This window comes from Streptomyces sp. NPDC030840 (genome assembly GCF_055572015.1).
Genome location: NZ_JBVIEE010000013.1, coordinates 79973 through 136409 on the forward strand (window position 1 = coordinate 79973; position 56437 = coordinate 136409).

A 56437-nucleotide genomic window follows, 5' to 3' on the forward strand; every position below is an offset into this window, starting at 1 on the left:
ACCCCCGGCTCCGCGATGCCGCACCTCCCGGGGACAACCCCCGGACCCCCGGCCGACACCCACTCACGTCTCGAACCGATACCCCATCCCCGGCTCCGCGATGCCGCACCTCCCGGGGACAACCCCCGGACCCCCGGCCGACACCCACTCACGTCTCGAACCGATACCCCATCCCCGGCTCCGTGATGAAGTGCTTCGGGTGTGACGGGTCCGCTTCCAGTTTCCGCCTGAGCTGGGCCATGTAGACCCGGAGGTAGTTCGACTCCGTGCCGTAGGACGGCCCCCACACCTCCTGCAGGAGCTGCTTCTGGCTGACCAGGCGGCCGGTGTTGCGGACGAGGACCTCCAGCAGATGCCATTCCGTGGGGGTCAGGCGTACGTCCCTGCCGGCCCTGTTGACCTTCTTCGCGGCGAGGTCGACGGTGAACTCACCGGTGTCCACCACCACGTCGTCCACGCCGCTCGCGGTGGGCTCGGCCCGGCGGACGGCGGCGCGGAGGCGGGCGAGGAGCTCGTCCATGCCGAAGGGCTTGGTCACGTAGTCGTCGGCGCCGGCGTCGAGCGCCTCGACCTTCTCGTCGGAGGAGTGGCGGGCGGACAGGACCAGGATGGGCACCCGGGTCCAGCTGCGCAGCCCCTTGATCACCTCGACGCCGTCCGTGTCGGGCAGGCCCAGGTCCAGGACGACGACGTCGGGGTGGCGGGCGGCGGCGAGCCGGAGTGCGGTGGCGCCGTCGTGGGCCGGGTCGACCTCGTACCCGCGTGCCTTCAGGTTGATCACGAGGGCGCGCACGATCTGCGGCTCGTCGTCGACCACGAGCACCCTCGTGGGGGTCTGGGCGGTCCCCTCAGCCGGGCTCATGAAGCCTGCCTTTCCGGTTCTGCGAGTCGTTGGGGACCGTGGAGCGTGTCCACGGCCCGGAGGTCGAGCACCATGGTGAGTCCGCCGCCAGGGGTGTCCTCGGCGTTCAGCGTCCCGCCCATGGCCTCGGTGAAACCACGCGCCACAGCGAGGCCCAGGCCGACGCCGGCGCCGCGCGGGGCGTCGCCGTGGCGCTGGAAGGGCTCGAAGATGCGGCCCTTGGCCTGGTCGGGGACACCCGGCCCGCGGTCGGCCACGCGGAGTTCCACACGGTCGGCGAGCGCGCTCGCGGCCACCAGGACGCGCTCGCCGGGCGGGCTGTACTTGACGGCGTTCTCGACGAGGTTGGCGACCGCCCGCTCCAGCAGTCCCGCGTCCACGGCCACCATGGGCAGGCTCTCGGGGATGTCCAGCTCCACGCTCCCCTCGGGCACCCCGCCGAGCGCCATCGGCACCACCTCGTCGAGGTCGATGTCCCGGATCAACGGCGTGACGGTGCCGGTCTGCAGACGGGACATGTCGAGGAGGTTGCCCACGAGGTGGTCGAGCCGGTCGGCGCCGTCCTCGATGCCTTCGAGCAGTTCGGCCTGGTCCTCCTCGGACCAGGCCACGTCGTCGGAGCGCAGGGAGGACACGGCGGCCTTGATCGCGGCCAGCGGGGTGCGCAGGTCATGGCTCACGGCGGCCAGCAGCGCGGTGCGGATGCGGTTGCCCTCGGCCAGCGCACGGGCCTGCTCGGCCTCGTGCCGGAGCCGCTGACGGTCCAGGACGACGGCGGCCTGCGCGGCGAACGCGGCGAGCACCCGGCGGTCGGACGCGGGCAGGACGCGCCCGGACAGCGCGAGCGCCATGTGGTCGCCCACCGGCACGTCCACGTCCGCGTCCTCCGGGCGCTCGACCGTCCGTCCACCGCCCACGCTCCCCGCGCGTGTCCACGGCGCTACATCGCTCTCGCGCTCCAGCAGGGCCGCCGAGTCCATGCCGAAGGTCTCCCGGACGCGTTCCAGCAGCGCCTCCAGGCTGGTCTCGCCGCGCAGCACGCTGCCCGCGAGGAAGGAAAGGATCTCGGACTCGGCGCGCAGCCGGGCGGCCTGGTGCGTGCGGCGGGCCGCCAGGTCGACGACGGAGGCGACCGACACGGCGACCGCGACGAAGATCGCGAGGGCGACGATGTGCTTGGGGTCGGCGATGGTCAGCCGGTGCAGGGGCGGCGTGTAGTAGTAGTTCAGCAGCACTGAGCCGAACGCCGCCGAGGCGAGGGCGGGGTACAGGCCGCCGAGGAGCGCGGCCGCCACGGTCAGCGCCAGGAAGAGCAGCATGTCGTTGGCGAGGCCGAGGTCGACGGTGCCGAGCAGCAGCGTGAGGAGCGCCGGACCGAGCACACCGACCAGCCAGCCCGCGACGATCCTGGCCCGTCCCAGGCGGGCGCCTCGCGAGACGGGAAGCCCGCGCCCCTTGCCCGCCTCGTCGTGCGTGATCAGGTGGACGTCCAGGTCGGGCCCGGAGTCCCGGGCGACGGTGGCTCCCACACCGGGCCCGAAGACGTACTGCCAGCTCTTGCGCCGTGACACACCGAGCACGATCTGGGTGGCGTTGACCCCGCGTGCGAAGTCCAGCAGCGCCGCCGGGACGTCGTCGCCGACCACGTGGTGGAAGGTGCCGCCGAGGTCCTCGACGAGGGTGCGCTGGACGGCGAGTTCCCTGGGTGAGGCGGAGGTCAGGCCGTCGCTGCCGGCGATGTAGACCGCCATCACCTCGCCGCCCGCTCCCTTCTCCGCCAGCCGGGCCGCCCGGCGGATCAGCGTCCGCCCCTCCGGCCCTCCCGTCAGCCCCACCACGATCCGCTCGCGCGACCCCCAGATCGCCGACACCCGGTGTTCGCTGCGGTACTCGGTCAGGTACTCGTCCACCCGGTCGGCCACCCACAGCAGCGCCAGCTCGCGCAGGGCCGTGAGGTTGCCGGGCCGGAAGTAGTTCGACAGGGCCGCGTCCACCTTGTCCGGCTTGTAGATGTTGCCGTGCGCCATGCGACGGCGCAGCGCCTGCGGGGACATGTCGACGAGCTCGATCTGGTCGGCCCTTCGCACCACCTCGTCGGGGAGGGTCTCCCGCTGCCGTACGCCCGTTATCGACTCGACGACGTCGCCGAGGGACTCCAGGTGCTGGATGTTGACGGTCGAGATCACGTCGATGCCGGCCGCGAGCAGTTCCTCGACGTCCTGCCAGCGCTTGTCGTTGCGGGAGCCCGGGACGTTGGTGTGGGCGAGCTCGTCCACCAGGGCGACGGCGGGGGCGCGCCGGAGGACGGCGTCGACGTCCATCTCGGTGAAGACGGCGTCCCGGTGGGCCGGCTCCCGGCGCGGCACCTGCTCCAGGCCGTGCAGCATCGCCTCGGTGCGCGGCCGGTCGTGGTGCTCCACGAAGGCGACCACGCAGTCGGTACCGCGCTCGACGCGCCGGTGCGCCTCGGAGAGCATCGCGTACGTCTTGCCGACCCCCGGCGCCGCGCCCAGGTAGATCCGAAGCTTGCCGCGTCCCATGGCCTCATTGTCTTCCCGTCACTGCTGTGCACGCCGCGTCGACCTTACGGCCAACAATCACGACAAAGAGGGTGACGGACGGCCCGTGAACGGTCTTTGACGCAACTCTGACGCGGCGATGGCCGGGAAGGTGGGCGGCGGCCGGAGCCACCGAGCACTCAGTGCTCCACGATCTCCCCGTCCCGCAGTTCCAGAACGCGGTCGGCGAGGTCGAGGAGCGTCGCGTCGTGCGTGGCGACCAGCGCGGTGACCTGTTCGCTGCGGACGACGGCGCGCAGCAGCTCCATGACGGCATGACCGGTCTCGGCGTCGAGCTGTCCGGTGGGCTCGTCGGCAATGAGGAGCGACGGGTTGTTGGCGAGCGCGCGGGCGATGGCCACACGCTGCTGCTGGCCGCCCGACAGCTCGCCGGGCCGCTGCTCGGCGTGGTCGGCAAGACCCACGAGGGAGAGCAGCAGCTCGACGCGTTCCTCGCGCTCGGCGGGCTCGGTCCGGCGCAGCCGCAGGGGCACGCCCACGTTCTCGGCGGCCGTGAGGATGGGGATCAGCCCGAAGGACTGGAACACGAACCCGACGCGGTCCCGGCGCAGCTCCAGCAGCCCGTTCTCGCCCAGCCCGGACAGGTCGAGTCCGTCGACGGTGATCCGTCCCTCGTCGGGCTCGTCGAGCCCGCCGACCAGGTTCAGCAGGGTGGTCTTCCCCGACCCGGAACGGCCCTTGAGCGCGACGAGTTCACCGCGCGGCACGTCGAAGGAGACGCCGCGCAGCGCGTGCACGGCGGACGCGCCGCTTCCGTACGAGCGGTGCACGTTCTCGACGCGCACCATCGTGTCCCCCATGGCCCCCAGCCCTCCCCGTCGACCGAACGACCAGTATGGTCACCGGGCACCCGACGATCAATGGTTCGCCCGCGTCCTGGGCCCTCTCCCCCACGCCCTCGGCCAGCCTCGGTCGCCGAGGGCGCCGGACATGGCACGGGGCCGCACCCGTCGGGTACGGCCCATGCGGTTCGGCGCCTGCGGCTATCGGACCTCGGTGATCTCCGGTCCGCGCTGCAGCTGGCCCATGCCGCCGGCGAAGCGGGAACCCTGCTCCTCCTGCTGGACGCCCTCGGGCACCATCTGCGCGTCGTTCGGCAGCTTCAGGACGATCGGGTCGCGGGGGGCCATCGGGCCCTCACCGCGGACGACGACCGTGTCCCTGAAGATCTGCTCCAGCAGCCCCGCGGTCTGCGGCTCCACGGCACCCCTGCCGGAGATCACACCCCGCAGGAACCAGCGCGGCCCGTCCACACCGATGAACCGTACGACCTGGAAGCCGCCCGTCCCGTCCGGCAGCTGCACCGGCACCTGCGCGCGCAGCTCCCAGCCGAGGGGGCCCTCGACCTCGTCGATGACACCGCCCTGCTGGGTGATGCCGGTGGCGATCTCCTCGCGTACCTCGCCCCAGATGCCCTCGCGCTTGGGCGCGGCGAAGGCCTGCAGCTGGACGGCGCTGTCGCGCAGCACGACGGTCGCCGCGACGATGGCGTCGCCCGCGACCTCGACCCGCAGCTCCATGCCGTCGACCCCGGGCACGAAGAGGCCGCCCAGGTCGACGCGGCCCTCGCCGGGCTCGCGCACCTCGGAGCTGTCCCAGGGTCCGTCGGGGCGCGGCTCGGGCTCCAGCCGTACGCGCTCGCGCTCGCCTTCCTCGTCCGCCTCAGTGTCGACGCTGTCGACGACCTGCTCGGCCTCGCCGGCCGCGTCCTCGGCGGCACCCTTCTTCTTGCGACGTCCGAACACGTCACTGTCCTTCCCGGTCGGATACGACCGAAGCGTATCGATTCCCACCCGTTGTGCCGTCCACCGCGGCATGACCGCCGGTGGACCCGAAGCCCCCCTCGGCCCGAGCCGAGCCGGGAAGCTCCGCCACCTCCTGGAAGCGCACCTTCTCGACCTGCTGGACGACCAGTTGGGCAATCCGGTCGAAGCGCTCGAACCGCACCGGCTCGTGCGGGTCGAGATTCACCACGATCACCTTGATCTCCCCACGGTACCCGGCATCAACCGTCCCCGGGGCATTCACGAGGGCGACACCGCAGCGGGCCGCGAGACCGGAACGGGGGTGCACGAAGGCCGCGTACCCCTCGGGGAGGGCGATCGACACCCCGGTGGGCAGAACCGCCCGCTCTCCGGGCCCCAGTTCGCGGGCCTCGGTGGTGCGCAGATCGGCGCCCGCGTCACCGGGATGTGCGTACTGCGGAAGCGGAACCTCCGGGTCGACGCGCCGGATCAGCACGGCGAGTTCCTGACGGGGCGGACGGCTCACGGGTTCAGTACGGCTCACGGGTTCACCTCGAAGGCCCGGGTGCGCCGGACCTGGTCCGGGTCGTTCATGGCGGCGCGGATCTCCTCCGGGCGTCCGTTGTCGACGAAGTGGTCGACCTTCACCTTGATGAAGAGCGCGTCGGCGCGGACGGCGACGGGGCCGTCGGGGCCGCCGATGCGCCCGGTGGCGGTCGAGTAGATCTTCCGCCCGGCCACGGCCACGACCCGGGCCTGAAGGTGCAGCACCGTGCCGACGGGCACGGGCCGCACGAAGTCCGTCTCCAGCCGCCCGGTCACGGCGATGGTGCGCAGCAGCCAGTTGAGCGAGCCGAGGGTCTCGTCGAGGGCGCTCGCGAGCACACCGCCGTGGGCGAGGCCCGGAGCGCCCTGGTGGGTGGGCTGCACGGTGAACTCGGCGGTCAGCGAAACGCCCTCGCCGGCCCTGGCCTGAAGGAGCAGCCCGTGCGGCTGCTCGTCCCCGCAGCCGAAGCACTGGTCGTAGTGCGCCCCGAGCAACTCGCCGGGGGCGGGTGCTTCGGGGTGCCGCACGGGCGCCGAGGCGTCGGCCGGCGGCTTCAGGGCTGAGGAACTACCACTCACAGCCGCAGACCTTACCCGCCCGTCAGCCCCGAACGACCGCCCTGCCCCACAGCACTCCGCGCAGGCCGCGCCGGGCGGCCCGTTTCTCACCACCGCCTTACCCGGCGGCCTTGCCCGGAGGCGCTTCCCGCGGGCCGCCCGGTCGCCCGGGACCGGCGGACCGCACCACCTGGCAGCACCCACGCGCCGGGCACCATGCCAAGCTTGTCGCCATGCAGCCCTCCGCGTCGCCGTACGAAGAACGTCTCACCGCGCCCCGCTCCTGGTGGCTGATCTGCGCGCTGGTCGGTGTGTCCATGGCCTTGATACTGCTGCCCTTCGGCACGCTGCCGCTGCTGGGCGGGCTGGTCGGGGGGACGGCGGTCTCCGCGGTCATGGCCAGTTCCTACGGCTCGGTCCGCATCCGCGTGGTCGGCGGCGCCCTGGTCGCGGGCGAGGCGAAGATCCCTGTGAGCGCGCTCGGGGACGCCGAGATCCTGGACCAGGAGGAGGCTCGCGCCTGGCGCACGTACAAGGCCGATACGCGCGCCTTCATGCTCCTGCGCGCCTACATCCCCACGGCTCTGCGGATCCCGGTCACCGACCCGGACGACCCCACGCCGTACGTGTACCTCTCGACGAGGGAGCCCGAACGCCTGGCAGCGGCGCTGGAAACGGCCCGTACCAAGGCGTAGGGCGCCGAGGACTGCAGGTCCGGGCCCCGTTGAACGGCGGCGCCCCGGGCGGGACGCCGTGCGGGCACGGAGCCGTTCCGGCCCTTCGCTGTGGCCGGTCTGCCGGGTGCACGCGCCGCCGGGGGCGCGCTCCTTCAGGGACCGCACCTCTTCAGGGACCGAGCTCCGTCAGGGACCGAGTTCCTTGGGGATCTCTCCCACCCGCAGGGGATCGGCCGGCTTCTCCAGCGGCGGCAGCTGGGGCAGCGCGTCCCACGGGACCTGCGTTCTGCGGAGGTCCTTGCGGATGCGCTCGGCGAGCTGCTTGGTGTCGCGGCGGTTCATGACCGCACCGACGGCCGCTCCCACCATGAACGGCATCAGGTTGGGCAGGTTGCGCACCGTGCGCTTCATGATCTGCTGGCGCAGCTCGCGCTTCATCTGGCCACCCAGCGCGGCGTTGATCGTCGCCGGCTTGGCCACGTCGATGCCGCGCTCACCGGACCAGGAACTCAGGTAGGCGGTGCTGCGCTGCTTCAGGTTCCCCGGCGGGCGCACGCCGTACACCTCGTGGAGCTCGGCGATCAGCTTCAGCTCGATCGCGGCGACCCCGGTGATCTCTGCGGCCAGTTCCGTGGGCATCGCGGGCGGCACGGGCAGCATCGCGGCGGCCCCGATCCCGGCGCCCACCGTCGATGAGGCGTTGGCCGCCCCCGCGACGAGCTTGTCCGCGATCTCCTCCGGCCCGAGGCCGGGGAACTGCCTGCGCAGGGTCGCGAGATCCCGCACGGGAATGCGTGGCGCTATGTCGATGATGCGGTCGGCGAGGTGGCCCAGGGCCGCCCTGGCCCGGCTGCCGCCCTTGCGGGCGCCCGCCTTGACGCCCTGCGAGAGCGCGCCCGCGACGACCGCTGTGCGGCGCCTGGCGACCTGCGCCGGACTGTCCGCCGGGGCCGGAAGGCCCGGCTGCGCGTCCGTGGTGTTCGCGTCGCGGGTGCCCACCGGCGCCGTACCGGACGTACGGTCGAGCGAGGCCGCTCCGGGTCCGGAGGAGCCCCGCCCGTCGTCACGCACGCCGTGAGGGCCGTCCTGCGGCCCTTCGTCCGCCCCCTTGCGGAAGCGGCGCTTCCAAGGAGGGGTCGAGCCAGTCACGGCCGACCCCGCCTCAGTCGCAGTCGCGGCAGATCGGCTGGCCGTTCTTCTCGCGGGCCAGCTGGCTGCGGTGGTGCACCAGGAAGCAGCTCATGCAGGTGAACTCGTCCTGCTGCTTCGGCAGCACCCGGACGGCCAGCTCCTCGTTCGAGAGGTCGGCGCCGGGCAGCTCCAGGCCTTCGGCGGCCTCGAACTCGTCGACGTCCACCGAAGAAGTCGACTTGTCGTTCCTCCGAGCCTTGAGTTCTTCCAGGCTGTCCGAGTCGACGTCGTCGTCGGTCTTGCGTGGGGTGTCGTAATCCGTTGCCATGTCGCTCTCCCCCTCTGGGTGTCTGTGGTGTCTCCAGCGCACGTAACGCGTGAGAGGCCGGACTTGTGCCCGACCCGAGGCGGAGATTTTGCCTCACATCAAGGTCTGTTACTCAATCGACACCCAACCGGACCCCTCAAGAGTGATCGGCTTGGATGGCGAACGGGACCGTACACGGTCCGAAGGGCCCACTTCAAAGGCGTCTCACCCTGTACTTCCCGTGATCAAGACCCCCGAAAACCCGGACTTTCCCGGCTTTCCGGCAACGCGCATGATCACGGAGAGTATATGGCTGGAAATTCGCCCCTGTGATCGATCACACACGATCTTCACTACTGCACGCAGGGAAAATTCCGCGCAAAGCGAACGCCGCCGTGTGTCGGCGGCATAATGCCAGATCGTCACGGTCTGCCGCACCTCAGGACGGCCGGATCTCACGCTCCCCTGGCCCCTGCGGCCACAGGACTTTCAGTTCGTACTCTCACGTCGGCAGAGTGACCCGCATCACGAGGCCCCCTCCCTCGCGCGGCCGCGCGGCGATGTGGCCGCCGTGCGCGCGGGCCACGGACCGGACGATCGACAGGCCGAGGCCGACACCCTTGTCGCTCCCGGTGCGCTCGGTACGCAGCCGCCGGAAGGGCTCGAAGAGGTTGTCGATCTCGTACGCGGGGACCACGGGCCCGGTGTTCGTGACCACCAGGACCGCCTGCCCGTGCTGGAGTTCCGTCGTCACCTCCACCCAGCCCTCCTCCGGCACGTTGTACCGGACGGCGTTCTGGACGAGGTTCAGGGCGATCCGCTCCAGCAGGACGCCGTTGCCCTGGACGACCGCGGGAGCCCGCTCGCCGCGGATCTCCACGCCCTTGGCCTCCGCCTCGGCGTGCACCTGGTCGATGGCCTGCGAGGCGACCTCCGCCAGGTCAACGGGCTTGCGCTCGACGATCTGGTTGTCGCTGCGGGCGAGCAGCAGCAGGCCCTCGACGAGTTGCTCGCTGCGCTCGTTGGTGGCCAGCAGGGTCTTGCCGAGCTGCTGCAGTTCCACGGGAGCGCCCGGATCGGACAGGTGCACCTCTAGGAGCGTGCGGTTGATCGCGAGCGGGGTTCTCAGCTCGTGCGAGGCGTTGCCGACGAACCGCTGCTGGGCCGTGAAGGCTCTCTCCAGGCGTTCCAGCATGTCGTCGAGGGTGTCCGCCAGCTCCTTCAGCTCGTCGTCCGGGCCGTCCAGCTCGATCCGCCGGGACAGGTCGGAGCCCGCCACCGCGCGCGCGGTGCGGGTGATCCGTCCGAGCGGCGTGAGCACCCGGCCCGCCATCGCGTAGCCGAAGGCGAACGCGATCACGGCCAGGCCCAGCAGGGCCAGCAGGGAGCGGCTGAGCAGGCCGTCCAGGGCGTGCTGCTTCAGGGCGTCGTTGCACGCCTTGAGCGCGGCGTTGCGCTGGTCGTCGGTGGTCGCGTCGTTCAGTTCCGGACAGGTGTCGCTGCGGATGGTGACACCGGTGCCGGAGATCTGGAACGACTGGCCGCTGCCCTCGTGGATGGCCTGGGCCGCCAGCAGATAGATGATCGACAGCAGCAGGATGCCCGCGATCAGGAACATCCCGCCGTACAGCAGCGTGAGCCTTATCCGGATGGTCGGGCGCAGCCAGGGGAACGGCGGCTCCGGCTTCCTCGGGTCCCAGGTGGGCTTCGGGGGTGCCTTGGGCGGTGCGGGTGTCGTGGCCATCGGGATCAGATCCGGTAACCGGAGCCGGGCACGGTGACGATCACCGGGGGCTCGCCGAGCTTGCGGCGCAGGGTCATCACGGTGACGCGCACGACGTTGGTGAAGGGGTCCGTGTTCTCGTCCCAGGCCTTCTCCAGGAGCTGCTCGGCGGAGACGACGGCGCCCTCGCTGCGCATCAGCACTTCCAGGACGGCGAACTCCTTGGGCGCGAGCTGGATCTCCTTGCCGTCGCGGAAGACCTCACGGCGGTTGGGGTCGAGCTTGATGCCGGCGCGCTCCAGGACGGGTGGCAGGGGCATGCTCGTCCGGCGCCCCAGGGCACGCACGCGTGCGGTGAGCTCGCTGAAGGCGAACGGCTTGGGGAGATAGTCGTCGGCGCCTATCTCCAGGCCCTCGACACGGTCGCTGACGTCGCCGGACGCGGTGAGCATCAGCACGCGTGTGGGCATGCCGAGCTCGACGATCTTGCGGCAGACGTCGTCGCCGTGCACGAGCGGCAGGTCGCGGTCGAGGACGACCACGTCGTAGTCGTTGACGCCGATGCGCTCCAGGGCGGCCGCACCGTCGTACACGACGTCGACGGCCATGGCCTCCCGGCGCAGTCCGGTGGCCACCGCATCGGCGAGCAGCTGCTCGTCCTCGACGACGAGTACGCGCACGTCGCTTGTCCTTCCTCTGTCCGCCCGCGCGGCGCCTTCACGGCGCGCGCGGGCAGGGTCTTCGTGGGTGTGTGACCTCCATCCTGCCCTTTTCGGCCATAAGTCGGCAGTAAGTCACGGGCGGGCCACCCGGGAGGGACCGGGGGAAGGAAGCGAGAAATTCTCGTCCGGTTGAGGTTTCCCCGGAACGGTGCGGGGGGAGGACGGCTTTACACCCCGCGATCACGCTCTGCTTGTGCCGCACAACCATGTGGTACGTCGCGATCCGCTTTCCGCAGAGTGGGCGTGGGTGTCCGGCACCGTCGCCGCCCAGCACGGGCAGCGCTGGGCATCCACAGGAGACGTGATCGCCCCTTCCGAACGGCACACCCCCGTGCCACCCGACCCACGACCCAGGACGAGGGGGCGCAGCATGGACGCATTCACCGCAGGACTTCTGCAGCGCATAAGGGCAACCGAGTCCGACCTGACGCGGGCTCGCGAGACGGGCGACGACTTCCTCGTGGAGGTCGAGCAGGGAGAGCTCGACGACCTGCACCGCCTCGCCGCCGAACACGGTGTGGAGGTCGGCGCGTCACGCGTCTGATCAGCTCGCCCGAGCGGGGCCCCGGCATCGATCCAGTGCCGGGGCCCCGTTTGGTGTCGTACGCCGTGCCAGGTGTCAGCCGCGGTCGACGGTGTACGGGGCTCGGGCGGAGCCGCACGCCATGCGGTGGGCCGTCAGTCGTGCCACGCTCCCAGCGCATCCAGGCGAGCCTGGAGGGGTTCGAAGAGGCCGGGCGGGGCCACGACGGTCAGGTCCGGTGAGAGGGGCTCTCCGGGCCGGCCGCCGCTCAGGGCGCCCGCCTCCCGGGCGATGAGGTCTCCCGCCGCGTAGTCCCAGGGATTCAGCCCGCGCTCGAAGAAGCCGTCCATACGGCCCACGGCCACGTCGCACAGATCGATCGCGGCCGAGCCCCCGCGCCGGATGTCGCGCACGTGGGGCAGCAGCTCGCGCAGCACCTCGGCCTGGCGGGCCCGGCGGTCGGCCCGGTAGCCGAAGCCGGTGCCCAGGAGAGCCGCGTCCAGGGCGGCGGCGGGCCGGACGCGCGCGGGGCGGTCGTTCACGTACGCCCCCTCCCCCAGGACGGCCCGGTAGGTCTCGCCCCGCAGCGGGGCGTGGACCACGCCGACGACCGTCTCGCCGTGCAGGCGGGCCGCGATGGACACCGCCCAGCTGGGCAGGCCGTACAGGTAGTTGACGGTGCCGTCGAGCGGGTCGATCACCCACTGGACACCGCTGCTGCCCTCGGAGCTGGCGCCCTCCTCACCGATCACGCCGTCGTCCGGCCTGCGCTCGGCCAGCAGGCCGGTGATCAGCTTCTCGGAGGCGATGTCCATCTCGGTGACGACGTCGGTGGCGCTGGACTTGGTGGCGGCCACGTCGAGGTCCTCGGGCCTGCCGTCGCGCAGGAAGGCCCCCGCGCGGGTGGCCGCGTCGAGCGCGATCTCCAGCAGCTCCGCCCGGAGGGGCTCCCGCTGCTCTGACTGGTCGGTCACGACACTCCTCACGCGTACGGGCTGTCGGCGCCCGCGGCGGCGGGACGGGGGGCACGGGCGGGGCAGCAGCCCACGGGGCAGAGGTGGTGGCTCGGGCCGAGAGACCCGAGGGCACACGGGGTCACGTCCTCGCCCCGCTCGGTGGCGGCGCGCTCCAGGACGAGGTCCCGGATCGCGGCGGCGAACCGCGGGTCCGCGCCCACGGTGGCCGAGCGGCGGACGGGCAGGCCCAGTTCCTCGGCCTTGGCCTTGGCCTCCGTGTCGAGGTCGTACAGGACCTCCATGTGGTCCGAGACGAACCCGATGGGGGCGATCACGACGGCCGGCACCCCGGCGCCGTGCAGCTCCTCCAGGTGGTCGCAGATGTCGGGCTCCAGCCACGGGATGTGCGGCGCCCCGGAACGCGACTGGTAGACCAGCTGCCAGGGGTGGTCGACACCGGTCCGCTCACGCACGGCCTCGGCGATCAGCCGGGCGGTGTCCAGGTGCTCCTCGACGTACGCGCCGCCGAGCCCGTGGCCCTCGACCGGTCCGGAGGTGTCCGCGGAGGCGGTCGGGATGGAGTGCGTCGAGAAGGCGATGTGGGCGCCGTCCCGTACGTCCTCGGGGAGGTCGGCCAGGGACTCCACCAGGCCGTCGATCATGGGCTCGACGAAGCCGGGGTGGTTGAAGTAGTGCCGCAGCTTGTCGACCTTCGGCAGTTCGAGGCCCTCGGCCTCCAGGGCGGCGAGCGCGTCCGCGAGGTTCTCGCGGTACTGACGGCAACCCGAGTACGAGGCGTACGCGCTCGTGGCGAGGACCAGGACGCGGCGGCGGCCGTCGGCGACCATCTCGCGCAGGGTGTCCGTCAGGTACGGGGCCCAGTTGCGGTTGCCCCAGTAGACCGGCAGGTCCAGGCCGTGCTCGGCGAAGTCCTTGCGGAGGGCGTCCAGCAGAGCTCTGTTCTGGTCGTTGATGGGGCTGACCCCACCGAACAGGAAGTAGTGCTGACCCACCTCTTTGAGACGCTCCTTGGGGATGCCTCGTCCCCGTGTCACGTTCTCCAGGAAGGGGACCACGTCGTCCGGGCCCTCGGGTCCTCCGAACGAGAGGAGCAGCAGGGCGTCGTAGGGGGTGGCGTCGCGTGCGTCGGGCATGTCTACGATCCTGCCACCCACTGGTGACAGCCGGGATCCCGGCCCATGGCCGGGCCGCGCACCCGGGCGCGAGAGAGGCGCGAGTAATCCGGGTGCATGACGGCCGCCCGCCCTGTAAGCCGTGTCGGCCACTTTCGCGCCTTACCGGATCGCCGGATTCCGACGCCCCGTCCCCACGGCAGAATCCCGGAGACCGGAGACCCCCGCGCCCACCCCCTACCGCGCCCTGTTCGCCGCCCCTGGCACCAAGGACTTCACCGCCGCGAGGCTCCTCGGGCGGATGCCGCTGTCGAGCCGATCCTCTCCATCGGGCTGTCCACGGCCTGGTTCCCGGAGGCAGGGCCGCTGCTCGCCGCCTGCTTCCTCGCGGCCGGGGTCTTCTGGCTGACGGCCCAGCGCGCCACCGGGCCCGCGCCGCACCCGCGCGAACAGCACGGCGGCGGTGGGCGGTCGGCGCCGCGTTCCCCCGGACTGCGGGTCCTGGTGGGCACTCGCCGTGTACGCGGCGGGATCCTGCCTCGCGGGGATCGTCTTCGGGCTGCTGCGCTTCGCGGGAGCCCCGGAACGCCGGTGGCTGCTGGGCGTATGCGGCATGGCCGTGAGTATGATCCCCCTCCTACTGGTCGGAAACTTGCCGTTTCTGGCCGTGGCGCTCTTCGTCGCGGGCCTGTCCATCGCACCCACGATGTTCACGACGATGTCCCTCATCGAAGAGCACGTACCACGCGCGCATCTGACCGAGGGCATGACCTGGGTGAGCACCGGCCTCGCGGTCGGGGTCGCGCTCGGCTCCTCCGTGTCCGGCTGGGTGATCGACGCCGCCGGCGCGGACGCCGGGTACGGGGTTCCGGCGGCGTCCGGGGCCGTCGCGGTCGCGGTCGGTTTCCTCGGGTACCGCCGGCCGCGCAGGCCGGTGGCACAGCGGGGAGGAGCCCATGAGCAGCACAGCGAGCGGGACGACGAGCACGAGGAGCGGAGTGTGGCGTAACTGGGCCGGGAACGTCACCGCCCGGCCGGTACGCGAGGTCACGCCCGCTTCGGTGGAGGAACTGTCCGCGGCCGTACGGAAGGCCGCCGAGGACGGCCTGAGGGTGAAGGCCGTCGGCACCGGGCACTCCTTCACGGCGGCCGCCGCGACCGACGGTGTGCTGATCCGCCCTCAACTGCTCGCGGGCATACGCAAGATCGACCGCGAGGCCATGACGGTCACCGTGGAGGCCGGCACCCCGCTCAAACGCCTCAACGTGGCTCTGGCGCGCGAAGGGCTGTCGCTCACCAACATGGGCGACATCATGGAGCAGACGGTGTCGGGCGCGACCAGCACCGGCACCCACGGCACCGGCCGCGACTCGGGCTCCATCGCCGCGCAGATCAAGGGACTTGAGCTGGTCACCGCCGACGGCTCGGTCCTGACGTGCTCCGAGAAGGAGAACCCGGAGGTCTTCGCGGCCGCCCGCATAGGCATCGGCGCCCTGGGCATCGTCACCGCGATCACGTTCGCGGTGGAGCCCGTCTTCCTGCTCACGGCCCGCGAGGAGCCGATGGCCTTCGACAAGGTCCTCGCCGAGTTCGACGAACTCTGGGCCGAGAACGAGCACTTCGAGTTCTACTGGTTCCCGCACACCGGGAACACCAACACCAAGCGCAACAACCGCAGCGCCGGCCCCGAGAAGCCCATTCCCCAGCTCAGCGGCTGGTTCGAGGACGAGTTCCTCTCCAACGGCGTCTTCCAGGTGGTCCAGTGGGTCGGCCGGGCCGCCCCCGCGACCATCCCCGCGATCGCCCAGCTCTCCAGCCGCGCCCTGTCCGCTCGCACCTACACCGACATTCCCTACAAGGTCTTCACGTCTCCGCGCCGGGTGCGCTTCGTGGAGATGGAGTACGCGGTGCCGCGCGAGGCACTCGTGGACACGCTGCGTGAACTGAAGGCGATGGTCGACCGTTCCCCCCTGCGTGTCAGCTTCCCCGTGGAGGTCCGCACGGCACCGGCCGACGACATCACGCTGTCCACGGCGTCGGGCCGTGACAGCGCGTACGTCGCCGTCCACATGTTCAAGGGCACGCCCTATCAGGGGTACTTCACCGCGGCCGAGCGGATCTTCACGGCGCACGAGGGACGCCCGCACTGGGGCAAGGTGCACACGCGCGACGCCGCGTACTTCTCTGGCGTCTACCCCCGTTTCGGCGAGTTCACCGCACTCCGTGACCGGCTCGATCCCGATCGCCGCTTCCAGAACGACTACCTGCGGAGGGTGTTGGGCTCGTAGTCCTCCCCCTGCCCCCGCCCGCCCGGCCGTGCGAGAACGGGACGCGCGAGCGAAGCAACTCGTCCGATTTCGGCCCGTTTCATACGGTTCACTGAGCCTCATGGTCACGAATAACGCGCTTCGCCCGGCCAACTCCCCCTCCCTGTGAGAAGTTGGGCGGCGTGCCGATCCACGCAAGTGGCCCGAATGGAGTACTGTTGCGAGCCCTGGGTCCGGACTCCCGCCAGGGTGTCCGGGGCCTTCGAGGACCGCCGGGAGGGGGATCGTTGCACAGGGTGATGAAGTTCGTCACTTAGCGTTGCGAAAAGATAACCGTGCCATAACGGCGGCCCAGGGCTCACGCCCGACACGCCGGGCAACTCGGCAAGGTTGTGGCAGGCTGCACCCGGGCAGGCCACACTCGACTAGCGGAAGCAGCGACGCACGTGACGTCGGCAGGCACCACCCGGGAGGTCCCCATGCCCGAACTGCGTGTCGTGGCCGTCTCAAATGACGGCACACGGCTGGTGCTGAAGGCTGCCGACGCAACGGAGTACACACTCCCGATCGACGAACGGCTGCGCGCCGCGGTGCGTGGCGACCGTCCCCGCCTCGGCCAGATCGAGATCGAGGTGGAGAGCCATCTCCGCCCCCGTGACATCCAGGCACGTATACGGGCCGGCGCGTCGGCCGAGGAGGTCGCGCAGCTCGCCGGCATCCCCGTCGACCGCGTACGCCGCTTCGAGGGTCCCGTGCTCGCCGAGCGCGCCTTCATGGCAGAGCGGGCCCGGAAGACTCCGGTCCGGCGTCCCGGTGAGAACTCGGCGGGTCCGCAGCTCGGTGAGGCCGTCCAGGAGCGCCTGCTCCTGCGCGGCGCCGAGAAGGACACCGTCCAGTGGGACTCCTGGCGCCGCGACGACGGCACCTGGGAGGTGCTGCTGGTCTACCGGGTCGCGGGTGAGCCGCACTCGGCGGTCTGGACGTACGACCCGCCCCGGCGGCTCGTCCAGGCCGTCGACGACGAGGCGCGCTCGCTGATCGGTGAGTCCGACGACCTCGGGACGGCCGAGCCGAGCTTCCCGTTCGTGCCGCGGATCGCCCGGCTGCCGCGGGACCGCCCGCTGGACCGCCCGGCCGAGCGGCCGATGCTGCCCTCCCAGGCGTCCGAGCCCGCCGAGGAGAGCACGGAGGAGCGCGACTCGCTCACCAGCATCCTGGAGGCCGTGCCCAGCTACCGGGGCGACCTGGTCGTGCCCGAGCCCGCGGAGACGCCGGAGGAGCCGGCGGAGGAACCCGAGGCGGAGGAGCCCCCGGCTCCCGCGGCCTCGGCCGGCTCCGCGTACGCGGACGTCCTCATGCCGCGCTCCGTGGCCAGCCACCGCGAGCGGCTGGTCGGCGCCACCGACCGCCAGGCCGAGGCGGACGGCGTACGCCCGGGCCGGCGCGCGGCGGTGCCGAGCTGGGACGAGATCGTGTTCGGTACGCGGCGGAAGAAGCAGGACTAGGCAGGACCGGAAGCAGGACCAGGCAGGACGGGGAGAAGCAGGACAAGACCAGTCGACTGGTCACCAGTACGTCCGTGGGGCCCACATCGTTCAGATGCGGGCCCCACGCCGTGCCGGGCCTCAGGGGCCGGCGGACATCACCGGGCGCCTCCGCACGCCGCTGGGGACGTCACTCGGGATCCGGCCCCGTCGCCACCGGGCGGTCGCCGTCCCGGCACCACTCCGACCAGGAGCCGACGTACAGGGCGGCCGGGATTCCCGCGACGGCCAGCGCGAGGACCTCGTGGGCGGCGGAGACGCCCGACCCGCAGTAGACACCGACCCCGGAGGCACCTGACGCGCCCAGAGCACCGAAGCGGTCGGCGAGTTCGGCGGCGGGCAGGAAGCGACCGGATTCGGTCACATTTTCGGTGGTGGGTGCCGAGACCGCGCCCGGAATATGTCCGGCGACCGGATCGACGGGCTCGACCTCACCGCGGTACCGCTCGGCCGCCCGCGCGTCCAGGAGCAGCCCGGTGCGGGCGAGCACGGCGGCACCGTCCGCGTCCAGCAGCGGCAGGGCACCCGGAGCCGGTGTGAAGGTCCCCGCGGCCGGCTCCGGGACCTGAGCCGTCAGCGGGCCGTCCCAGGCCGCGAGGCCCCCGTCGAGGACGCGCACCGAGGGGTGTCCCGTGAAGCGCAGCAGCCACCAGGCGCGCGCGGCGCCCCAGCCCAGCCCGCCGTCGTACACCACGACGTCCCGGTCCGCCGAGACCCCGGCCGCTCGCATCGCCGCTCCGAAGACCTCCATGTCCGGCAGCGGATGCCGCCCGAGGGCGCCCGAGGGGCCCGCGAGCTCGGAGTCCAGGTCGACGAAGACGGCGCCCGGAATATGGGCCTTGTCGTACTCGGGCCGCAGGTGGGGACCGCCCAGCTGCCAGCGGACGTCGAGGAGGACCGGCGGTGTCGGGCCCGCGAGCGCACTGGCGAGTTCGGCTGCGGAGATGATGGCGTTCATGGACCCCATCCTCGCGCACGGGGTGGCCGCATCGCCCCGGTCCGGCTACTCTGCTCCGCCGGACGGGCCCGATCACGAGGTGTACGGGATCGGGCACATGCTGTACATCCACGGGACACCGCGCGACCACGACACGTACGCGGACGGAATGCGCTAATTCGGGCATCCTTCCCCGCAGTTCGCCTCACTTCGTCGCATCGCGGCGGCGCGGCTTGGCCGTTGGGTGCACGGGTGGTGCGAGCATCAGCACGGGGCGTGCACGCGCGTGAACGCCGCATGCGCGTAGGTGAGCGGCGGTGACACGGCCGCCGCGAGGGGCCGAGGAGAGAGTGAGTGATGACCGAGGCACGGGGTCCGGCCGGCCTGAGCGGTGAGGCGTACCCGCCCGGCACACCATGCTGGGTGAGTCTGATGGCGCACGGACCGGCCGCCACCCAGGAGTTCTACGGGGCGCTGTTCGGCTGGGAGTTCCGGCCCGGCCCGCGGCAACTGGGCCCGTACGTAAGGGCGCTGCTCGACGGACACGACGTGGCGGGGATCGGCCAACTGCCGCCCGACCGCCATCTGCCCGTCGCGTGGACGCCCTACCTCGCCTCGACCGACGTGGACTCGACCGCCGAGAGGGTGCGGCACTGCGGCGGCACGGTCGGCGTGGGCCCTCTGGACGCCGACGACGCGGGCCGCCTGGCCATCGCCTCGGACCCCTCGGGCGCCGTCTTCGGGATCTGGCAGGCCGCCGTCCACCTCGGCACCGCTCTCACGGGAGTCCCCGGAACGCCTGCCTGGAACGAACTCTTCACCCGCGACACGGCCGGCGTCGCCAAGTTCTACGAGAGCGTCTTCGGCTACGAGACCGAGCCGCTCGACTCCGCCGACGTCGACTACGTGACCCTGCGGGTCGAGGGCCGGCCGGTCGCCGGCATCCACGGCGTCGGCAGGGCGCTCCCCCGCGACCGGGGGCCCCACTGGCTGACCTCCTTCGAGGTCGCCGACACCGACGAGGCGGTCGTCCGCGTCACCGACCTCGGGGGGCACCTCCTGAGACCCGCCCGGGACACACCTCACGGCCGTGTGGCCACGGTCGTGGATCCGGAGGGCGCGGTGTTCTCGCTGGTCCACACGAGCCGCTGAAGAACCCTTTCGGCGGTCGCGGCGGTTCCGGCGGGCCAGAGCCCGGTACTGTCGGACGTTGCGCGTGCTCACCCTCGTAAGCCGCCATCGTCACCGTCGGCTCTGTCCGAACTCGTCGGCGGAATAGCCGTAGCCCGCCCCGTGTTGGCGCGGGCATGACGACGAACGCGCCGCGGCCCGAGGTGCTGCGCTACACCGCCTTCTCCAGTGACCCCGACGGCGGGAACCCGGCCGGGGTCGTCCTGGACGCCACCGGACTGGACGACGCCGACATGCTGGCCATCGCCGCCGACCTCGGATACTCGGAGTCGGCGTTCCTGACCGCGCCCCCGGAAGACCTCGGCGGCCAGGAGGGGCGGGCGTACGGCATCCGCTACTTCAGCCCCAAGGCCGAGGTGCCGTTCTGCGGGCATGCCACCGTCGCGACCGCCGTCGCGCTCGCCGAGCGGATCGGTCCCGGGGAACTGGTGTTCGCGACGCGCGCCGGCACCGTGCCGGTGGAGGTGACCGAGGAGGGCGGGACCGTCAGGGCCACCCTCACCAGCGTCGAGCCGCACGTCGGGGAGATCGCCGGCGCCGACCTCGCGGAGGCGCTCGCCGCGCTCGACTGGCCGGCCACCGATCTCGATCCCGCCTTCCCGCCCCGCGTCGCGTTCGCCGGCGCACGCCACCTCGTCCTCGCGGCGGCGACCCGCGCCCGCCTCGCGGACCTCGCGTACGACTTCGCGCGCCTCGAAGCCCTGATGCACCGTCTGGACCTGACCACGGTCCAGTTGGTGTGGCGGGAGTCGGCCACCGTCTTCCACGTCCGTGACCCGTTCCCCGTCGGCGGCGTCGTCGAGGACCCCGCGACCGGCGCGGCTGCCGCCGCGTTCGGTGCGTACGCCCGTGAGCTCGGCCTGGTCCCCGAGGAGGCTGTCCTCACCCTGCACCAGGGCGAGGACCTGGGCCGCCCCGGTGAGCTCACGGTGACGCTGCGCGCGGGGGACCCGCGCGTCCAGGTCGGCGGCACGGGGGCTCGCATCGGCTGAAGCGCCGGTGACGCGCCGCTGAGCGCGCCGCGGACGGCTTTCGAGCGCCGGCCGGCGGAGGCACAGGGCCGAACGGCTTCGCCTCCTGAACGGGGCCAGGTGAACGGTCAGGCCTGAGTGACGGGCAGCACGTCCGGCGACAGCGCGGCCGCCCGCGCCGTCGCCGCCGTCATGCGGCGGCGGTGGTGGCGGCGGCAGAGGACCTCGTAGCCGATGTCCGGCTGGTTGACGTCGCCGACGACGACCTGGGCGCCCTCGACGACCATGTGGCCGCCTATGGTGCGGGCGTTGTGGGTGGCGCGGGCGCCGCACCAGCACAGGGCCTCGACCTGGAGGACCTCCACCCGGTCGGCGAGCTCCACGAGGCGTTGCGAGCCGGGGAAGAGCTTGGAGCGGAAGTCCGTGGTGATGCCGAAGGCGTACACGTCGATGTCCAGGTCGTCCACCACCCGTGCCAGCTGGTCTATCTGCTCGGGCGCGAGGAACTGGGCCTCGTCCGCGATCACGTAGTCGGCACGGCGGCCACGGGAGAGATGGTCGACGAGGTGGGCGTACAGGTCCTGGCCGTCCGCCACCTCGACGGCGTCCGTGACCAGGCCGAGTCGCGACGACAGTTTTCCCTCGCCGGCGCGGTCGTCCCTGGTGAAGATCATGCCCTGGAGCCCGCGCGCCGAGCGGTTGTGCTCGATCTGGAGGGCCAGCGTCGACTTCCCGCAGTCCATCGTTCCGGAGAAGAACACCAGCTCGGGCATGGGGGGTTGAGGACCTTTCAGAAGGGTTCGGTGCGGGGGCGGGCGCCGGGCACGCCCGCGGGTGCGTGCGGGGCGGGCTTCAGGTGCGTACTTCCAGGAGCGGGACCAGTTGTTCCACGGGCGTCATCGAACCGTGGTTGCCGACCATCGCGGACTCCTTCGGTTCCCGCTCGGACGCGATGATCAGGACGTCGTCGCGGGCCGCCGCCACGACGTCACCGATGCGGGGGTACACCCGCTCGTCCACGGTGGGCCCGAACCAGCCCGCGGCGACGGCCTCGTCGCGGGACGCCACCCAGAACTGCTCGCCCAGCACCTCGCGCCAGCAGGTCAGGACGTCCGACTGGGCACCCGGCACCGCGTACACGTGGCGGGCGCGGCCCTCGCCGCCCAACAGGGCGACCCCGGCGCGCAGTTCCCAGTCCTCGTCGAAGTCGATGCGGTGCTGCTCGTCGAACGGGATGTCGATCATGCCGTGGTCCGCGGTGACGTACAGGGCGGTACGCGGCGGGAGTTGCTCCGCCAGGCGCTGGACCAGCCGGTCCACGTACATCAACTGCCCGCGCCAGGCGTCCGAGTCGATGCCGTAGCGGTGGCCGTTGCCGTCGACCTCGGAGTAGTAGGTGTACACCAGCGAACGGTCACCCGCGGCGAGCTGCTCGGCCGCCAGGTCCATGCGCTCCTCACCGGAGAGCCGTCCGTGGAACGTTCCGCCGCTCAGCGCGACCTGGGTCAGCGGAGTGGTTTCGAAGGCCGGTGCCGTGACCTGGGCGGTGTGCACGCCGGCCTCGGCGGCCAGCTGGAAGATCGTGGGGTACGGCTGCCACTGCCGCGGGGCGGTCCAGGGGAGCCAGCGGAGCTGGTTCATCAGCTCGTCGGTCTCCGGGTTGCGGACCGTGTAGCCGGGCAGTCCGTGCGCGCCCGGGGGCAGGCCCGTGCCGACGGACGCGAGGGACGTCGCGGTGGTCGCCGGGTAGCCCGCGGTGATCGCACGGCCGGTGCCGCCTCGCGACGAACCGAGCAGCGAGGTCATGAAGGGCGCCTCGTCGGGGTGCTCCTTGAGCTGCTGCCAGCCCAGCCCGTCGATCAGGAAGACGCAGTTCCGGTCGGCCGCGGTCAGTTCCGTTATGGCGGCGGTCGTGCCGGGGACCTCCATGCCGGCCGCGAGGGTCGGCAGGAGGTCGGCCAGCGAGCCGGTGCCGTACTCGGGGACGGGCGCCGAACTCACGGCGAGGGCTTCCGGCTGGTCCCAGTGAGGAGCGGACGGGGCCGGTACCGAGCGCCCGGAGTCGGGGGCGGCGGGCGGGAACGCGTGGGACATCAGCGGGCGGTGTCCGCGGTCGCCTCGGAGAGGGACTGCGCGAAGGCGAGGGCCTGGCGCACCGTCTCCGGGCCGTCCCCGGCCTCGCTGACGCGCAGGCTGAGGTCGTCCGCCGTCGAGTTGCCCGTGTAGCCGTGGTCCGCTTCGCAGTTGGGGTCGCCGCAGGCCGCGGGCTCCAGGTCGATGCGGGAGACGGCGCCCCAGCCGATGGTCAGGACGACCTCGCGGGGCAGGGTGCCCGGCGCGTACGACTCCGGGTTGGCGACCACCCGGCTGACGACGACCGACGAGATCCGGCCGAGCTTCACGGACTCCGTCGACGTCGTGGCGTACGGCGTCGGGGAGGTGCTGTCCGCGGCCTGCTCGTCGGTGTGACTCACGATGAAGCGGTTGCCGGTGAGGACGAGCACGGTCACGTGCCGGCGCACCTCGTTGGCGTCGAACGTCGTCTCCTGATGGACCAGGTACGACCGGATGGCGTCGCCGCCGACAGCGGCCTCCACCGCCTCCGCCACGAGGGCCGGGTAGTAGCCGCTGCGCTCGATCGCCGCGCGCAGCCCCTGGGTCGTCGTACTGGTCTTGGCCATGAAGTCCATCCTACGGGGGAGCACTGACTGCGAGGGACCGCTCTGCCGTGACTGCGGTGGACGGATCTGTGCACCGGGAGCGACGGATCAGTCCACCAGGAGCGACCGGCCAGTACACCGGCGGCGACCGATCAGTACACCGGCAGCGTCCGCGGACCGAGGTCGTCGCGGGCGGGAGGACGCGCGAGCCGTACGGTGGCGCCGAGGACGCTCAGGCCGCGCGGGGCGACGACGACCGGCTCCAGGGAGACCGCGACGACCTCCGGATGGTCGTCGACGAGCCGGGACACGCGCACGAGGAGCTCTTCGAGGGCGCCGACGTCGACCGGTGCGGAGCCCCGCCAGCCGAAGAGGAGCGGTGCCGTCCGGACCGACCGGACCAGTGAGGCCGCGTCCCGGTCGGTGACCGGAATCAGCCGGTGCGCCGTGTCACCGAGCAGCTGCGACGCGGCCCCGGCCAGCCCGAAGGAGACCACCGCTCCGGCCGCCGGGTCGATGACGGCCCGTACGACCGTGTCGACGCCGCGCGGGGCCATGCCCTGCACGACGGGCCGCAGCTCCTCGGGCTTGCCGAAGAGGCCGGTCAATTCGGCGTAGGCCCTGCGCAGTTGTTCCTCGTCCGTCAGGTCGAGCCGTACGCCGCCCAGGTCGGCCCGGTGGCGCAGGTGCGGGGCGGTGGCCTTGAGGGCCACGGGGTAGCCGATGGCGCGCGCCGCCGCCACGGCCTCGTCGGGCGTGGGCGCGGGCCGGGCCTCGCGCACCGCGATGCCGTACCGGGCGAGGAGCTCGCACGTCTGGTCGGTGCCGAGTGTGAGCCCCTCCCCGCGCGCGAGGAGCGTGTCGATCTGCCCGGCGGCGCCCTTCTCGTCGATGTCCTCGTACTCGGGCACCTTCCCGGGGTCCGCGGCGTCGCGGCGCCACTGGGCGTACCGCACGGCTTCGGCGAGGGCCCGGACGGCGCGCTCGGCGGCGGGGTAGGCGGGGATGAGATGGGCGTCCTCCGGGGGCCGGACGTCCTCCACGCGCGCGCGTGCCGGCCGCTCGCCGGGGGGCGGGACGGCGTGGGGTGCCGTGCTGGTGGCCCGGGAGAGGGCGTCCGCGAGACCGCCCAGTTCGACGTGGACCACGAGGACCGGCTTGGCCGGGGCATCCGCCGCCGCCGAGCGGAGCGCCTCGGCGAGTGCCTCGTCGGCGGCCTGCGTCTCCCCCACCGCCGGTATGGCCGTGACGACCACGGCATCGCAGGTGTCGTCCGCCAGTGCCCTGGCCAGGGCCGCGTGGAAGTCCTCCGCCGAGGCGCCGGTCGTGAGGTCCAGCGGGGGCAGGGGACTGAGCCCCTCGGCGAGGCAGGCGTCGTACGTGAGCAGTCCCAGCGACTCCGAGTTCCCGAGGATCGCCACGCGCGGGCCGGTGGGCAGGGGCTGGCGGGCCAGCAGCAGGCCCGTGTCGACGAGCTCGGTGATCGTGTCCACGCGGATCACACCGGCCTGTCGCAGCAGGTCGGACACGGTGGCGTGGGGCAGCCGCGTGGCCCGTACGGCGTGCCCCTGGGGGGCCGCTCCGCCGTGGCGCGCGCCCTGGACCACGACCAGCGGCTTGACCGCGGCCGTGCGGCGCGCGAGGCGGGTGAACTTGCGCGGGTTGCCGATGGATTCGAGGTACATGAGGGCGACGTCGGTGTCCGGGTCGTCGTACCAGTACTGGAGCACGTCGTTGCCGGAGACGTCCGCGCGGTTGCCCGAGGACACGAAGGTGGACACGCCCGTGACGCCGGTGACCCCTCCCCCGCGCCGGTGCAGCCGGGACAGCAGGGCGATCCCGATGGCGCCGGACTGGGCGAACAGGCCGATCCTCCCGGGGCGCGGCATCTCGGGGGCGAGGGAGGCGTTGAGCCGGATGTCCGGTGCGGTGTTGATGATCCCGAAGGCGTTGGGCCCGATGATGCGCATGCCGTACGTCCGGGCCTGGCGCACCAGTTCGCGCTGGCGCTCGCGCCCCGCGGGGCCGCTCTCGGCGTATCCGGCGGAGACGACCACGAGGCCCTGCACGCCGTGCCCGCCGCACTCGGCGACGACCTCGGGGACGTGCTCGGCCGGTACGGCGACGACCGCGAGGTCGACGGGCTCGGCGATCTCGCTGATGGAGCGGTAGGCCGGGACGCCGTCGAGCTCCTTCTCCTGAAGGGCCCTGTTCACGGCGTACAGGCTGCCGGTGAAGCCCGCGTCCCGGAGGTTGGCGAGCACGCTGCGGCCCACGCCGCCGGGGGTGCGCCCCGCTCCGATGACGGCGACCGAGCCGGGCGTGAGCAGCCGTCGCACGGACCGGGCCTCGGCGCGCTGCTCCCGCGCGCGCTGGACGGCGAGGGAGCGGTCGGTGGGCTCCAGGTCGAACTCCAGGCGGACCACGCCGTCCTCGAAGCTGCGCTGCTGCTGGTACCCGGCGTCGGTGAACACCTTGATCATCTTGGTGTTGGCGGGGAGCACCTCGGCGGCGAAGCGGCGGATGTCCCGCTCCCGGGCGACCGCCGCGATGTGTTCGAGGAGGGCGGACGCGACGCCGCGCCCCTGGTGGGCGTCCTGCACGAGGAACGCGACCTCGGCCTCGTCGGCCGGGGAGGAGGCGGGCATGCCGTCGGCATCGATCCGGTCGTAGCGTACGGTGGCGATGAACTCGCCGCCGACCGTGGCCGCGAGTCCCACCCGGTCCACAAAGTCGTGGTGCGTGAAGCGGTGGACGTCCTTGGCGGACAGGCGAGGGTACGGCGCGAAGAAGCGGTAGTACTTCGACTCGTCGGAGACCTGCTCGTAGAAGCTGACCAGGCGCTCGGCGTCATCAACGGTGATGGGCCTGATGCGTGCGGTGCCGCCGTCGCGCAGCACCACGTCGGCCTCCCAGTGGGCGGGGTACTCGTGCCGGTCCGACGAGGTCTGCATGGGCCCCAGAGTACGGCTCGCGTACGACAACGGCGCGGGGCGGTCTCGCGGACGAAAGCGGCGCGGGAACTCTCGCGCACGGCAACGGCGCGGGGCACTCTGGGGTACGCGAGAACCGGATCGAGGTCAGGCCGTGGGCCCGATTCCGGACCCGCTTCAAGTTTGCGGGACATTGGTCTAGACAACCGGTCTAGACCAGTGGAGACTCACAACATACCGAGACACACCTGAAGGGCAGCAACACATGGCTGAGCGCCGCGTCAACGTCGGCTGGGCCGAGGGCCTCCACGCCCGCCCCGCCTCCATCTTCGTCCGGGCCGCCACGGCCTCCGGCATCCCCGTGACGATCGCCAAGGCCGACGGCAACCCCGTCAACGCGGCCTCCATGCTGGCGGTGCTGGGCCTGGGCGCCCAGGGCGGCGAGGAGATCGTGCTCGCCTCCGACGCCGAGGGCGCGGACGCCGCGCTCGACCGGCTGGCGAAGCTGGTCGCCGAAGGACTCGAGGAACTTCCCGAGATCGTCTGAGTGACGCGGTAAAAGGACCGGAAGGTCGCCCGCGCACACTTCGAAGGGCTCGTCCGAATTACCGGACGGGCCCTTCGCATTTCCTCTTCACGGGCAGCAGAAATAATCCCCCGCGAATTCGACCTTCTTTGTATACGGCCCTCGTGTTAATGCCGCAGGCTCGTGATGTTTACGGGATGTTGCGAAGTCCTCACACGCTCCGCGCGGTCGGCCTGGCCGGGAAATCGCAGGCGGTGCGCGGCGGTCGCGCGTTCGGTGTGCAGGGCCGTGATCGCCCGGGCCCGCTCGCTGTCGCCGCGCGCGACGGCGTCCACGATGCCGCCGTGTTCGGCCCAGGACTCGACGGGGTTGGCGGGCGCCTCCACCGCGTACATCCAGGCGATCTTGTGGCGCAGCTGGGCCAGCGTCGAGGTCAGCGCGGGGCTGCCGGAGGCCTGGGCGAGCGTCTCGTGGAACCAGCCACCGAGCGAGCGCAGGTCGTCGGTGCTGCCCCGCCTGGCCCGCTCCTGGCCCAGCCTGACCAGGCCGCGCAGCACCTTCAGATGGGCCTCGGTACGGCGCTGGGCGGCGCGCGCGGCGCCCAGCGGCTCCAGCAGCATGCGCATCTCCAGCAGGTCGGCGGCCTCCTGTTCGGTGGGCTCCGCGACGCACGCGCCCGCGTGCCGGCGGGTGACCACGAAGCCCTCGGCCTCCAGGGTGCGCAGCGCCTCACGGACGGGGACGCGGCTGACGCCGTACCGGCGGGCAAGGAGTTCCTCGGTGAGCCGGCCGCCGCGCTCGTAGACACCCGCGACGATGTCATCACGGATCGCCGTGCATACCGAGTGTGCCGGAATACGCATGACCCGACCTCCGCCTTAATCCCCGTGAAACGCCGTTGATTGACGTGTGTTCAAGCGACTCTATTGCAGTCCGCCGGAATTTCCGATGCCGGGCCGGAATCCAGGGATATTTTTTGGACAACACGGACAGGACGTTCGTCACAACGACAGAGGCGCGTACGGCAGAGGCGCGTACGGCAGAGGTATGCACGCCGGCGGTATGCACGCCTGAGGTATGTCAGAACGACGAAAGCCCCGGCTCGGCGAGCCGGGGCCTCCTGGGGCTTGCGTGCCGTCGCCGTGGGTCAGACGTTCACGCCGTGCGAGCGCAGATACGCGACGGGGTCGATGTCCGAGCCGTACTCGGGCGTCGTGCGGGCCTCGAAGTGCAGGTGCGGGCCCGTGACGTTGCCGGTGGCCCCTGAGAGGCCGATCTGCTGGCCGGGGGTGACCGTCTGGCCGACGGAGACGCCGATGGACGACAGGTGGCCGTACTGCGTGTACGTTCCGTCGTTCATCTTGATGACGATGTTGTTCCCGTAGGCACCGCCCCAGCCCGCCTCGACGACGGTGCCGGAGCCGACCGCGTGGACGGCGGTACCGGAGGAGGCGTGGAAGTCGATGCCGGTGTGGCTGCCGGAGGACCAGACCGCACCGCCGGACTTGTAGCCGGTCGAGATGTACGAGCCGCTGACCGGGGCGACGTAGGTGTTGAGGCGCTTGCGCTCGGCCTCGCGGGCGGCGCGCTCCTTGGCCTCGCGCTCCTTCTTCGCCGCTTCCTCCGCGCGCTGCTTCGCGAGCGCCTCGGCCCTCTTCTGCGCGGCGGCCTCCTCCGCGGCCTGCTGCTGGGCGGCGGCCTGGGCGTCGATCTGCTCGGCCACGGTGTCGCCGATCGCGACGGCCTGGGTGAAGCCGGTCTGTTCGACGGAGTTGGTGTCCGCGGCGAACGCGGGGGCTGACAGGGCGCCGATGACGCCGGTGGTGGTGAGCGCGGCGGCGCCGACGGCCTTGGTGGTCACGCGCTTCATCCGGCTGGGACGACGGTGCTTCCCGGTGGCGCAGGTGTACGCCATGAAGTGGCTGGTCCTTTCCTTCCCTCTCGCCTACCGGGTTAGCTGACGGGTTCGGAGCAAGGAAGGTCTCCTACGGGCCCCCTTCACCAGGTGCAGGGCGTCCGATTCACCCCAGGGACTGCGGTTGGGTCCCCGGCTCCCCTGGCTCGCGCCGTACGGGGACTCGGCGATGGCTGTCCGGTGCCGCGGGTGCGGCGTACTGCTGACGAACAGCCGGACCGACGCTAAGTGGGCCGTCTTTGAAATAACAAACGGATCACGGGATTTGTAGCGCATGCCACAGGGCAGACACGCAACCTCCCCCGCAATACGGACATCCGGGGACCCACGTGACTCCTGAGTCACCGGGCCCCCGGATGCGGGCGGGCTCCACTCGGCCAGTGGCCGGTCCGCGAGCCGGCTCCTGGTCGGTCCGCGGCCGGTCCGCGAGCCGGCTCGTGGCCGGTCCGTGCGGGCGCTCTACTCGGCGCGTACGACGGAGACTTCGCCGATTCCGAGGGCCCTGACGGGCTCCTCGATCTGCGCCGCGTCACCGACGAGGACGGTCACCAGACGGTCCACCGGGAAGGCGTTCACCACGGCCGCGGTGGCTTCCACGGTGCCAGTCGCGGCGAGCTGCCGGTACAGCGTCGCCTGGTAGTCGTCCGGCAGGTGCTGCTCGACCTGGTCGGCGAGGGTGCTCGCGACGGCGGCGGCCGTCTCGTACTTGAGGGGCGCGACCCCGACGAGGTTCTGCACGGCGACGTCGCGCTCGTCGTCGGTGAGGCCCTCGGCGGCGAGCGTGCGCAGCACGGTCCACAGGTCGCCCAGAGCCGGTCCCGTGTTCGGCGTGTCGACGGAGCCGCTGATGGCGAGCATCGCGGCGCCCGAGCCGTCCGGTGCGGAGCGCAGCACCTGGCCGAACGCCCGCACACCGTAGGTGTAGCCCTTCTCCTCGCGCAGGACGCGGTCCAGGCGGGAGGTGAGGGTGCCGCCCAGGCAGTACGTGCCGAGCACCTGGGCCGGCCACACGCGGTCGTGCCGGTCGGCGCCGACGCGGCCGATGAGCAACTGCGTCTGGACCGCGCCGGGACGGTCCACGATGACGACGCGGCCGGTGTCGTCCGCGGTCACCGCGGGCACGGGGCGCGGCTCGGCGGACGAGCCGGTCCAGGCGCCCAGGGTGTCACCGAGCAGCGCGTCCAGGTCGACGCCGGTGAGGTCGCCGACGACGACCGCGGTGGCCGTGGCGGGGCGGACGTGCTTCTCGTAGAAGGCGCGCACGGCCGCCGAGTCGATGCCCTCGACCGTCTCCTCGGTGCCCTGGCGCGGGCGTGACATGCGCGAGGCCGCCGGGAACAGCTCCTTGGAGAGCTCCTTCGCGGCACGGCGGGCCGGGTTGGCGGTCTCGTGCGGGATCTCGTCGAGCCGGTTGCGGACCAGCCGCTCGACCTCGCTGTCGTCGAACGCCGGGGCCCTCAGGGCGTCGGCGAGCAGGCCGAGCGCCTTGGGGAGCCGCGAGGCGGGGACTTCGAGGCTGAGCCGTACGCCGGGGTGGTCGGCGTGCGAGTCGAGGGTGGCGCCGCAGCGCTCCAGCTCGGCGGCGAACTCCTCGGCGGAGTGCTTGTCGGTGCCCTCGGAGAAGGCACGGGCCATGATCGTGGCGACACCGTCGAGGCCCGCGGGCTCGGCCTCCAGGGGCGCGTCGAGGAGCACCTCGACGGCGACGACCTGCTGGCCGGGGCGGTGGCAGCGCAGCACGGTCAGTCCGTTGTCGAGCGTGCCGCGCTCGGGGGCCGGGAACGCCCAGGGCCTGGCCTCGCCGGACCGGGGCTGCGGGTGGAAGTCCATGGTCGCGAGCTCGGTCACTTGGCCGACTCCTCGTTCTCGTCGGTCACCGCGGCTTCGGCGGTCTCTGCGGCGGTCTCGGCGTCCCCGCTCTCAACGGTGATCGGCTCGTACACGAGCACCGCGCGGTTGTCGGGCCGCAGCCGGGCCTGGGCGACCGCCTGGACCTCCTCCGCGGTCACGTCGAGCACGCGCTGGACGGCGGTCAGGGCGAGCTGCGGGTCACCGAACAGGACGGCGTACCGGCACAGTTCGTCGGCGCGGCCCGCGACCGTGCCGAGCCGGTCCAGCCACTCGCGCTCCAACTGGGCCTGGGCGCGCTCCATTTCCTCGGCCGTGGGACCCTCGGCGGCGAACCGGGCGAGTTCCTCGTCGACGGCGGCCTCGATGACCGGGACCTCGACGTCGCCGGAGGTCTTCACGTCGAGCCAGCCGAGGGAGGGCGCCCCGGCCAGCCGCAGCAGGCCGAAGCCCGCGGCGACCGCCGTACGGTCGCGTCGCACGAGGCGGTTGTAGAGGCGGGACGACTCGCCGCCGCCGAGGACGGTGAGCGCGAGGTCGGCCGCGTCGCACGCGCGCGTGCCGTCCTCCGGGAGCCGGTAGGCGGCCATCAACGCGCGCGCGGGGACCTCCTCCTCCACGACCTCGCGCAGCTGCTCGCCGATGATGTCCGGCAGGGAGCCGTCACGCGGGGCGGGCTTCCCGTCATGCCCGGGGATGGACCCGAAGTACTTCTCGACCCAGGCGAGCGTCTGCTCCGGGTCGATGTCACCGACCACGGAGAGCACCGCGTTGTTGGGCGCGTAGTAGGTGCGGAAGAACGCGCGCGCGTCCTCCAGCGTCGCCGCGTCCAGGTCGGCCATCGACCCGATCGGGGTGTGGTGGTAGGGGTGGCCGTCCGGGTAGGCGAGGGCGGTCAGCTTCTCGAAGGCGGTGCCGTAGGGCACGTTGTCGTAGCGCTGGCGGCGCTCGTTCTTGACGACGTCCCGCTGGTTCTCCATGGACTCGTCGTCCAGGGCCACCAGCAGCGAGCCCATGCGGTCCGCCTCGAGCCAGAGGGCGAGCTCCAGCTCGTGGGCGGGCATGGTCTCGAAGTAGTTGGTGCGCTCGAAGCTCGTCGTCCCGTTCAGCGAGCCGCCCGCGCCCTGGACCTTCTCGAAGTGGCCGTTGCCCTTGACCTGGGCCGAGCCCTGGAACATCAGGTGCTCGAAGAGGTGGGCGAGGCCGGTGCGGCCCTTGACCTCGTGGCGGGAGCCGACGTCGTACCAGAGGCACACCGCCGCGACCGGGGTCAGGTGGTCCTCGGAAAGCACCACGCGCAGGCCGTTGGCCAGGCGGTGCTCGGTCGCTGTCAGGCCCCCGGAGCCTGCCTCGGCTGTGGCCGTGTGACCCATGGGCATGTACGTCCCTTCGATCGCGGAATCTGTCGTGGAAGCTGTCATGGAAAACCGCGTGTGTCCTGCCGGTCCTGCCACTGTATGCAAGCGTGCGGACGGCTGGCGAAGTTCCCGGTTCCCCTACGCTCACAGCGAGACTCCCCGACGGAAGAGGGGGAGGCGCGCACGCCGGGGGCAGGGGGCGCGCGAGGCAGCCGCGCCCCGGCGAGGAGCGCGCACTCGGGGCCGTCGCGCGTCCCCTGCGGGGACGGCTCCCGGACCACCGCACGCCGGGCGGACCCGCGCCCGTGCCCGCCGCTGCCGCAGCCGGGACCAGCGGGAAGACGGCCTCGCGCCCAGGGGCACGTGTCCTCCGGGCAGGCCGGCCTCCCGGGGGCGAGCGCGGCTCCGGACCGCTGTCCCCCGTGACGAGCCCGTATCCGCGGCCTTCGGGCCTTCGCCCACGGCCTGCTTCCCGCGCTTCCCGTACGCGGGCGCGGGCCCGCCGCCGCAGTCCGCCCGGCGCGGGGTGCGGCTCCACGCCTGGGTCCGGGCCGGGGGGAGCGAGTACGGCGCCATGTTGACGCGAGCGCCTGTGAGGCCGTGCGTGGGCACCTGTGACGTCGTGCGTGAGCGCCCGTGACGTCGTGCGTGAGCGTCTGGCGCCGCCTTCCCGATGTGTCGGCGCACCTTCTCTCCCTCACGTCACCCCCACTCCGACGTGCGCGCCCGGGGCACCCCGGCACCGTGTGGAGAGGGCGGGGGAAAGCCCCGGGGAAGGGGCGTGGTCCGGGTTGTCAGTGGGTCGGGCCACAATGGACCGCGTCAGAACCCGTTCATGCCCCGGCAAGACTGTGAAGGAGCCGCAGCAGCGATGGCCCGCCGCAGCACCAAGACCCCGCCGCCCGACGACTCGTACGAGGAGAGGATCCTCGACATCGACGTCGTGGACGAGATGCAGGGCTCCTTCCTGGAGTACGCGTACTCGGTCATCTACTCCCGAGCCCTGCCGGACGCCCGCGACGGTCTGAAGCCGGTGCACCGCCGGATCGTCTACCAGATGAACGAGATGGGCCTGCGCCCCGACCGCGGCTATGTGAAGTGCGCCCGCGTCGTCGGCGAGGTCATGGGTAAGTTGCACCCGCACGGCGACGCGTCGATCTACGACGCCCTGGTGCGCCTGGCCCAGTCCTTCTCCATGCGCGTGCCACTGGTCGACGGCCACGGCAACTTCGGCTCGCTGGGCAACGACGACCCGCCGGCCGCCATGCGGTACACGGAGTGCCGTATGGCCGACGCCACCAGCCTGATGACCGAGTCCATCGACGAGAACACGGTGGACTTCGCCCCGAACTACGACGGCCAGGAGCAGGAGCCGGTCGCGCTGCCCGCCGCGTTCCCGAACCTGCTGGTGAACGGCGCGTCGGGTATCGCCGTCGGCATGGCCACGAACATGCCGCCGCACAACCTGGGCGAGGTGATCGCGGCCGCCCGCCACCTGATCCGCCACCCGAACGCCGACCTGGACACGTTGATGAAGCACGTGCCCGGCCCCGACCTCCCCACGGGCGGCAAGATCGTCGGTCTCTCCGGGATCAGGGACGCGTACGAGACGGGCCGCGGCACGTTCAGGATCCGCGCCACGGTCTCCGTGGAGAACGTGACGGCTCGCCGCAAGGGCCTGGTCGTCACCGAGCTGCCCTTCACGGTCGGCCCGGAGAAGGTGATCGCCAAGATCAAGGACCTGGTCGGCTCGAAGAAGCTGCAGGGCATCGCCGACGTCAAGGACCTCACCGACCGCCAGCACGGGCTGCGCCTGGTCATCGAGATCAAGAACGGCTTCGTGCCGGAGGCGGTCCTGGAGCAGCTCTACAAGCTGACGCCGATGGAGGAGAGCTTCGGCATCAACAACGTGGCACTGGTCGACGGCCAGCCGCTCACGCTGGGTCTGAAGGAGCTCCTGGAGGTCTACCTCGACCACCGCTTCACCGTCGTACGGCGGCGCTCCGAGTTCCGCCGCGGCAAGAAGCGCGACCGGCTGCACCTGGTCGAGGGCCTGCTCACGGCGCTGGTGGACATCGACGAGGTGATCCGCCTGATCCGCTCCAGCGAGAACTCGGCGGAGGCGAAGCAGCGCCTGATGGAGCGGTTCTCGCTGAGCGAGGTCCAGACGCAGTACATCCTGGACACGCCCCTGCGCCGCCTCACCAAGTTCGACCGCATCGAGCTGGAGTCGGAGCGGGACAGGCTGAACGCGGAGATCGAGGAGCTCACCCGCATCCTGGAGTCGGACGCGGAGCTGCGCAAGCTGGTGTCGGGCGAACTGGCCGCGGTGGCCAAGAAGTTCGGCACTCCCCGTCGCACGGTGCTCCTGGAGGCCTCCGGGGCCCCTGCCCCCGTGGTCCCGCTCCAGGTGGAGGACGCGCCGTGCCGCGTCCTGCTCTCCTCGACGGGCCTGCTGGCACGCACGGCGAACGGCGAGCCGTTCGCGCGGGAGGAGGACGGCAAGCGGGTCAAGCACGACGTGATCGTCTCCGCCGTCCCGGCGACGGCCCGGGGCGAGGTGGGCGCCGTGACGTCGTCGGGCCGTCTGCTGCGGCTGAACGTCATCGACCTGCCCCAGCTCCCGGAGACGACGACGGCGCCGAACCTTTCCGGCGGCGCACCGCTGTCGGAGTTCCTCTCCCTGGAGGACGACGAGACGCTGGTCTGCCTGACGACGCTCGACGAGTCCTCGCCGGGTCTCGCGCTCGGTACCGAGCAGGGCGTCGTCAAGCGTGTGGTCCCCGACTACCCGTCCAACAAGGAGGAGTTGGAGGTCATCACGCTCAGAGAGGGCGACCGGATCGTCGGCGCCGTCGAGCTGCGCACGGGCGAGGAGGACCTGGTCTTCATCACGGACGACGCCCAGCTGCTGCGCTACCAGGCCTCACAGGTCCGCCCGCAGGGCCGTCCGGCGGGTGGCGTGGCCGGCATCAAGCTCGCCGAGGGCGCGAAGGTCATCTCGTTCACGGCGGTGGACCCGGCGTCGGACGCGATCGTCTTCACCGTGGCGGGCTCGCGCGGCACCCTGGACGACTCGGTCCAGACGACCGCCAAGGTCACCCCCTTCGACCAGTACCCGCGCAAGGGCCGCGCCACGGGCGGTGTGCGCTGCCAGCGGTTCCTGAAGGGTGAGGACTGCCTGTCCCTGGCCTGGGCGGGGGCGAGCCCGGCCCGGGCCGCCCAGAAGAACGGCACGCCGGCCGAGCTGCCCGAGCCCGACCCGCGACGCGACGGTTCGGGGGTGTCCCTGCAGAAGACGGTGGCGGTCGTCGCGGGCCCGGTCTAGGCCCCGTCGGCCCCGTCGGGCTCCTGCGCATCGGGGTCCTGTACGTAGCGGAGGACGCCCCACATGCTGTGCTCGTCGGTGTGCGGGGCGTCCTCCTCGCACGCCCGGAGCTCCTTGCCGAGCGCTGTGGTGTCGATGCCGGACCCGATGAGGACGAGCTGGGTGAGTCGGGGGTCGCCGGGTGTCCAGGGCTCGGGGTAGAACCGCAGGAACCGTCCTACGGCGTGCACGCCATAGCGGTTCCGCCGGTCGTGCGAGCCGAAGTCGACGTACCCCTTGATGCGGTAGAGCCCTTCGGGCCGCCCGTCGAGGAACTCCATCAACCGGCCTGGCCCCAAGGGCACTTCGGAGGTGAAGGAGAGGGACTCGTAGGCGGTGTGCAGGTGACCCTGGTGACCGCCTTGCCCGTCACCACCGTGCCCGTGGTCACCGTGTCCCCGGGTTGCCTCTTCTCCCTCGTCCTCCTCCTGACGGAAGAGGTCGTCGAAGGACAGCTGCCCGATCCGCTCCTCGTTCGGCCTGCAGTCGAAGAGGAACTCCGGGTCGACGCGGCCGTACGTGGCGGGCAGGACGGCGGCACCGTCGCTGAGGGAACGCACGCGTTCCAGCACCCGTTCCCGGTCGCCGTCGGCCGCCCGGTCGAGTTTGTTGACGACGACGAGGTCGGCGAGCGAGAGGTGCCGGTCGATCTCGGGGTGCTTCTCGCGGGTCGCGTCGAACTCGGCGGCGTCGACGACCTCGACGAGCCCGCCGTACACGACCCGGGGATTGTCACTGGCGAGGACCATGCGCACGAGTTCCTGGGGCTCGGCGAGCCCGCTGGCCTCGATGACGATGACGTCGATGCCCGCGGAGGGCCTGGCCAGCCGCTCCAGATACAGGTCGAGCTCGCTGGCGTCGACGGCGCAGCACAGGCAGCCGTTGCCGAGGGAGACCGTGGAGTCGCCGAGCGCCCCGGCCACGGCCATCGCGTCGATCTCGATGGCACCGAAGTCGTTGACGATGGCCCCGATACGGCTGCCCCCGCTGCGGTGGAGCAGGTGATTGAGCAACGTCGTCTTGCCCGAGCCCAGGAACCCGGCGAGGACGACGACCGGGATCTGTGACCGGCTCGGCTCCGGATCCTGTGACCGGTCCGCCGCGGGACACTGTGCCGGGTCCGGCACCGGATTCTGTGACGGGTCCGCCACGGGACACTGTGCCGGGTCCGGCACCGGATTCTGAGACGGGTCCGCCGCGGGACACTGTGCCGGGTCCGGCACCGGATTCTGAGACGGGTCCGCCACGGGACTCTGTGACCGGTCCCGCACTGGGTTCTGTGACGGGTCCGGCGCCGGACTCTGTGACTGATCCGCCCCCGGGATCTGCCCCGGATCCGAACTCGACGACGTGCCCGACTGGCCGGCCCGGCTCGACTGGCTCAACGCGCGCCCTTTCTCCCACCTCTGCGTACGCCGGCTCACCACCGGTCTGCTCCCGAGAACGGCCGTGCTCCGGTTCTCGTCGGCGCCGATCGGCTCCCGGCCGGTCATGTGAATGCCGACCCAGGATACGAGCGCGCCGAATCCCCGCGAGGTGAACGATTGTTCGCGGCGCTCGCGGGGCACACGTTGGGCATGGCGCCGGTATGCGCGACCCGCACTTCCCTCCGTGCGCCTCCTCTCCGCCTCCCAGCCGATCAGAGCCGCTCGGTGACACTGGGAGACGGCAAGCGCACCCACCACCCGCCGGTCCGTTCCCATCGACTCACCTCGACGACCGGCGGTTGGTCGCCCGAAACCGGGGGGTTGACATGGCCGCTCGCAAGACACGGCTGCGAAAAGTGAGTTCCGCCGCTGCGGGGCTGTGTGTGGCCGCGACCACCCTGGTGATCGCCGCACACCGACGACGGCTGGAACTGACGCGGCTCCAGGTCAGGCAACTGGAGGTCGCGGAACTCGCGCAACGCCGCCGCGCGCTGGCGCACCAGCAGCGCATGCACTGGGAGCTGCTGGCGAAGGCGATAGACGATCCCTCACTCGCCGCCGTGATCGACACCTACGACCAGAGCATTCCCGCGGCCAAACGGCGTCAGTTCCTGTACGCGAACGCCTGGTACAGCAGCCTCTACCACCTCTACCGGTCCGGAATCCTCGACCAGCAGGAGCTGTACGGGCATCTGCGTGAGCTGTTCCGCAGTCCGCTCATGACCGAGTACTGGGAGGCGTCGAAACACCAGCGGGCATCGCTCAAGGACTCCTCGGACGAGGCCAGGATCGGGCGCATGGTCGACGGTCTGCTCAGGGACATGGACGAGGCGGACACGGAGGAGTGGTGGGTGGTGGGCAACCCGCCGGTGGACTGACCCGAGGCCCACGCGAAACCGCCCCCACACGCGCGAGTGATCTTTAGGCGGTCGGGCCACACAGGGCGCAGTGGCCCCACTAGAGTTGCCGCGACCAACCCTTCCCATCGTTAAGGACCGGTACCACCTTGAAGATCGTGCGCCGGATCGGTGTGCCTCCGAGTGCCCGTGGCAGTGGCTCTGGAGCGACCTGCCCAGATGTGTTCGAACTGAGTGACGGCAACTTCGCCGTCATCGGCACCGACGCCACCGAAACGCTGGAGCGTGAGCTTCCGGCCGACGCCGCTCGTGCCGATTACGAGCGCATCGTGATCGTCAGCCGCGAGACACTCGTCCGTGCGAAGGCGGACATCCCCGACGCTTGAGCCCACCCCGCGGGCAGCGAGTCCACCCATGACTCGTTCCTTGACGAATCCCCGGCCGCACGCCATCGATGAGCGATGCCGGGGCGCACCCACCGAGCAACGCACCACCTGCCACGTCTGCTCGCCCGACGCCTCCCGGGCCCGGCGCCAGAACGACGCCGGGCCTCACGCGTGTCTCAGACCGCCACCGGTACCGCCACCGGGGGTACCGGCCCGACATACCGGGCGGCCGGACGAATGATCTTCGTGTCCTGTGCCTGCTCCAGGACATTGGCGCTCCAGCCGACCACCCGCGCCGCGGCGAAGGTGGGGGTGAACATCTCCCGGGGCAGGCCGCACAGCTCCATGACCACACCCGCGTAGAACTCCACGTTCGTGTGCAGTTCGCGTCCCGGCTTCAGCTCCGCGAGGATCGCCTCGACCTGGCGTTCGACCTCGACGGCGAAGTCGACCCGCGGACCGCCGAACTTCTGGGCGATCTCGCGGAGCATGCGTGAGCGAGGGTCCTCGGTGCGGTAGACGGGGTGGCCGAAGCCCATGATGCGGTCACCGGACAGGACGCGTTCGCGGATCCAGGGATCGATGCGGTCGGGAGTTCCGATGGCGTCGAGCGTGTCCAACGCACGGCTGGGAGCCCCGCCGTGGAGCGGGCCCGAGAGCGCCCCGATGGCTCCCACCAGGCACGCCGCCAGATCGGCACCCGTCGACGCGATCACCCGTGCCGTGAACGTTGACGCATTGAATCCGTGATCAATGGTTGAGATCAGATACTGCTCGACCGCCCTGGCCCGTGCCGGATCCGGTTCCGATCCCGTCAGCATGTACAGGTAGTTCGCGGCGTACGGCAGATCCTCGCGGGGCTCCACCGGTTCGAGCCCCTGCCCCAGTCGGTACAGCGCCGCGAGGAGGGTCGGTACGGCCGCCGACGCCGCCAGGGCGTCCGTGCGCCGCCGGTCCGCGTCGATGTCGTACACCGGCTGGAAACCTTTCGACGCGCCGAGCAGCGACAACGCCGTGCGCAGGCCGGACAGAGGCCCTGAGCGGGCTCCGGCCGCCGCCACCGCCGGCAGTGCGGCCAGGACGTCGCCGGGAAGCCGGCGCAGGGGCCCGACCTGTTCGGCGAACGCGGCGCTCCGGGAGGCGTCCGGCAGTTCGCCGTGCACCATCAGGTGCCAGACGTCCTCGAAGCTGCGGGTCTGCGCGAGCTCGACGGCCGAGTACTGGCGGTAGTGGTAGAAGCCTTCCAGCCCCCTGACGTCACCCAGCGCGGTGTCGGTGACGACGACGCCCGCGAGTCCCCGCGGCACGTCGACGGGGGTGGCCGTGGCCCTGTTGATCGGCATGCTTCCTCCTTGAACTTGATTCGACTGTCCATGCTTGACTCAATGTCTGTCAATATTGATTGCATCAATGTTCAGCCCTACGGATACGGTGGCGTCCATGAGGGATCAACAAGCGTCGGATCCAGCAGGCCCGAGGGCGGGCCAGGGCGGCGAAGGCCGGCGGCTCAGCACCAAGGAGACCGCCGAGCTGCTCGGCGTGAAGCCCGAGACCGTGTACGCGTACGTGAGTCGCGGCCAGCTCAGCAGCCGACGGAACCCCGGCGGACGCGGCAGCACCTTCGACGCCGGCGAGGTGGCGGCCCTCGCCCGGCGCAACAGGCGTGACGCGGGCGGGAGTCCCGCTCTCGGTGGCGCCGGTGACCTGTCCGTCCGCACCCGCCTCACCTTCATCGACAAGGATCGCTACTACTACCGCGGCGTCGACGCGACCGAGCTCGCCACGCGTCACTCGTACGAAGAGGTCGCCGAGTGGCTGTGGACCGGCGAGCTGCGGCCGGGTGCCGCGTTCACCGCCCCCGAGGAGCCGGTCACCGCTGCCCGCCGGGCCGTCGCCGCCCTGCCGGAGCACAGTGGCCCCGTCGACCGGCTTAGAGTCGTGGCGGTCGCCGCGGCGACCCTGGACCCCCTTAGGTTCGACCTCTCCGAGGAGGCTGTCCTCGGTACCGCGCGCGCCCTGATCCCGACCCTCGTCGCCGCCCTTCCCCCGGTCCTGCGCACCCACCGCGACTCGGGCCCGCTGGCCCATCGCCTCTGGGCGCGGCTCACCGGCCGCGGGGCCGACGAGGCGTCACTGCGCGTACTGGACACCGCGCTCGGCCTGCTGGTGGACCACGACCTGGCGGCCTCGACGCTCGCGGTGCGCGTCGCCGCGTCCGCCCGGGCGCATGCCTACGCCGCTGTGTCCGCGGGCCTCGGCGTCCTCGAAGGCCCGCTGCACGGAGCGGCCAGCGAGCTCGCCCACCGGCTGCTGCTCGACGTGCTGGACCGGGGCACCGCTGTCCCCGCGATCGCCGACGAACTGCGCGCAGGACGCCGCGTACCCGGCCTGGGCCACCGCCTCTACCCCGGCGAGGACCCACGCGCGCGCACCCTGTTCACGCTCCTGGAGGACGTGCCCGCGGCTGCTCCGGCGCTGGCGGCGGCCCGCGACATCGAGGCCACCGCGGCCCGCCACACACCGCTGCACGCCAATGTGGACCTGGCTCTCGCCGTCCTCACGGTCGCCTGCGGTATGCCCGCGTGGGCGGGCGAGACGGTCTTCGCCGTCGCCCGGACGGCGGGCTGGATCGCGCACGCCCTGGAGGAGTACGGGGAACGCCCACTCCGTATGCGTCCGAGCGGGCAGTACGTGGGCGAGCGGCCGCCCCGGCCACTGCCGGAATGAGATCGGGCGCTCCCGGGGGTCCCGGTCAACCGCTCTGCATGAGTGCCGCGCGCCCTGCGCGCACCCCGAATGCGCCCCTTTCACGCCCCGCTTGGACCGTCCGGAAGTCGCTGGGGCTCAAGTCAGGTTAGGCTCACCTCTGTGAGTACGTGCACGACCGCGTCGCGGCACTTCGACGAGCCCCTCGCGGGGACCTCGGCCACCGCGAGGACCTGGCTGTTGCTGGAACAGCCGGGCCCCTGGGGTGCCAGAGCGCTCACTTCGAGCCACCTGGATCCGGCCGTCGGCCGCGCCCTCGAAGCCGCCGTGGAGGGCACCGGGGTGCGCGTGGCGCTCATCCGCCGCCCCGGCCGGCACGCGGACAGCCACGATGTCCGCGAGCGCCATGTGTACGCGGCCCACACCGTTCCCGGAAACATGTGGCTGCACAGCACCACGACCACCGCTCCGGAACAACTGCTCGACCTCGATTTCTCCGCGCTCGGCATGGGGGACCATCACACCTTCGACGCCGTCCTGGGAGGACGACCCCACACAGGGGACCCGCTGGCGCTCGTCTGCACCAACGGCAAGCGCGACCGCTGCTGCGCCCTCCTCGGCCGGCCACTCGCCGCCGAACTGGCCGCCTCCGGAGTGGAGGGCGTCTGGGAGGTCACCCACCTGGGCGGTCACCGCTTCTCACCCACACTCCTGGTCCTGCCCTCCGGATACGCGTACGGCCGAGCCGAGGCCCACCACGTCAAGGAGGTCCTCCAGGGCGTGCGGGAAGGCCGCGTCGTCACCGAGGGGTGCCGCGGAAGCTCCGCCTGGGACCGGCCGGGGCAGGCGGCCGAGCTGGCCGTGCGTACCACGACGGGCGAGGACGCGGCGGGCACCCTCACCGTCGTCGCCACAGAGGGTACGGTCCCGCGCTGGTGGGTGACCGTCGCCCACACCGACGGCCGGCGGTGGCGGGTGACCGTGGCCCAGGGCGCCTCGCTGCCTCCCCGCCCCGAGAGCTGCGGCTCGCCCCTGGGCTCCCCCGCCCGGATGGACGTGGTCTGCGTCCAGGAACTCTCGGCCACGCCACTGGCGAGCTGAACGGGGTTCACGGGCGCCGCCCTGCCCAGCTCGGCGACCGTCCTGCCCGGCTCGGCGACCATCCTGCCCGGCTCGGCGACCATCCTGCCCAGCTCGGCGACCATCCTGCCCGGCTCGGCGACCATCCTGCCCGGCTCGGCGACCATCCTGCCCAGCTCGGCGGCCATCCTGCTCCGCAGGCGCTTCCGTACCCTGGCGGAGATCCACGCCACACCTCTTCGGCCCGGCTCACCCCGCCCCGTACCTTCATGGGTATGAGCCCCACTCCCCCCGCACGCCGCCTGCGCCTCGGTCTGCCGCGGCGGGTGTTCTCCCAGGTGCTGCTGATGCAGGTGGCGATCGCCGCCGGCGTCGCCGTGCTCGTGACCGGGCTGTTCCTCGCACCGCTCAGCCAGCAGCTGGACGACCAGGCGATGCGCCGGGCCCTCGCCATCGCGCAGACCACGGCGGCTCAGCCCCAGCTCGCCAAGGACCTGGTGTCGACCAGGCCGTCCGTGGACGGCCCCGTGCAGGCGGAGGCGGAGCGGATCCGCAAGGCCAGCGGAGCCGAGTACGTCGTCGTGATGAACATGGACGGCGTCCGCTGGTCCCACACGGACCCGAAACAGATCGGCGGTGTCGTCTCCACCGATCCGCGGCAGGCCCTCGCGGGTCACGAGGTCATGCAGATCGACGACGGCACGCTGGGCCGCTCGGCCCGCGGAAAGGTGCCGCTGCGCGACGCCGACGGGAAGATCGTCGGCGCGGTGTCGGTCGGCATCGAGTACGACAGCGTGCGGGCGCGTCTTGTCCACGCCATTCCGGGGCTCTTCGCCTACGCCGGTGCCGCCCTCGCCATCGGGTCGCTGGTCGCGTACCTGATCTCCCGGAGGGTCCAGCGGCAGACCCGGGACCTGGCCTTCTCCGACATCTCCTCGCTCCTCGCGGAGCGCGAGGCGATGCTGCACGGCATCAGGGAGGGCGTGGTCGCACTGGACCGGAACGGCCGCGTCCGCCTGCTGAACGACGAGGCCCAGCGCCTGCTGGGCATCGGTGAGGAGGCCGTCGGCCGCTCCCTCGACGAGGCACTCGGTGAGGGCCGTACGACCGATGTCCTGGCCGGCCGTGTGACCGGCACCGATCTGCTCACCGTCCAGGGCCAGCGCGTGCTGGTCGCCAACCGCATGCCCACCGACGACGGGGGCGCCGTCGCCACCCTGCGCGACCGCACCGAGTTGGAGCAGCTCGGCCGCGAACTCGACTCCACACGCGGCCTGATCGACGCCCTGCGCGCGCAGGACCACGAGCACGCCAACCGCATGCACACCCTTCTGGGGCTGCTCGAACTGGAGATGTACGACGACGCCGTGGACTTCGTCGGCGAGGTGGTCGGCGACCACAGGGCGACCTCCGAGCAGGTCACCGAGAAGATCCACGACCCGCTGCTGGCCGCGGTTCTCGTCGGCAAGGCCACGGTCGCGGCCGAGCGTGGTGTGGCCCTGTCGCTGTCGGACCGGACCCTGCTGCCCGACCTACTGATCGACCCCAGGGGGCTGGTCACCATCGTCGGGAACCTGGTCGACAACGCCCTCGACGCCGTCGCCGGCACCCTCCACGCGCGCGTGGAGGTCGAACTGCGGTCCGAGGGGCGCACGGCGATCCTCAGGGTGCGCGACACCGGACCGGGTGTTCCGGCGGAACAGCGGGAGCTGGTCTTCGCGGACGGCTGGTCCACCAAGAAGCCGCCCGCCCACGGCAAGCGCGGCATCGGTCTCTCCCTGGTGCGCCGGCTCGCCGAACGGCAGGGCGGCAGCGCCCGCGTCACCGAGGCGGACGGCGGAGGCGCGGAGTTCGTCGTCGTCCTGCCGGAGGCGCTGGCCGAGCCGGGACTGACGCTTCCCGGACCGACGGCCCAGGCGTCCGCGGGCCCTGAGTCCGCGAGTCGGTCATCGGCGCGACAGACACCCCCGGATTCACCCGTGCCGCCCTCCGGGGAGTCCGACTCCCGCGACCCGCTAACGTCGGGCCGCATCAGGGAGCGGGACGCCCTGCAGGAGCCCGAGGCCGCCGCGGCCACCAAGGAGGAGTCGTGATGATCGAGGTCCTTGTCGTGGACGACGACCCCCGGGTCGCGAAGGTCAACGCCGCCTACGTGGGGAAGGTGCCCGGCTTCCATGTCGCGGGTGAGGCGCACAGCGCGGCGGAAGCGCTGCGGCAACTGGAGACGCTGCCCCTGCTGGACCTCGTCCTCATGGACCACTATCTGCCGGACCGGACGGGTCTCGAAGTGGTCCAGGAGATGCGGCGGCGCGGCCTCCAGGCCGACGTGATCATGGTGACGGCGGCCCGCGACGTCTCGACCGTCCAGGCGGCGATGCGACAGGGCGCCCTGCAGTACCTGGTCAAGCCCTTCGCGTTCGCGGGCCTTCGCGCCAAGCTGGAAGCCTACGCGGAGCTCCGTCGCACCCTTGACGGTGGCGGCGAGGCCGAACAGGCCGAGGTGGACCGGATCTTCGGCGCCCTCTCGGCGGGCGGCGAACCCGACCTCCCCAAGGGCCACTCCGCCACGACGACGGAACTCGTACGCCGCGCCCTGATGTCCGCCGACGGCCCGCTGTCGGCCCAGGAGATCGCCGAGCAGACCGGTCTGAGCCGCCAGACCGCCCAGCGCTACCTGAAGCTCCTGGAGCGTACGGGACGCGCCACGCTGACCCTCAAGTACGGCGACGCGGGCCGCCCAGAGCACCGCTACGTGTGGGCGACCCGCGCCTGAGGAGACCGTGGTGTCAGACCGCCCCGGCCCCCGTCAGCGACCGCACCTCGGTCTCCGCGTGCCTGGCCTCGTCCGGCTCCTCGGCCGAGACGACCGTGCCGAGCCAGCCCGCGAGGAAGCCCAGCGGGACGGAGACCAGACCCGGGTTCTCCAGGGGGAAGTACTGGAAGTCGACACCGGGGAACAGCGATGCGGGGCTCCCGGAGACCACCGGTGAGAGCAGCACCAGCGCCACGGCGGGCACCAGCCCTCCGTACACCGCCCACACCGCGCCGCGCGTCGTGAATCCGCGCCAGAACAGCGAGTAGAGCAGCACGGGCAGATTGGCCGACGCGGCGACCGCGAAGGCGAGACCCACGAGGAAGGCGACGTTCAGGTCCCGGGCGAGCAGCCCCACCCCGATCGCGACCACTCCGGTGCCGACCGCCGCGGCGCGCGCGACGGCCACCTCGCTGCGCGGCTTCCCCCGCCGCCGCCGCAGCGAGGCGTAGAGGTCGTGCGCCACGGAGGCCGACGAGGCGAGCGTGATCCCGGCGACGACGGCGAGGATGGTGGCGAAGGCGATCGCGGCGACGACCGCGAACAGAACGGTCCCGCCCGTGGACCCCGCCCCGCCACCCAGATCGAGCGCCAGCAGCGGAACCGCCGTGTTCCCGGCGGCGTTCGACCGCCGTACGGCATCCGGGCCGACGATCGCCGCCGCGCCGAAGCCCAGCACGATCGTCATCAGGTAGAAGCCGCCGATGAGCCCGATCGACCACACCACCGAGCGACGCGCGGCCCGTGCGGTGGGCACGGTGTAGAAGCGCGACAGGATGTGCGGCAGCCCGGCCGTGCCCAGCACGAGGGCGAGCCCCAGGCTGATGAAGTCCAGGCGTGCGCTCCAGTCCCCGCCGTACTTAAGTCCGGGCGCGAGAAACGCGTTCCCGTGCCCGCTCCGCTCCGCCGCCGTGCGCAGCAAGTGGCCGAAGTCGCCGTGGAACCGCATCAGTACGAGCACGGTCAGCGCTATCGCCCCACCCATCAGCAGGACCGCCTTGACGATCTGGATCCACGTGGTGGCCCGCATCCCTCCCAAGGACACATAGACGACCATGAGCGCGCCGACCCCGATGACCGTCCAGGCCCGCGCCGCCTCACCCGTGTCACCCAGCAACAGCGCGACCAGGGTGCCCGCTCCCACCATCTGCGCCACCAGATACAGGACGGACACGGTCACCGAGGAGGTCCCCACCGCGATCCGCACCGGCCTCTCGGCCATCCGGGCCGCGACCACATCGGCAAGCGTGAACCTCCCGCAGTTGCGCACCAGTTCGGCGACCAGGAACAGCACCACGAGCCACGCCACCAGGAAACCGACCGAGTAGAGCAGCCCGTCGTACCCGAAGAGCGCGATGAGACCCGAGATTCCCAGGAACGACGCCGCCGACATGTAGTCGCCCGCGATGGCAAAACCATTCTCCATCGGAGAGAACAGCCGCCCGCCGGCATAGAACTCCTCCGCGGAACCACGCCGGTTGCGGCTCACCCACGTCGTGATCCCCAGGGTGACCGCGACGAACACGCTGAACAGCAGCAACGCCGGCGTCAGGTGGTTGCCGGTCACCGCTCTCCCCCTCTGACGCCCCGCGTCAGCTCCTGCGTGTCCCAGCGCAGCTCCAGCGCCGCACGGTCCCGGCGCAACCTCGCATGCCGCACGTACGCCCACGTGAACAGGAACGTGGTCAGGAACTGTCCGAGCCCCGCCAGCATCGCCACGTTCACCGCGCCCGCCACCGGCCTCGCCATCAGCTCGGGCGCGGTCGTCGCGGTCACGACGTAGCTCACGTACCAGGTGAAGAACACGGCGACCCCCGGAACCACGAACCTCCGGTACCGGCTGCGCACCTCCTGAAAGGCCGCGCTGCGCTGCACCTCCAGGTAGATGTCGACCGCACCCCCACCCCGCCCCCCGTCACCCCGGTCGGCGCACGGTGCGACGAAGGCCGGGGCTCCCGTGCCGTCCAGCTCGCCCCATCCGGAGGCCAGCGCGTCGTACCAGGGGTCCTCGAACGTCACCTGCCCCGCCACCCCCGCGGTGACGGGGGCCTGGTCCGGCTGCCCTTCGCGGTACTCGACCAAGATCTCGGACCCGCCCCCGCGTCGGCCGGGCCGGTCATTCCATGACTGCATGCCCAAGGATGGACAGACCGGTAGGATCCCCGACTCTTCTTCCTCCGACCTTCACCCCATCAGGTGACGCATGCCGCAGGCGCGCCGGCCCCTTCCCCTACGCGTCGATGCGTGACCGGTCCAGCGTCGCCGCCGAACTGGAGATGAACTCCTTGCGCGGAGCGACGTCGTTGCCCATCAGGAGGTCGAAGACCTGCTCGGCGGCCTCCAGATCGGACAGGTTGATCCGGCGCAGCGTGCGGTGACGCGGGTCCATCGTGGTCTCGGCCAGCTGGTCGGCGTCCATCTCACCGAGGCCCTTGTAGCGCTGGATCGAGTCCTTGTAGCGGATGCCGTTGGTCTGGAACTCCATCAGCTTGTCGCGCAGTTCGCGGTCCGAGTACGTGTACACGTACTTGTCCTGGCCCTTCTTGGGCTGGATCAGCTCGACGCGGTGCAGCGGTGGCACCGCGGCGAACACCCGGCCCGCCTCGACCATGGGCCGCATGTAGCGATGGAACAGCGTCAGCAGCAGGGTCCGGATGTGGGAGCCGTCCACATCGGCGTCCGTCATCATGATGATCTTGCCGTAGCGGGCCGCGTCGATGTCGAAGGTCCGGCCGGATCCGGCTCCTATGACCTGGATGATGGCGCCGCACTCGGCGTTCTTGAGCATGTCCGTCACGGACGACTTCTGGACGTTGAGGATCTTGCCACGGATCGGCAGCAGCGCCTGGAACTCGGAGTTCCGGGCGAGCTTGGCGGTACCCAGCGCGGAGTCGCCCTCGACGATGAACAGCTCGCTGCGCCCGACGTCGTCGCTGCGGCAGTCGGCGAGCTTCGCGGGCAGCGTGGAGGACTCCAGTGCGGTCTTCCGGCGCTGCGCGTCCTTGTGCTGGCGCGCCGCGATGCGGGTACGGGCCGCGGCGACGGCCTTCTCCAGGACGGCACGCGCCTGCGCGGCGGCGTCACGCTTGGTGGAGGTCAGGAACGCCTTGAGTTCCTTGGAGACCACGTTCGCCACGATGCGCCGGGCCGCCGAGGTGCCGAGGACCTCCTTGGTCTGCCCCTCGAACTGGGGCTCGGCGAGACGCACGGTGACGACGGCGGTGAGTCCCTCGAGGGCGTCGTCCTTGACGATGTCGTTCTCGGCGACACGCAGCATCTTCTTGGCCCGCAGCACTTCGTTGAGTGCGGCGGCGATGGCCTGTTCGAAGCCCGCGACGTGGGTGCCGCCCTTGGGCGTGGCGATGATGTTCACGAACGACTTGAGCGTGGTGTCGTAGCCGGTGCCCCAGCGCAGGGCGATATCGACGCCGAGCTCGCGGGTGACCTGGGTGGGCGTCATCTGGCCGTGGTCGTCCAGGACCGGGACCGTCTCCTTGAAGGTGCCCTGCCCGGACAGACGGAGGACGTCGCAGACCGGCTTGTCGGTGGCCAGGTACTCGCAGAACTCGCTGATGCCGCCGTCGAAGCGGAAGGACTCCTCGCCCTTGCTGCCGTCCTCGCCCAGTCCGTACTCGTCGCGGACGACGATGGTCAGGCCGGGCACCAGGAAGGCGGTCTGACGGGCGCGCTGGTGCAGCGTGTCCAGGGCGAGCTTGGCGTCCTTGAGGAAGATCTGGCGGTCGGCCCAGTACCGCACACGGGTGCCGGTGCGGGTCTTGGGGATCTTCTTGGCCTTGCGCAGGCCGCTCTTCGCCTCGAACTTGGCGTCCGGGCCCATGGCCGCGAAGCTGCCGGGTACACCGCGCCGGAAGCTGATGGCGTGGGTGTGACCGGCGCGGTCGACCTCGATGTCCAGTCGGGACGAGAGCGCGTTGACCACGGAGGCGCCCACACCGTGCAGACCGCCCGAGGCCGCGTACGAGCCGCCGCCGAACTTTCCGCCGGCGTGCAGCTTGGTCATGACGACCTCGACTCCGGAGAGGCCGGTCTTGGGCTCCACGTCCACGGGGATGCCGCGGCCGTTGTCCCGGACCTCCACGGAGGCGTCGTCGTGGAGGATCACCTCGATGTGGTCGCAGTAGCCCCCGAGGGCCTCGTCCACGGAGTTGTCGATGATCTCCCACAGGCAGTGCATCAGCCCACGGCTGTCGGTCGACCCGATGTACATGCCGGGGCGCTTGCGTACGGCCTCGAGCCCCTCGAGGACGAGCAGGTGCCGCGCGGTGTAGTTGGAACCATCCCGGTCTGCTCCGGTCAGCAGCGCTGTGGACGGCACGGACGTATCGGCGGTCACGCGGTTCGCTCCTCGCTGAATTTCAGGTGGGGCCCTCTGGGGTAAGGACCCGGCTTTCGGTCGCCGTTCAGAGGGTACCGAGGCCTGGTAGAGCCGATGTAACGCCACCCTCGTCTCGACTCAGACTAGTCCAGGCTCGTACGAGCGTTCGATCCCTCGATGGAGTGAAGTACATATCACGTTCCCTTCGAGGCATGAACCATTTAGGCTCCGGGCACGTCCTCATGAACAACCGGCAACCCAGCCGGGAGGACAAGACAACCGACAGACAGCGCGAAATCCGTACGACGAAGACACGCACTACGGCTCATTCGCCGCCAACCGGCAGCAGACAGCTGGCCTGGAAAGATTTTTTCGAGGAAAAGCCGCGAGCGGGAACGTTTTCGGCCTGGTTGGATGTTGACCCTGGTACGACAGCTCGTCGAGCTAGAGAAGAGGCGACGTGACTACTGTTCTGACCCCCGCGAGCCCGCTGACGGCCGCTGACCGATGCGACCGTTGCGGCGCACAGGCCTACCTGCGCGTCGTTCTGCTGAGCGGTGGCGAACTGCTCTTCTGTGCTCACCACGGTCGCAAGTTCGAGCCGGAGCTCAAGAAGATCGCCGCCGAGATACAGGACGAGACGGAGCGGCTGACCTCCGCTCCGGCAAGCGCCGGCGACGAGGAACGCTGACACCTCGCACAACGACGAGCCAGCGCCGGCACAGGCCGGTGACATGGGCGGCCGCCCCCGCACACAGGGGGTGGCCGCCCATAGTCGTAAGGCGAGCGCTCACGCCCGGAGCTCGCATCCACGGCATCCGCTCGGCACGTCGGTGAACGGGCCCTGAGGCCCGCAGGAGCGCCGCTTTCAGCGCCCCCAGCCCAGTGTCCGCAGGATCTCCGAAACCCGCGTGTACACCCCGGGACTCCCCCGCAGACCGCACCCGGTCCCCCACGACACCAGGCCGATCACCTTCCCCTGGGCGACCAGCGGGCCGCCGCTGTCGCCCTGGCACGCGTCACGTCCGCCCGCGAGCTCCCCGGCACACACCATGGAGCCGGCCGTGTACGTGCCGTCCTTGCTGCCCGCGTACGCCTCCTCGCAGACCGCGTCGGAGAGCACCTTCACGCGCGCGGCGCGCAGACTGCGGGCATAGTCGCCGGCGCCGGTGGTGTCGCCCCAGCCGTAGACCACGGCGCCGGTGTCCGGCCGGTAGGCCGCATCCCCGGCCGCCGCCATCTGGATGACCGCTCGCTCAGGGAGCGGCGAGGCGAGGGAGAGGACGGCGAAGTCCCCCGCGTTCGTATGACTGTCATAGCTCGGGTTGACCCAGGCGGTGCGTACGGGGATCTCCTTGCCCTCGGCCGAGAGAAGATCACCGCGCCCCTCGATCACCTTCAGGTCGCGCACCTTTTCCGGCGATGTCCCCAGCACCGCCCCGCTCAGACAGTGGGCCGCGGTCAGCACGGTCGAGCGGCCGACCGCCACGCCGCCGCAGAACTGCCCCGCCCGCGTACCGCCGAACCGGTCACGGCTGGACAGCGCCACCGTCCACGGGCTCTCGGAGATCTCGACCGGATAGCCGCCGACGACGACGTCGGCTGCCGCCGGGGCTGCGGGTGATACCAGCGGTATCGCGCCCACCGCGGCAGCGAGGGCCGATACCCGGGCAACTGATCGTCGCATGCGAACTCCTCACTCTGGGGCATTCACTGCACACCCAGGGTGATTCACCGGGCGGCTGCCCGCATGCGCGCGCACAGGCCGAGGGCCCGGCTTCCGCAGCGGAAGCCGGGCCCTCACGGATCGTAGGAGTGAGGCTCAGTCCAGGTAGTCGCGCAGCACCTGCGAACGCGACGGGTGACGCAGCTTCGACATCGTCTTGGACTCGATCTGGCGGATGCGCTCGCGCGTCACGCCGTAGACCTTGCCGATCTCGTCCAGGGTCTTCGGCTGGCCGTCGGTGAGACCGAAGCGCATGGACACGACACCGGCCTCGCGCTCGGACAGGGTGTCGAGAACGGAGTGCAGCTGCTCCTGCAGGAGTGTGAAGCTGACCGCGTCGGCGGGCACGACCGCCTCGGAGTCCTCGATGAGGTCACCGAACTCGCTGTCACCGTCCTCACCCAGCGGGGTGTGCAGCGAGATCGGCTCACGGCCGTACTTCTGGACCTCGATGACCTTCTCCGGGGTCATGTCGAGCTCCTTGGCCAGCTCCTCCGGAGTGGGCTCGCGACCCAGGTCCTGGAGCATCTGGCGCTGCACACGCGCGAGCTTGTTGATGACCTCGACCATGTGCACCGGGATACGGATGGTGCGGGCCTGGTCGGCCATGGCGCGGGTGATCGCCTGACGGATCCACCAGGTGGCGTACGTGGAGAACTTGTAGCCCTTGGTGTAGTCGAACTTCTCGACCGCGCGGATCAGACCGAGGTTGCCCTCCTGGATGAGGTCCAGGAAGAGCATGCCGCGGCCGGTGTAGCGCTTGGCCAGGGAGACCACCAGACGGAGGTTGGCCTCCAGGAGGTGGTTCTTGGCCCGGCGGCCGTCCTCGGCGATGATCTCCAGCTCGCGCTTGAGCTTGGGAGCGAGCTTGTCGGCGTTGGACAGCTTGTCCTCGGCGAACAGGCCCGCCTCGATGCGCTTGGCGAGCTCGACCTCCTGCTCGGCGTTGAGCAGCGGGACCTTGCCGATCTGTTTGAGGTAGTCCTTGACCGGGTCGGCGGTGGCGCCGGCCGCGGCGACCTGCTGGGCGGGCGCGTCGTCCTCGTCCTCGTCGGAGAGCACGAAACCGGCGTTCTCGGCGCCCTCGGGCTCCTCCCCGCCCTTGCCCGGCGCCGGGGTCTCCTCGATCGGCTCGTCCTCGAGAAGCTCGGCGTCGTCCTTCTTGGCGGTCGTCTTCTTGGCCACCGTCTTCTTGACGGCGGTCTTCTTGGCCACGGCCTTCTTGGCGGTCGCCTTCTTGGCGGCGGCCTTCTTCGCCGGCGCGGCTTCCTCGGTGGGATCGTCGGCGGCCGGTACCGACGGAGCGGCGGGGGCAGTGGCCTTCTTCGCGGTCACCGTCTTCGCCGCCACGGTCTTGGTGGCGGTCCGCTTGGCCGGACTCTTCGCTGCGACGCTCTTGCGGGTGCGCTTGGGCTCTGCGGCACTGACCATCAGCGTCACACCCTCTTCCTCAAGAATCTGGTTGAGGCTGCGCAGTACGTTCTTCCACTGAGTGGCCGGAATCTGGTCAGCTTCGAAGGCTCGACGCACGTCGTCGCCGGCGATCTGCCCCTCAGCCTTTCCCCGCTCAATGAGCGCCATGACAGAGACGGACTCGGCGATCTCCGGCGGGAGCGTACGGGATGTGCTGGCCGACACGAACAACCTCTCGGAACGTTGGAAAACGGCTTCCGGCCCCGTCCACTGCGGACAGGAGCCGACGACCGCCGACTGGGGATGGGCCGACGGCGCAGGCGGGGGGCCGGGAAGATGCACAGCGCCTTGAGTGGCGTCCGTATTCCCTCCTCGGCTGTCACCTCTTAGGTCATCGCGCTGCCCCGAAGAGCGTTACGCCCAATCCGCGTGGCCCGAGTCACACCCCGTAAGCGCCCAAATACATCCAAATACAGCCAGAAGCGGTCAGAAGTCGCCGCGACCGGCTCCGACTGGTCAGTCCTTCACGTCGCACCGGGGCCCGCCGGTTCCCTGGGGAGCCGACGGGGGTCCGACGGGGGGCAGGCTCACCGACCGGGCGACACCCGGACGGGACGCGCTCCCGCGCCCCGGCCGCTCCCGGCGGGCGATCAGTGCTCGCGCGGGGAGGGCACGACGCGCTCCACCTCGGGGTGGATGGTGAGCAACTGACGCATCGCCGCCTCGGCGGCCGGGCCGTCTCCGGTGGCGAGCGCCTCGACGATCCGGGCGTGATGGCCGAGGGAGGTCTCGTTGGGGCGGTCACAGCCGGTGACCGGACCTCCGGAGACCTGCAGGGCGGCGGAGACGATGCCGGAGAGGTGCTCGAGCATGCGGTTGCCCGCGACCTGGATGAGCATGGAATGGAACTCGGCGTCCGCGCGCGCGAAGGTCAGGGAGTCGCCCTGCCCCATGGCGTGCCCCATGATCTCGACCATGTCGCCGAGCCGCTGCTGGACCTCGTCGCGTCCGTGCCCGGCGGCCATACGGGCGGCGAGCGGCTCGATCGTCCAGCGCAGCTCGCTCAGCTCACGCCGCTGGTCGTCGCGCTGGGGCCCGAAGGCCCGCCACTCGATGATGTCCGGGTCGAGCAGGTTCCAGTCGCTGACGGGGCGCACACGCGTGCCGACGTTGGGGCGGGCACTGACCAGCCCCTTCGCCTCCAGAACACGGAGCGACTCGCGGACGACGGTTCGGGAGACCTCGAATCGCTGGCCGATCTCCTCGGGGACGAGCGGCCGGTCCGCACCGAGGTCACCGGAAACGATCATCTGACCCAGTTGCTGGACGAGTTGGCCGTGCAGGCCGCGGCCGCGGCTGCCCGCGGTGCGTCGGCCCACACGCCCCAGTTCGGGATCGGCGCTCTCCCAGGCCGGGGCGCCGACGCGCTCCGCACCGGGGGTCTCGGCGTAGGAGTAGCGGTCGAGTCCGCCCGGGCCGGCCAGGCCGGAGTCTGCGGAGCGGGCGGTGGTCATCATGGTGTGCGCAAGGGTACTCACGCATCCTTTGTCGGCGCCGTCCCCAACTCCCTTGAGGTCTTTGGTGAAAAGCACACGAAAGGGTGATCGCTCCCTCCGTCGCAATTGACGCCTTATCGGAAAGAAACGGGCGCTCTTCGAGGAGTTGCGCGCAAGGTGGAACGGGCGGATGCGGACGGTAGCCGGCAGAAGCCTGCCTCCCTCAGCGAACCCGGCCGCGCAGGGTCGTGAGCAGATACGCACCGAGCAGCGCGGTGAGGGACAACAGCAGGGCGCCGCCCACGGGTTGAGCGATCATCCGGGCCGCGACGGTCAGATAGCGCTCTCCGCCGAAGGGCCACTGCAGCAGGGGCAGCTCGTGCAGCCGCGCCGAGAACCCGGCCGCCGTCCGTACGGTCGCCCCCTCCAGGACCTTGTGCACGAGCGGCACGACGAGGACCGGCACGGCGAGCACGGCGGCAAGCCCCGCGGTCGTGGACCGGAAGATGCCGGCGGCCAGCACTCCGGCCCAGGCGCACCCGACGACGAGGCCGATCCAACTGGCGCTGAGCGAAAGCCAGTCGGCGGGAACTTCGGCGAGCTCCTGTCCATAGACGAGATAGAGCACTTCGAGGTCGCAGCCCACAGTGAGGAAGGCCAGGAACAGCGCCGTGCCCGCGGCCACGAGGAGTTTGGCGGCGAGCAGCCCCAGCCGGCGGGGGACGGTCCCGCGATCCGCGGCGAGGGCGGGGTGGCGGAACTCGTCGCCGAAGGCGATCGCGCCGAGAAACCCCGCTCCGAGCGCGGCGGGCGGCAGTGGCAGTTCCTGCGGCCATGCGGCCAGCAGGCGCGGCTGTGGGGTGTGCCCGACGCCCGCGAGGACCACGGAGAGGACAGCGGAGGCGGCCAGTACGGCGGCCACGGTGACGAAGCCGGTGCCGACCCCGGTGGCCCTGCGGAGTTCGTAACGGAGCGGGCGCAGGGGACTCGGGGCCGGACGGACACTGACGGGGGGTGGGAGGGCCGGAAGACCGCCCGGCTCCGGCGACCTCGTCCTGCGTCCCGGCACACGCTCGCCGTCCTCGTCGTCTGCGGTCACGCCGACATCTTCCGTGGTGGAGGAACAACCGCCACCGGCAACCGACGGCGGCCCCATGTCGCCTACCTCGTCGGCGAGTTGATGTACGAGGATGCCGTGCCGGAACGCGGTCTCCCCGACGTCGGCGCAGCTACTGCCGTACACGGAGAGCCGGTTGCCGTCCTCGCGCACGACCTCGACCGAACGGCGTGCGGTCCGGGCCTCCTTGGTGAGCAGGGCCCCCAGGCGGACGGCGTGCGGGCTGCGGACGACGACGCGCGGACGGAGCCGGGTACGGGCGAAGTCGGCCGCTTCCTGGTCGGCGACGAGCCGGCCCGACTCAAGCGTGATGACCCGGTCGGCCGTCTGCGCCGCCTCCTTGGGGTCGCGCGTCGTGAACAGCACGGTGCCGCCCTGAAGGGCGTGGGCGCGCAGAATGCCGTGCAGCCAGCGGCTCTCCTGGACGGACAGTCCGTCGGCGGGGTGGTCGAGCACGAGGGTGTGCGGGTCGGCCAGCAACGCGCACGCCAGTCCCAGGCGGCGGTCCATGCCGCGCGAGAGCGTCCCCAGGCGTTCGTCGCGCAGACCGGCGAGACCCACGACGTCGAGGACTTCGTCGGCACGCTGCACGGACACGCCGACCGCGGCACACAGCATGCGGAGATGCCCGCGGACGGTGCGGGCCGGGTGGCCGGGCACATCACCGAGAAGGGCACCCACCTCGCGCGACGGATGGGCGATGCGATGGAGGGGGCGGCCTCTGAAGTAGGTGATTCCGCGGCCCTGTTGCAGTGCGAGCATGAGCCGCACCGCTGTCGTCTTGCCGGCGCCCGGCGCGCCGAGGAGCACGGTGACGCGGCCGGAGAGTGCCTCGAAGGAGACGTTGTCGACGGCGGGCGGGAGCTCCTTGCGAGGGGTGCTGGTCAGTCCGATGGCCTGGATCACCCACAGCAAGATAGCGCGTTATGTCCGGTTTTCTGTGGTGTCAGACCTCGGGGCGCAGCATCGGCGGGTTGAGGAGCGTGGCACCACCCGCGCGGAAGAGCTGGGCCGGTCGGCCTCCCTGGCGCGTGGTTGTCCCGCCGGCGGGCACCAGGAAGCCGGGGGTGCCCGTCACCTTGCGGTGGAAGTTGCGCGGGTCGAGAGCCACACCCCACACCGCTTCGTAGACGCGGCGCAACTCACCGACGGTGAACTCGGGTGGACAGAAGGCGGTGGCCAGCGAGGAGTACTCGATCTTGGAACGCGCACGCTCCACGCCGTCCGCCAGGATCTGCGCGTGATCGAAGGCGAGCGGCGCCATCGGCTCGCCGTCGCGGCCGTGACCGCCCTGCTGCAGCAGCTCCTCCACGGGTGCCCAACGCGCGATGTTCGCGTCGCCACCGGCCCTGGGTGCGGGCAGGTCCGGAGCGAGTGCGAGGTGCGCGACGCTGACGACCCGCATCCTGGGGTCCCGCTCGGGGTCGCCGTACGTCGCGAGCTGCTCCAGGTGCGCGCCGTTGTCCTGGGCCGGGGCGGCGGGGTCGTGGGCACGCAGCCCGGTCTCCTCCTCCAGCTCGCGCGCGGCGGCCTGGGCCAGGTCCTCGTCCGGCCGTACGAACCCGCCGGGAAGCGCCCACCGCCCCTGGAACGGCTGCTCGCCCCGCCGCACCACCAGCGCACAGAGGGCATGGCGGCGCACGGTCAGCACGACCAGGTCCACGGTGACGGCAAAGGGCGGAAACGCTGACGGGTCGTAGGGCATGCTGTGATCATAGTCGTCTCCCTGACGATAAACACGCCCTTCGTCGACCACCTCCCTCGCTGATCCACTTCTGTCCGCCACGGCTCCTGCCAGTGGCCGCCGTCAGCTGTTCGACCACATCTCGTTCGAGGTCACAACCCCAGCTGCAGCCCGTCGGCCGCCTCCTCGACCATGGCGAGGCCGAGCCTGCTGACGCGTACGGCGAAGGGCGCACCCGCGACCCGCAGCCCTGTCAGGTTGATCTCGCCCAGGGGCGCGCTACGCATCGGCCGCAGCGTGACCGTCCCGGCCGGCGCGTCGGGGCGGATCCCGACGAGGGCGGTCAGAAGCAGCACTCCTGAGGCCGCGGCCGTCGCGGCCGGTCTGCAGGCCGCGGGGTGGGGCAGAGGCGCGCTTC

49 protein-coding genes, 1 pseudogene and 1 riboswitch (1 of these 51 only partly in view) are annotated in these 56437 nt (G+C 71.4%); of the genes and pseudogenes, 18 read left to right on the forward strand and 32 right to left on the reverse strand.

Annotation, left to right across the window (positions count from 1 at the left end; genetic code table 11):
- Positions 1–148 precede the first annotated feature (148 nt).
- From ACZ49J_RS26545 to ACZ49J_RS26570, 6 genes are all read right to left on the reverse strand, one after another.
- A complete protein-coding gene (locus tag ACZ49J_RS26545; protein ID WP_467451907.1) occupies positions 149–862 on the reverse strand; it encodes a response regulator in 714 nt (237 codons plus the stop codon).
- A complete protein-coding gene (locus ACZ49J_RS26550; protein WP_467451908.1) occupies positions 859–3402 on the reverse strand; it encodes a sensor histidine kinase in 2544 nt (847 codons plus the stop codon). The genes ACZ49J_RS26545 and ACZ49J_RS26550 overlap by 4 nt, the downstream gene beginning before the upstream one ends.
- A 158-nt stretch (positions 3403–3560) precedes the next feature.
- Positions 3561–4241: an ABC transporter ATP-binding protein gene (locus ACZ49J_RS26555; RefSeq protein ID WP_467451909.1), complete on the reverse strand. Its 681-nt coding sequence runs from the start codon at positions 4239–4241 to the stop codon at positions 3561–3563.
- Positions 4242–4424: 183 nt separating this feature from the next.
- Positions 4425–5186: a DUF3710 domain-containing protein gene (locus ACZ49J_RS26560; RefSeq protein ID WP_467451910.1), complete on the reverse strand. Its 762-nt coding sequence runs from the start codon at positions 5184–5186 to the stop codon at positions 4425–4427.
- A gap of 1 nt (position 5187) precedes the next feature.
- Positions 5188–5682, reverse strand: a complete 495-nt coding sequence (dut, locus tag ACZ49J_RS26565) for a dUTP diphosphatase (protein WP_467452026.1) — start codon at positions 5680–5682, stop codon at positions 5188–5190.
- 44 nt (positions 5683–5726) lie between these two features.
- The gene (locus tag ACZ49J_RS26570; RefSeq protein WP_467451911.1) at positions 5727–6311 is read right to left on the reverse strand and encodes a PaaI family thioesterase; all 585 of its coding nucleotides are present in this window, start codon (positions 6309–6311) and stop codon (positions 5727–5729) included.
- A gap of 212 nt (positions 6312–6523) precedes the next feature.
- Between ACZ49J_RS26570 and ACZ49J_RS26575 the strand changes: the two genes are divergently transcribed.
- Entirely contained in the window at positions 6524–6985 is a 462-nt protein-coding gene (locus ACZ49J_RS26575) for a DUF3093 domain-containing protein (protein WP_467451912.1), read from the forward strand.
- Between the two features lie 168 nt (positions 6986–7153).
- On the opposite strand, the gene ACZ49J_RS26580 is transcribed toward ACZ49J_RS26575, so the two are convergent.
- The 4 genes from ACZ49J_RS26580 to ACZ49J_RS26595 form a co-directional block, all read right to left on the reverse strand.
- A complete protein-coding gene (locus ACZ49J_RS26580; protein ID WP_467451913.1) occupies positions 7154–8116 on the reverse strand; it encodes a hypothetical protein in 963 nt (320 codons plus the stop codon).
- Positions 8117–8129: 13 nt separating this feature from the next.
- Positions 8130–8426 carry a DUF4193 domain-containing protein gene (locus ACZ49J_RS26585; protein ID WP_003997302.1) on the reverse strand — a complete coding sequence of 99 codons (297 nt, stop codon included), beginning with the start codon at positions 8424–8426 and terminating at the stop codon, positions 8130–8132.
- Between the two features lie 481 nt (positions 8427–8907).
- A complete protein-coding gene (locus ACZ49J_RS26590; RefSeq protein WP_467451914.1) occupies positions 8908–10149 on the reverse strand; it encodes a sensor histidine kinase in 1242 nt (413 codons plus the stop codon).
- A gap of 5 nt (positions 10150–10154) precedes the next feature.
- Entirely contained in the window at positions 10155–10808 is a 654-nt protein-coding gene (locus ACZ49J_RS26595; protein ID WP_467451915.1) for a response regulator transcription factor, read from the reverse strand.
- 412 nt (positions 10809–11220) lie between these two features.
- On the opposite strand from ACZ49J_RS26595, the gene ACZ49J_RS26600 reads away from it, so the two are divergent.
- Positions 11221–11394: a hypothetical protein gene (locus tag ACZ49J_RS26600; RefSeq protein ID WP_366833150.1), complete on the forward strand. Its 174-nt coding sequence runs from the start codon at positions 11221–11223 to the stop codon at positions 11392–11394.
- A gap of 134 nt (positions 11395–11528) precedes the next feature.
- On the opposite strand, the gene ACZ49J_RS26605 is transcribed toward ACZ49J_RS26600, so the two are convergent.
- Together ACZ49J_RS26605 and ACZ49J_RS26610 are read right to left on the reverse strand one after the other, a co-directional pair.
- Positions 11529–12347, reverse strand: a complete 819-nt coding sequence (locus tag ACZ49J_RS26605; RefSeq protein ID WP_467451916.1) for an inositol monophosphatase family protein — start codon at positions 12345–12347, stop codon at positions 11529–11531.
- An 8-nt stretch (positions 12348–12355) separates the two neighbouring features.
- On the reverse strand, positions 12356–13483 hold the full coding sequence (locus ACZ49J_RS26610; protein WP_467451917.1) for a ferrochelatase: 1128 nt from the start codon (positions 13481–13483) through the stop codon (positions 12356–12358).
- 294 nt (positions 13484–13777) lie between these two features.
- On the opposite strand from ACZ49J_RS26610, the pseudogene ACZ49J_RS26615 reads away from it, so the two are divergent.
- The 3 genes and pseudogenes from ACZ49J_RS26615 to sepH form a co-directional block, all read left to right on the forward strand.
- A pseudogene (locus ACZ49J_RS26615) lies at positions 13778–14471 on the forward strand (MFS transporter); the annotation flags it as partial.
- Positions 14419–15750: a D-arabinono-1,4-lactone oxidase gene (locus ACZ49J_RS26620; protein ID WP_467451918.1), complete on the forward strand. Its 1332-nt coding sequence runs from the start codon at positions 14419–14421 to the stop codon at positions 15748–15750. The pseudogene ACZ49J_RS26615 and the gene ACZ49J_RS26620, both read left to right, overlap by 53 nt.
- Before the next feature lie 458 nt (positions 15751–16208).
- Positions 16209–17234: a septation protein SepH gene (sepH, locus tag ACZ49J_RS26625; protein WP_467451919.1), complete on the forward strand. Its 1026-nt coding sequence runs from the start codon at positions 16209–16211 to the stop codon at positions 17232–17234.
- Between the two features lie 169 nt (positions 17235–17403).
- On the opposite strand, the gene ACZ49J_RS26630 is transcribed toward sepH, so the two are convergent.
- Entirely contained in the window at positions 17404–18231 is an 828-nt protein-coding gene (locus tag ACZ49J_RS26630; protein WP_467451920.1) for a sulfurtransferase, read from the reverse strand.
- Between ACZ49J_RS26630 and ACZ49J_RS26635 the strand changes: the two genes are divergently transcribed.
- From ACZ49J_RS26635 to ACZ49J_RS26645, 3 genes are all read left to right on the forward strand, one after another.
- A complete protein-coding gene (locus ACZ49J_RS26635; protein ID WP_467451921.1) occupies positions 18230–18388 on the forward strand; it encodes a hypothetical protein in 159 nt (52 codons plus the stop codon). The two genes, ACZ49J_RS26630 and ACZ49J_RS26635, sit on opposite strands and share 2 nt — an antisense overlap.
- A gap of 179 nt (positions 18389–18567) precedes the next feature.
- Entirely contained in the window at positions 18568–19362 is a 795-nt protein-coding gene (locus tag ACZ49J_RS26640) for a VOC family protein (protein ID WP_467451922.1), read from the forward strand.
- Between the two features lie 155 nt (positions 19363–19517).
- Positions 19518–20393 carry a PhzF family phenazine biosynthesis isomerase gene (locus ACZ49J_RS26645; protein WP_467451923.1) on the forward strand — a complete coding sequence of 292 codons (876 nt, stop codon included), beginning with the start codon at positions 19518–19520 and terminating at the stop codon, positions 20391–20393.
- Positions 20394–20500: 107 nt separating this feature from the next.
- Here ACZ49J_RS26645 and ACZ49J_RS26650 read toward each other — a convergent pair whose 3' ends face one another.
- From ACZ49J_RS26650 to ACZ49J_RS26665, 4 genes are all read right to left on the reverse strand, one after another.
- Positions 20501–21145, reverse strand: a complete 645-nt coding sequence (locus tag ACZ49J_RS26650) for a thymidine kinase (protein WP_467451924.1) — start codon at positions 21143–21145, stop codon at positions 20501–20503.
- 79 nt (positions 21146–21224) lie between these two features.
- Complete coding sequence (locus ACZ49J_RS26655) at positions 21225–22466, reverse strand: alkaline phosphatase family protein (RefSeq protein WP_467451925.1); 1242 nt, start codon at positions 22464–22466, stop codon at positions 21225–21227.
- Entirely contained in the window at positions 22466–23053 is a 588-nt protein-coding gene (locus ACZ49J_RS26660; protein WP_467451926.1) for a DUF5998 family protein, read from the reverse strand. The genes ACZ49J_RS26655 and ACZ49J_RS26660 overlap by 1 nt, the downstream gene beginning before the upstream one ends.
- A 131-nt stretch (positions 23054–23184) precedes the next feature.
- On the reverse strand, positions 23185–25986 hold the full coding sequence (locus tag ACZ49J_RS26665; protein WP_467451927.1) for a bifunctional acetate--CoA ligase family protein/GNAT family N-acetyltransferase: 2802 nt from the start codon (positions 25984–25986) through the stop codon (positions 23185–23187).
- A 244-nt stretch (positions 25987–26230) separates the two neighbouring features.
- Between ACZ49J_RS26665 and ACZ49J_RS26670 the strand changes: the two genes are divergently transcribed.
- Positions 26231–26512, forward strand: a complete 282-nt coding sequence (locus tag ACZ49J_RS26670) for an HPr family phosphocarrier protein (RefSeq protein WP_467451928.1) — start codon at positions 26231–26233, stop codon at positions 26510–26512.
- A gap of 146 nt (positions 26513–26658) precedes the next feature.
- On the opposite strand, the gene ACZ49J_RS26675 is transcribed toward ACZ49J_RS26670, so the two are convergent.
- The 4 genes from ACZ49J_RS26675 to ACZ49J_RS26690 form a co-directional block, all read right to left on the reverse strand.
- Complete coding sequence (locus ACZ49J_RS26675) at positions 26659–27354, reverse strand: GntR family transcriptional regulator (protein ID WP_467451929.1); 696 nt, start codon at positions 27352–27354, stop codon at positions 26659–26661.
- A 284-nt stretch (positions 27355–27638) separates the two neighbouring features.
- Positions 27639–28406, reverse strand: a complete 768-nt coding sequence (locus ACZ49J_RS26680; RefSeq protein WP_467451930.1) for a M23 family metallopeptidase — start codon at positions 28404–28406, stop codon at positions 27639–27641.
- A gap of 12 nt (positions 28407–28418) precedes the next feature.
- Positions 28419–28585, reverse strand: a riboswitch (cyclic di-AMP (ydaO/yuaA leader).
- A gap of 280 nt (positions 28586–28865) precedes the next feature.
- Positions 28866–30254: a M16 family metallopeptidase gene (locus ACZ49J_RS26685; protein ID WP_467451931.1), complete on the reverse strand. Its 1389-nt coding sequence runs from the start codon at positions 30252–30254 to the stop codon at positions 28866–28868.
- Positions 30251–31633 (reverse strand): M16 family metallopeptidase, encoded by a 1383-nt coding sequence (locus ACZ49J_RS26690; RefSeq protein WP_467451932.1) that lies wholly within the window; start codon positions 31631–31633, stop codon positions 30251–30253. The genes ACZ49J_RS26685 and ACZ49J_RS26690 overlap by 4 nt, the downstream gene beginning before the upstream one ends.
- An 850-nt stretch (positions 31634–32483) precedes the next feature.
- On the opposite strand from ACZ49J_RS26690, the gene ACZ49J_RS26695 reads away from it, so the two are divergent.
- The gene (locus tag ACZ49J_RS26695) at positions 32484–34940 is read left to right on the forward strand and encodes a DNA gyrase/topoisomerase IV subunit A (protein WP_467451933.1); all 2457 of its coding nucleotides are present in this window, start codon (positions 32484–32486) and stop codon (positions 34938–34940) included.
- Here ACZ49J_RS26695 and ACZ49J_RS26700 read toward each other — a convergent pair.
- Complete coding sequence (locus ACZ49J_RS26700; RefSeq protein ID WP_467451934.1) at positions 34937–36106, reverse strand: CobW family GTP-binding protein; 1170 nt, start codon at positions 36104–36106, stop codon at positions 34937–34939. The genes ACZ49J_RS26695 and ACZ49J_RS26700 overlap by 4 nt on opposite strands.
- Positions 36107–36329: 223 nt before the next feature.
- On the opposite strand from ACZ49J_RS26700, the gene ACZ49J_RS26705 reads away from it, so the two are divergent.
- The 3 genes from ACZ49J_RS26705 (at position 36330) to ACZ49J_RS26715 (ending at position 37649) form a co-directional block, all read left to right on the forward strand.
- A complete protein-coding gene (locus tag ACZ49J_RS26705) occupies positions 36330–36476 on the forward strand; it encodes a hypothetical protein (RefSeq protein ID WP_467451935.1) in 147 nt (48 codons plus the stop codon).
- A 256-nt stretch (positions 36477–36732) separates the two neighbouring features.
- A complete protein-coding gene (locus tag ACZ49J_RS26710) occupies positions 36733–37284 on the forward strand; it encodes a DUF6082 family protein (protein WP_467451936.1) in 552 nt (183 codons plus the stop codon).
- A gap of 128 nt (positions 37285–37412) precedes the next feature.
- Entirely contained in the window at positions 37413–37649 is a 237-nt protein-coding gene (locus ACZ49J_RS26715; RefSeq protein ID WP_467451937.1) for a hypothetical protein, read from the forward strand.
- Between the two features lie 176 nt (positions 37650–37825).
- On the opposite strand, the gene ACZ49J_RS26720 is transcribed toward ACZ49J_RS26715, so the two are convergent.
- On the reverse strand, positions 37826–38992 hold the full coding sequence (locus ACZ49J_RS26720; protein ID WP_467451938.1) for a citrate synthase/methylcitrate synthase: 1167 nt from the start codon (positions 38990–38992) through the stop codon (positions 37826–37828).
- Positions 38993–39089: 97 nt separating this feature from the next.
- Here ACZ49J_RS26720 and ACZ49J_RS26725 point away from each other — a divergent pair, with 97 nt between their 5' ends.
- The 4 genes from ACZ49J_RS26725 to ACZ49J_RS26740 all read left to right on the forward strand — a co-directional run bounded on the left by ACZ49J_RS26725 (position 39090) and on the right by ACZ49J_RS26740 (position 44208).
- Positions 39090–40376, forward strand: a complete 1287-nt coding sequence (locus tag ACZ49J_RS26725; RefSeq protein ID WP_467451939.1) for a citrate/2-methylcitrate synthase — start codon at positions 39090–39092, stop codon at positions 40374–40376.
- Between the two features lie 141 nt (positions 40377–40517).
- Positions 40518–41456: a sucrase ferredoxin gene (locus ACZ49J_RS26730; protein WP_467451940.1), complete on the forward strand. Its 939-nt coding sequence runs from the start codon at positions 40518–40520 to the stop codon at positions 41454–41456.
- Between the two features lie 254 nt (positions 41457–41710).
- The gene (locus tag ACZ49J_RS26735) at positions 41711–43528 is read left to right on the forward strand and encodes an ATP-binding protein (protein WP_467451941.1); all 1818 of its coding nucleotides are present in this window, start codon (positions 41711–41713) and stop codon (positions 43526–43528) included.
- The gene (locus ACZ49J_RS26740) at positions 43528–44208 is read left to right on the forward strand and encodes a response regulator (RefSeq protein WP_467451942.1); all 681 of its coding nucleotides are present in this window, start codon (positions 43528–43530) and stop codon (positions 44206–44208) included. The genes ACZ49J_RS26735 and ACZ49J_RS26740 overlap by 1 nt, the downstream gene beginning before the upstream one ends.
- 13 nt (positions 44209–44221) lie before the next feature.
- Here the strand turns inward: ACZ49J_RS26740 and ACZ49J_RS26745 are convergent, their stop codons facing one another.
- The 3 genes from ACZ49J_RS26745 to ACZ49J_RS26755 form a co-directional block, all read right to left on the reverse strand.
- Positions 44222–45814 (reverse strand): solute symporter family protein, encoded by a 1593-nt coding sequence (locus tag ACZ49J_RS26745; RefSeq protein ID WP_467451943.1) that lies wholly within the window; start codon positions 45812–45814, stop codon positions 44222–44224.
- Positions 45811–46380 (reverse strand): DUF485 domain-containing protein, encoded by a 570-nt coding sequence (locus ACZ49J_RS26750; RefSeq protein ID WP_467451944.1) that lies wholly within the window; start codon positions 46378–46380, stop codon positions 45811–45813. Before ACZ49J_RS26750 ends, ACZ49J_RS26745 begins: the two co-directional genes overlap by 4 nt.
- 97 nt (positions 46381–46477) lie before the next feature.
- Positions 46478–48601: a DNA gyrase/topoisomerase IV subunit B gene (locus ACZ49J_RS26755; protein WP_467451945.1), complete on the reverse strand. Its 2124-nt coding sequence runs from the start codon at positions 48599–48601 to the stop codon at positions 46478–46480.
- Positions 48602–49043: 442 nt separating this feature from the next.
- Here ACZ49J_RS26755 and ACZ49J_RS26760 point away from each other — a divergent pair, with 442 nt between their 5' ends.
- Positions 49044–49274, forward strand: coding sequence for a DUF7455 domain-containing protein (locus tag ACZ49J_RS26760; RefSeq protein ID WP_134040552.1), 231 nt, complete (start codon positions 49044–49046; stop codon positions 49272–49274).
- A 177-nt stretch (positions 49275–49451) separates the two neighbouring features.
- Here the strand turns inward: ACZ49J_RS26760 and ACZ49J_RS26765 are convergent, their stop codons facing one another.
- The 6 genes from ACZ49J_RS26765 to ACZ49J_RS26790 form a co-directional block, all read right to left on the reverse strand.
- Complete coding sequence (locus ACZ49J_RS26765) at positions 49452–50270, reverse strand: S1 family serine peptidase (RefSeq protein WP_467451946.1); 819 nt, start codon at positions 50268–50270, stop codon at positions 49452–49454.
- A 135-nt stretch (positions 50271–50405) separates the two neighbouring features.
- Positions 50406–51947: an RNA polymerase sigma factor gene (locus tag ACZ49J_RS26770; RefSeq protein ID WP_467451947.1), complete on the reverse strand. Its 1542-nt coding sequence runs from the start codon at positions 51945–51947 to the stop codon at positions 50406–50408.
- Between the two features lie 425 nt (positions 51948–52372).
- Positions 52373–53260: a FadR/GntR family transcriptional regulator gene (locus ACZ49J_RS26775; RefSeq protein WP_467451948.1), complete on the reverse strand. Its 888-nt coding sequence runs from the start codon at positions 53258–53260 to the stop codon at positions 52373–52375.
- A 181-nt stretch (positions 53261–53441) separates the two neighbouring features.
- Entirely contained in the window at positions 53442–55241 is a 1800-nt protein-coding gene (locus tag ACZ49J_RS26780; protein ID WP_467451949.1) for an ABC transporter ATP-binding protein, read from the reverse strand.
- Between the two features lie 40 nt (positions 55242–55281).
- Positions 55282–56040, reverse strand: coding sequence for an NUDIX hydrolase (locus ACZ49J_RS26785; protein WP_467451950.1), 759 nt, complete (start codon positions 56038–56040; stop codon positions 55282–55284).
- 131 nt (positions 56041–56171) lie between these two features.
- A protein-coding gene (locus ACZ49J_RS26790; RefSeq protein ID WP_467451951.1) for a glycogen debranching N-terminal domain-containing protein crosses the window boundary here: on the reverse strand, positions 56172–56437 show its 3' end. Its footprint extends 1984 nt past the window's final position; 266 of the gene's 2250 nt are visible here — the last part of the coding sequence; its start codon lies off the right edge, out of view; its stop codon occupies positions 56172–56174.

What these genes read in the sequence shown, in the direction of transcription:
- ACZ49J_RS26545 (WP_467451907.1), bottom strand. Translation starts at nt 862, where the DNA reads ATGAGCCCGGCTGAGGGGACCGCCCAGACCCCCACGAGGGTGCTCGTG.
- ACZ49J_RS26735 (WP_467451941.1), top strand. Translation starts at nt 41,711, where the DNA reads ATGAGCCCCACTCCCCCCGCACGCCGCCTGCGCCTCGGTCTGCCGCGG.
- ACZ49J_RS26750 (WP_467451944.1), bottom strand. Translation starts at nt 46,380, where the DNA reads ATGCAGTCATGGAATGACCGGCCCGGCCGACGCGGGGGCGGGTCCGAG.
- ACZ49J_RS26600 (WP_366833150.1), top strand. Translation starts at nt 11,221, where the DNA reads ATGGACGCATTCACCGCAGGACTTCTGCAGCGCATAAGGGCAACCGAG.
- ACZ49J_RS26575 (WP_467451912.1), top strand. Translation starts at nt 6,524, where the DNA reads ATGCAGCCCTCCGCGTCGCCGTACGAAGAACGTCTCACCGCGCCCCGC.
- ACZ49J_RS26610 (WP_467451917.1), bottom strand. Translation starts at nt 13,483, where the DNA reads ATGCCCGACGCACGCGACGCCACCCCCTACGACGCCCTGCTGCTCCTC.
- ACZ49J_RS26655 (WP_467451925.1), bottom strand. Translation starts at nt 22,466, where the DNA reads ATGTCCCACGCGTTCCCGCCCGCCGCCCCCGACTCCGGGCGCTCGGTA.
- ACZ49J_RS26725 (WP_467451939.1), top strand. Translation starts at nt 39,090, where the DNA reads ATGAGGGATCAACAAGCGTCGGATCCAGCAGGCCCGAGGGCGGGCCAG.
- ACZ49J_RS26785 (WP_467451950.1), bottom strand. Translation starts at nt 56,040, where the DNA reads ATGCCCTACGACCCGTCAGCGTTTCCGCCCTTTGCCGTCACCGTGGAC.
- ACZ49J_RS26645 (WP_467451923.1), top strand. Translation starts at nt 19,518, where the DNA reads ATGACGACGAACGCGCCGCGGCCCGAGGTGCTGCGCTACACCGCCTTC.
- ACZ49J_RS26585 (WP_003997302.1), bottom strand. Translation starts at nt 8,426, where the DNA reads ATGGCAACGGATTACGACACCCCACGCAAGACCGACGACGACGTCGAC.
- ACZ49J_RS26670 (WP_467451928.1), top strand. Translation starts at nt 26,231, where the DNA reads ATGGCTGAGCGCCGCGTCAACGTCGGCTGGGCCGAGGGCCTCCACGCC.
- ACZ49J_RS26620 (WP_467451918.1), top strand. Translation starts at nt 14,419, where the DNA reads ATGAGCAGCACAGCGAGCGGGACGACGAGCACGAGGAGCGGAGTGTGG.
- ACZ49J_RS26680 (WP_467451930.1), bottom strand. Translation starts at nt 28,406, where the DNA reads ATGGCGTACACCTGCGCCACCGGGAAGCACCGTCGTCCCAGCCGGATG.
- ACZ49J_RS26690 (WP_467451932.1), bottom strand. Translation starts at nt 31,633, where the DNA reads ATGCCCATGGGTCACACGGCCACAGCCGAGGCAGGCTCCGGGGGCCTG.
- ACZ49J_RS26665 (WP_467451927.1), bottom strand. Translation starts at nt 25,986, where the DNA reads ATGCAGACCTCGTCGGACCGGCACGAGTACCCCGCCCACTGGGAGGCC.
- ACZ49J_RS26630 (WP_467451920.1), bottom strand. Translation starts at nt 18,231, where the DNA reads ATGAACGCCATCATCTCCGCAGCCGAACTCGCCAGTGCGCTCGCGGGC.
- ACZ49J_RS26695 (WP_467451933.1), top strand. Translation starts at nt 32,484, where the DNA reads ATGGCCCGCCGCAGCACCAAGACCCCGCCGCCCGACGACTCGTACGAG.
- ACZ49J_RS26660 (WP_467451926.1), bottom strand. Translation starts at nt 23,053, where the DNA reads ATGGCCAAGACCAGTACGACGACCCAGGGGCTGCGCGCGGCGATCGAG.
- ACZ49J_RS26555 (WP_467451909.1), bottom strand. Translation starts at nt 4,241, where the DNA reads ATGGGGGACACGATGGTGCGCGTCGAGAACGTGCACCGCTCGTACGGA.
- ACZ49J_RS26635 (WP_467451921.1), top strand. Translation starts at nt 18,230, where the DNA reads ATGGACCCCATCCTCGCGCACGGGGTGGCCGCATCGCCCCGGTCCGGC.
- ACZ49J_RS26710 (WP_467451936.1), top strand. Translation starts at nt 36,733, where the DNA reads ATGGCCGCTCGCAAGACACGGCTGCGAAAAGTGAGTTCCGCCGCTGCG.
- ACZ49J_RS26740 (WP_467451942.1), top strand. Translation starts at nt 43,528, where the DNA reads ATGATCGAGGTCCTTGTCGTGGACGACGACCCCCGGGTCGCGAAGGTC.
- sepH (WP_467451919.1), top strand. Translation starts at nt 16,209, where the DNA reads ATGCCCGAACTGCGTGTCGTGGCCGTCTCAAATGACGGCACACGGCTG.
- ACZ49J_RS26765 (WP_467451946.1), bottom strand. Translation starts at nt 50,270, where the DNA reads ATGCGACGATCAGTTGCCCGGGTATCGGCCCTCGCTGCCGCGGTGGGC.
- ACZ49J_RS26640 (WP_467451922.1), top strand. Translation starts at nt 18,568, where the DNA reads ATGACCGAGGCACGGGGTCCGGCCGGCCTGAGCGGTGAGGCGTACCCG.
- ACZ49J_RS26590 (WP_467451914.1), bottom strand. Translation starts at nt 10,149, where the DNA reads ATGGCCACGACACCCGCACCGCCCAAGGCACCCCCGAAGCCCACCTGG.
- ACZ49J_RS26650 (WP_467451924.1), bottom strand. Translation starts at nt 21,145, where the DNA reads ATGCCCGAGCTGGTGTTCTTCTCCGGAACGATGGACTGCGGGAAGTCG.
- ACZ49J_RS26675 (WP_467451929.1), bottom strand. Translation starts at nt 27,354, where the DNA reads ATGCGTATTCCGGCACACTCGGTATGCACGGCGATCCGTGATGACATC.
- ACZ49J_RS26720 (WP_467451938.1), bottom strand. Translation starts at nt 38,992, where the DNA reads ATGCCGATCAACAGGGCCACGGCCACCCCCGTCGACGTGCCGCGGGGA.
- ACZ49J_RS26550 (WP_467451908.1), bottom strand. Translation starts at nt 3,402, where the DNA reads ATGGGACGCGGCAAGCTTCGGATCTACCTGGGCGCGGCGCCGGGGGTC.